This is a genomic window from Serratia sp. JSRIV002, assembly GCF_019968725.1.
In the GTDB taxonomy this organism is placed as follows: Bacteria; Pseudomonadota; Gammaproteobacteria; order Enterobacterales; family Enterobacteriaceae; genus Chania; species Chania fonticola_B.
In genome coordinates this window covers 230,687-288,357 of sequence record NZ_CP074143.1, presented here as the reverse complement: position 1 = coordinate 288,357, position 57,671 = coordinate 230,687, and the positions used below count along the sequence as shown (strand labels likewise).

The window sequence follows — 57,671 nt, the reverse complement described above, 5'->3', positions numbered from 1 at the left end:
GGATCGGAGCAATCATCTTGCACGGACCACACCATTCAGCCCAGAAATCGACCAGGATTGGCCCTTCGGCTTTCAGCACATCGGAATCGAAGCTGTCGTCAGTCAGGTGAATAATTTTATCGCTCATGTTCTACTCCACAGGATTAGGTCTACCTTGTTGGTGTAGCATCAAACCAACTCAGGTGATTTTATTTCACCGCTTTTATTTCAACGGATATGCTTTCGTAAAGCAATAGTTAGCTGATATTCTACCACACTATGAGCAAAACACACTTGACCGAACAGAAGTTTTCCGACTTCGCCCTGCACCCGTTAGTCCTTGAAGCCCTTGAGAAAAAAGGGTTTCACAACTGCACGCCCATCCAGGCGTTGGCATTGCCGCTCACTCTCAGTGGGCGCGACGTTGCAGGTCAGGCGCAAACCGGTACCGGAAAGACGCTGGCATTTTTAGCGTCTACTTTTCACTATTTGCTGTCCCACCCGGCGAAAGAAGGTCGCCAGACCAACCAGCCGCGCGCCTTGATCATGGCGCCTACGCGTGAACTGGCGGTGCAGATCCATTCCGATGCAGAAGCGCTGTCGCAGTCTACCGGGTTGAAGCTTGGCCTGGCCTACGGCGGTGATGGCTATGACAAACAGCTGAAAGTGCTGGAAAGCGGCGTAGATATTCTGGTGGGGACCACCGGCCGTTTAATCGACTACGCCAAACAAAATTATATCGATCTGGGTGCTATCCAGGTTGTGGTGCTCGATGAAGCCGACCGCATGTACGATCTGGGCTTTATCAAAGATATCCGCTGGCTGTTCCGCCGTATGCCTGCGGTCGATCAACGCCTGAACATGTTGTTCTCTGCCACCCTGTCCTATCGCGTACGCGAGCTGGCCTTTGAGCAGATGAACAATGCCGAATATGTGGAAGTTGAACCGGAACAGAAAACCGGCCACCGCATTCAGGAAGAGCTGTTCTACCCTTCCAACGAAGAAAAAATGCGCCTGCTGCAGACGCTGATCGAGGAAGAGTGGCCGGACCGCTGCATCATCTTCGCCAACACCAAGCACCGCTGTGAAGACATCTGGGGCCATCTGGCTGCCGATGGTCACCGCGTAGGCCTGCTGACCGGCGACGTGGCGCAGAAAAAACGCCTGCGTATTCTGGACGACTTCACCAAAGGTAACCTGGATATCCTGGTCGCCACCGATGTCGCCGCACGCGGCCTGCATATTCCGTTGGTGACTCACGTCTTCAACTACGATCTGCCGGATGACTGCGAAGACTACGTGCACCGCATTGGCCGTACAGGCCGCGCGGGCGAAAGCGGTCACTCCATCAGCCTGGCCTGTGAAGAGTACGCGCTGAATCTGCCAGCCATCGAGACTTATACCGGCCACAGCATTCCGGTGAGCAAGTACAACAGCGATGCGCTGCTGAGCGATCTGCCAGCACCGAAGCGCCTGGTGCGCCCTCGTGGCAACAACGGCCCACGCCGTAACTCTTCCGCGCCACGTCGTGGTGGTGCGCCGCGTAACAACCGTAAACGTTCGGGCTAATAGACGACTATGCCAGGTTCCAGCACCCTCTATGCCGCCATCGATCTGGGTTCCAACAGTTTCCATATGTTGGTGGTACGTGAGGTGGCTGGCAGTATCCAGACGCTGGCTCGCATCAAGCGCAAAGTGCGCCTGGCGGCCGGGCTGGATCAGCACAATCACCTGTCACAGGAAGCCATGCAGCGCGGTTGGCAATGTCTGCGGCTGTTCTCGGAACGCCTGCAGGATATCCCGCGCGATCAAATTCGGGTCGTCGCCACCGCAACGCTGCGCCTGGCCAACAACGCGGCCGAATTCCTGCAAACCGCCGAAACTATCCTTGGCTGCCCCGTTCAGGTCATCAGCGGCGAAGAAGAAGCCCGCCTGATCTACCACGGCGTTGCCCATACCACCGGCGGCCCGGATCGGCGTCTGGTGGTCGATATCGGGGGTGGCAGCACGGAGTTGGTCGTAGGGACAGGTGCGCAGGCCGCACAGCTGTATAGCCTTTCCATGGGCTGTGTCACCTGGCTCGAGCGCTTCTTCAGCGATCGCAACCTGGAGCGGGATAACTTCGAAGCCGCCGAACAGGCCGCGCGTGAAAAGGTGCGGCCGATAGCCGCACAACTTCGCCAACATGGCTGGCAGATTTGCGTCGGTGCCTCCGGAACCGTGCAAGCGCTACAGGAAATCATGGTGGCGCAGGGGATGGACGAACGTATTACCCTGCCCAAACTGCGGCAGTTGAAACAACGAGCCATTCAGTGTGGCAAGCTGGAAGAGCTGGAAATCGAAGGCCTGACGCTGGAACGTGCCTTGGTGTTCCCAAGCGGCCTGTCGATACTGCTGGCCATTTTCCAAGAGTTAGGCATTGAAAGCATGACGCTGGCCGGTGGTGCTCTGCGCGAAGGGCTGGTGTATGGCATGTTGCATCTGCCGGTCGAGCAGGATATCCGCAGCCGCACGTTACGTAATCTGCAACGCCGTTACCTGCTGGATATCGAGCAGGCCGAACGCGTCAGCCAGTTGGCAGCGAACTTCTGTTTGCAGACCACCAACGAATGGCAATTGGATACGCGATGTCGTGAACTACTGCATGCGGCGTGCCTGATCCACGAAATCGGCCTGAGCGTCGATTTCAAACAGGCTCCTCAACACGCCGCCTATCTGGTCAGCCATCTTGATTTACCTGGCTTTACCCCGGCGCAGAAAAAACTGTTAGCTACCCTGTTGCAAAACCAGAGCAATGCCCTCGATCTGCCGCTGCTGAGCCAACAGAACGCCGTGCCACCCCGCGTGGCACAGCGCATGTGTCGTCTGTTACGTCTGGCCATCATCTTTGCCAGCCGCCGCCGTGACGATACCCTGCCCGCGGTACGCCTGCGTGCCAACGATGAAGAGTTGCATGTGATTTTGCCGCGCGGCTGGTTGGAACGACATCCGCTGCGCGCAGAGGCGCTGGATCAGGAAAGCCACTGGCAGAGCTATGCCCACTGGCCTCTGTTTTTGGAAGAGCAGTCTTAAAAACGCCCCTCAGCTACCGCCCTTAGCCTTGGCCAGCATCGCCTTCACGCTGGCCAAATGGCTCTGGCCCTTCTCCATCCGCTCCTGCGGGCTAACGACTTTGCGTTCCGACTCCCAGGCCAGATCGTCCTGCGGCAGTTCCAACAGGAAACGGCTGGGTTCCGGCCGCACCAACTCACCGTATTGGCGACGTTCGCGACACAGGGTAAAAATCAGCTCTTTCTGGGCGCGGGTGATCCCCACATAGGCCAAACGCCGCTCTTCATCGACATTATCCTCGTCAATGCTGCTCTGATGCGGCAATAACCCCTCTTCCATCCCCACCAGGAACACATAGGGGAATTCCAATCCCTTGGAAGCATGCAGGGTCATCAGCTGTACCTGATCCAGCTCTTCATCGCTTTCGCCACGCTCCATCATGTCACGCAACGTAAAGCGCGTGACCACCTGGGTCAGCGTCATCGGTTCATCCAGATCGTTGCCTTCCAGCATCTCGGTCATCCAGCCAAACAGCGTGTTGACGTTTTTCATGCGCATTTCGGCCGCTTTCGGGCTGGGCGAGGTTTCAAACAACCAGCTTTCATAGTCGATGCCGCGGATCAGATCGCGCACCGCTGCCACCGGCTCACGCTCTACCATTTGGATGATCCCTTCCATCCAGTGGGTGAAACGCTGTAAAGACTCCAACCCCCGCCCGGTCAGATACTGACCAAGGCCAAGATCGAAGCTGGCGCGGAACAGGCTCTTGTTACGCTGATTGGCCCACTCCCCCAACTTTTGCAGCGTCGCCGGGCCAATTTCCCGCTTCGGCGTGTTGACGATACGCAGGAAGGCGCTGTCGTCATCCTGGTTGGTCAAAACCCGCAGATAGGCCAGCAAATCCTTGATTTCCGGGCGCGAGAAGAACGAGGTGCCGCCAGAAATCTTGTACGGAATGCGGTTCTGCATCAGCATTTTTTCAAACAGCCGCGACTGGTGGTTTCCGCGATAGAGGATCGCATAGTCGCCGTAGTTGGTTTTCTTCACAAAGTGATGAGCGATCAGTTCCCCCACCACCCGCTCGGCCTCGTGATCTTCATTGTTGGCCGTGACCACCTTCAACTCTTCGCCGTAGCCCAGCTCAGAGAACAGGCGTTTTTCAAAGACGTGCGGGTTGTTGGCAATCAGGATATTGGCAGCTTTCAGAATACGTTCGCTGGAACGGTAGTTCTGCTCCAGCTTGATCACCTGCAACGCCGGGAAATCTTCCTTTAGCAGTACCAGGTTCTGCGGACGCGCACCGCGCCATGAGTAGATCGACTGATCGTCATCCCCCACCACGGTAAAGCGTGCGCGGTGACCCACCAGCAGTTTCACCAGTTCGTACTGACTGGTGTTGGTGTCCTGATATTCATCCACCAGCAGGTAGCGGATACGGTTCTGCCAGCGCTCACGCACCTCCTCATTACGCTGTAGCAACAAGGTAGGCAGCAGGATCAGATCGTCAAAATCCAGGACGTTACAGGCCCTCATGTGATCGTGATACAGCCCGTAGCAGTGGGCGAACAGTTTGTCCCGCTCGGAGCGCGCCAGCCCCATTGCCCGCTGCGGATCCACCAGATCGTTCTTCCAGTTGGAAATGGTCGAGATCAGCTGTGCCACCAGAGTCTTGTCGTTTTCCAGCCACTTCTCGGTCAGTTCCTTCAACAACGCGAGCTGGTCTTGATCGTCAAACAGCGAGAAGTTGGACTTCATCCCCAACGCGGCATATTCGCGTTTGATCACTTCCAGCCCCAGCGTATGAAACGTGGAGATCATCAAGCCACGCGACTCTTTGCGCCCCATGGTTTGCGCCACACGCTCTTTCATCTCACGCGCCGCCTTGTTGGTAAAGGTTACGGCGGCAATATGCCGCGCCTGATAGCCACATTGGTGGATCAGGTGGGCGATTTTATTGGTGATCACACGCGTTTTGCCGGAACCGGCACCGGCCAGCACCAGGCAAGGCCCGGTAACGAATTCGACGGCTTGTTGTTGGCTGGGGTTTAATCGCATGGCGCTTTGTTGCTCAATATTGGAGTGCTGGGGAGAGGGATTGTAGCAGAAAGCGCCAAACAGATTTAACAGGTATAATGGCGGCAAATTCTACACGACTGATTGGATTATTAAGATGGCAAAGACCGCTAGCGCGCTGCACATCCTGGTGGATAACGAAACACTGGCCAACGAACTGTTGGCCAAACTCAAGCGCGGTGTCAGCTTCGATACGCTGGCGCGCAAATACTCGAGCTGCCCGTCCAAGCGCAACGGCGGCTCCCTGGGTGAGTTCAACAAGGGGACTATGGTCGCAGCCTTCGATAAGGCGGTGTTCAGCATCCCGTTGCTCAAGCCCTATGGCCCGGTGAAAACCCAGTTCGGCTATCACATCATCAAGGTACTTTATCGCAACTAGGCCCCTCACCCTAACCCTCTCCCACAGGGAGAGGGGACCGATCGAGTTAGGCTGATAATGTCGTGTTCCTTCTGAGCACCGGCTGACTCACCTTGGTTTCGTTGATTTCTCTGCGTAATACCTGCCTTTCTTTTTACTCCCAACTCTCCGAAGCTGCACGGCCTAACCAGGCTCTCCGGGCAGCTCCCTCTCCCTGTGGGAGAGGGTTGGGGTGAGGGGTCAATGATTACTGTGCACTGGCTTCCGGTGCTGCGGTAGCCGCTTCCGCCGGTTTTGGCTCTTCGCTCACTACGGCCGGTGCTGGCGCCATGATGCCGTTATAGGTTTCCTGTAGCTGCTTCATATTCATCTCCGGCTCCCCCTTAGGCTGTAATAGCACCAAGGTGGCATCCTGCGACAGTTGCAGCTTCAGTTCCTGATTCAGCGATTCCAGCGTCAGCGACGACAAGAAGGCCTGACGCAGCTTCTGGTATTGCTCCGGAGCGATATCCACTACGCCACTTTGCTGTGAACGCAGACGCTGGCTCATCAGCACGTCGGTATCAGTGCGGGCATAGGTGGCAAACAGTTTGCTCAACTGATCGGTTTTCTGTGCCAGCAAGGCATTGAACTCATCCTGAGACAGGCCGTTGTTACGCACATTAGCCAATTCGCGGGCAATAAAGGCCAGTCCGCTGTTCAGATTATCATTCGGTGAATTCAGATGGATCGCACACTGGGCGCGTTGGTACTGCACCCGGCAGTCAAAGCCCAGCTTGATGTTTTTCTGCTCGCTCTTTTGCAGCACCTGCTGAATGTGCCAGAACAGGGCTTCACGGGCCATATCACTGCGCCAGTAACGGCTCAGGCTTTGCGAATCGCGAATCGGATGCCATGGCGTATCCCACATGATCGACAGCGTATCCTGCTTCACCTGATCGCTGATCAGACTGACTGGCTGCGGCGGCAGAGGAGTCAGGGTTGGCATAGTTGCCGGCACTTCGCGCTTGCCTTGGAGAGGCGAGAACGCCTTGTTGATCTGTTCGGTCAGGCTACGGCTATCAACTTTACCCACCACGTATAACGTCATGGCATCTGGGGTATACCACTGCTGATAAAATTTCTGTAGTTGCTCGATATTGACAGGCCGCTTGACCGATTGGCCCGGATCGTGTGCCAGTAACGTTGAGCCTTTCAGGCGATAACGCCACCAGCTGTCTTTGGGATCCGGCGGGAAGATACCGATAGGATCCATATTGGCATTCATCACCGCCTCTACCGTTGGCTCATCGATAGCCAGCTTACCCGTGGTATCCGCCAGCCAGGCCAGCGCCTCTTTCAACAGATCGGGGCGGTTATTGGGCAGGCTAAGGTTGTAGATGGTGAAATCATAAGAGCTAATGGCTGGCGGCAATGGCCGTTCACTGTCCACGCTCTGTTGCCACAGCGACTGTAGCTGCGGCTGGGTAAAACTCTCGCTGCGCGTAATCGCAATACGCGGCAGCAAATGGGCAAAACCGATCTGCTGGGCCGACTCCACCAGCGATCCGGTATTGACCATCAACCTTAACTCAACGCGATCGCTCGGGCGCTGTGGTGTATCAAGGATCTGCCAAGAAAAACCGTTATTCAGCTGCCCCTGCTGCCAGGCAGGATCAGGTTGTAGCGCTTCAGCGTGCACGCTGCCGTTGGCCGCAACCAACAGCAGCCCACCCACTAAAAGACGAATTCTGGTGCCCTGCATGTGAACCCCTACTTAATGACTAGCCAATTTTTATGCAAATACGGATATTCCGTTCATTGGAATATAAGGCATCGTCTCGCCGCGATGTTGACGAGTACGGCCTGAACTGTGCGTGGCACAGCAACGATCACACCCTGAGTTTCACCGTAGGGCGGAAAGCGCAAAGTGTACCATTCTGTTAGACCGCGCGCCTTGGCGGATGTCACTCATCACAGTGAAAAATAATAGCTGTAGGGTGTTATGGAGAAAAAATGAACAAGAAGCAAGGGGGAATGACATCGGCTGCCATGGCAGCCGATATTGAAGATAGGAAAAAACTTAGGCAGAAGGCAGCTTTTTGTCAGTAGCAACCTTATCTGTTCTGTTATTCAGCACGTCTTGCAGCTGCTTCTCATCCAGTTGGTTACACCATTTGGCCACCACTACCGTTGCCACACCGTTTCCGACCAGGTTGGTCAAGGCGCGGGCTTCGGACATAAAGCGGTCGATACCGAGGATCAGCGCCAGACCGGCCAGCGGTAAATGTCCTACTGCCGAAATGGTCGCCGCAAGTACGATAAAGCCACTGCCTGTCACCCCTGCAGCCCCTTTCGAGGAGAGCAGCAGCACCACCAACAAGGTCACCTGATGCATGATGTCCATATGGGTGTTGGTTGCCTGGGCAATAAACACCGCCGCCATCGTCAGATAGATCGAGGTGCCGTCAAGGTTGAACGAGTAACCCGTCGGGATCACCAGACCTACCACCGATTTCTTGCACCCCAGATTTTCCATTTTATCGAGCATGCGTGGCAGCACCGATTCGGAAGACGAAGTACCCAGTACGATCAGCAGTTCTTCTTTGATATAGCGAATAAATTTGAAGATATTGAAGCCGTTGTAACGGGCAATCGAGCCCAGCACCACCACCACAAACAGCACACAGGTGACATAGAAGCAGACAATCAGCTGGCCCAGTTGCAACAGGGTGCCCACACCGTATTTACCGATAGTGAACGCCATGGCACCAAAGGCCCCCAGCGGCGCCAGGCGCATAATCATATTGATGATGCCGAAAATAACGCGGGAGAAGCTGTCGATGACGTTAAAGATCACCTGGCCCTTCTCACCCAGGCGATGCAGAGCAAAACCGAACAGCACCGCAAACAGCAGCACCTGCAAGATGTTGCCGCTGGCAAAGGCACCGACCACGCTACCCGGGATAATATCCAGCAGGAAAGGCACGATGCCCTGCTGCGAAGCCTGCTCGGCATAGACTGCCACCGCTTTGGCATCCAGCGTTCCCGCATCAACGTTCATCCCGGCACCGGGTTGCACCACGTTAACGATCACCAAGCCGATCAGCAATGCAATGGTACTGACGATTTCAAAGTACAGCAGGGCAATCGCCCCGGTACGGCCCACGGCCTTCATGCTTTCCATGCCCGCGATGCCGGTCACCACGGTGCAGAAGATCACCGGAGCGATAATCATTTTGATTAATTTAACAAATCCATCGCCCAGGGGTTTCATCTGGGCACCGAGTTCAGGGTAGAAATGGCCAAGCAGGATCCCCAGCGTAATCGCTGTTAACACCTGAAAATAGAGGCTCTTAAATATAGTTGTTTTCATTAGCACATCCTTTGGGGGGGGACAACGCGGCAGGCGGGCAATCACTCGTCCGTCCTGTTTATCGCTTGCGCGGAAAATAACACCCCCATAACAACATGGAAATAACTTGATGGAAAAATCCAGGCCTAATGGTGTGAATTTAAGAGCTGAAACGCGTCAGTCAGTGTACAAGTTCCGGCGTTACGTCAACTTTCCTTTGCATTAACTCAGATTGGGTAGCAGTAGAAACTAGTTTTTGACTGGGGAAATAAAGCGGCCTCTCCCGCCTGAAAAGTACCAGAGGGAGGATAAAAATTCAGCATCAGGTCAACCAGGTCACGCTTTGGCAATCGAGGTAAACTGCGCTTCAAACTCATGACGGGGCAAGGGTTTGGCAAACAGGAAACCCTGGCCAGTACGAATACCGTGCTGTAATAGCCAGTCTCGCTGCGCCGCGGTTTCCACCCCTTCCGCCATTACCGGCAGGTTAAGCACCTCGGAAATCGAGCTGACGATCCGCACCATCGCATCGTCCTCTGGCAGGCCATCGATAAAGCTTTTGTCGATTTTAATCAGATCGATCGGCAAGGATTTCAGACGATTGAGGTAATTCAGGCTGGCATAGCCCATGCCAAAATCATCCAAGGCGATCAACACGCCTAAATCATGCAACTGACGTAGTAATTCCAACGCCTCATCAAGGTCGTGGATACGCACCGTCTCGGTGATTTCCAGCAGCAGCTTATGCGGGTCGATCTGGTGCTCGGCCAGCAGCCGTTTCAACTGGGGCACAAAGTCTTTATGCTGCAGCTGGATCGGCGAAATATTTACCGCCAACGGCAACGTGATGCCCTGGGATTGCCACGCGGCCAGAATACGGCATGACTCTTCCAGCACCCAGTTACCCAGTGGCACGATCACGTCCAACTCCTCCGCCAGCGGGATCACATCCGCCGGGAGAATAATCTGCCCGTCTGGCAGTTGCCAACGCAGCAGGGCTTCCGCGCCGGTCACCTGATTGGTTTGCATATCCCACTGCGGTTGCAGGAATAGCGCAAACTGACCTTGCTCCAAGGCCTGCAAGATCTCGCTTTCCTGCGTCAGACGTTTTTGGGTTTTTTCGGTCAGGCAAGGTTCGAAGAACAGGATCTGATTTTTACCCTCACGATGCGCCGACATCATGGCCGAGGTGGCACTACGCAGCAGTTGCTCCGCGCTTTCCCCCGAATTGGGATAATGGGCAATGCCGATACTGGCGCTTGGCCGCAGCGGCATCTTCTGTTGCAGGTTCAGTGGCGCGTTGATGGCCGCCATCACTCTTCTGGCCAACTGCATGGCGTGAATGGGTTGCTCAATATTTTTCGCCAGGATGGCAAACTCGGCATTGCTCAGCTGTGCCAGCACGCAGTCCACGCCGATAACCTGACGCAGCTTTTTCGCCAGCGTCAGCAACAGCGCTTCACGCATGGATGGGTTCAGCGCGCCGGAGGCTTCATGCAGGGTTTCGATCCCCACGACCAACAGATTAAAGCGCGGTGGCCGCATACTGGCAGCAATATGCTCTTCAAGCAGCGCAGCAAACAGCACCGGATTGGGTAATTCGGTCATCGAGTTATGGGTGCTCAGGCGGCTCATGGCGGTATGCGCCTTGGCCAGCGTTTGCTGGTTGCGGTTGTAATTGCGCACCAGCAAGCCCAATTCATCGTCCTGATGTTGGGCTGGCAACATCAGTTGATGGTAAGGGAGATCTTCCTGAGGGACATTTTCCAGTTCGCGCGCCATGGCTCGCAATGGATAAACCAACAGCCGGTTCATGCACCAGCTAACGGCAATCGACAGGATCAGCGCCAACAGCAGATAGGTCGACAGCATGGTCGATAACGTGCTGAGGATAAACTGATACATGCGGTACGAATCGGCCTGCAACACCAGATAGGCCAGCGGCTGAGGGTTGGCAGGCACCCGCTCAAGCGAATAGAGCGGCACAGAAATCTGTACCGGCAGCTCAAAGATACGCGCCACTAGCGCAGGGACCGGGCGTTCCGGCGGGAAATTGGCATGCAGCGCCTGAAACTCGTTCGGCAGGACGATATCCGCTCGGGTGAGGATCCCCACTGGCTGCAGAGAGTTGAGCACGCGTTTGGTTTCCGGCACATCCATCCGCAGCACGGCTTCTGCCAGAGGCTGACGCACGGCCTGGGCTACATTCTCCAGTTGCTGAGCGTAGTCATCCCTGCGCTGATGCACAAAGTGGAATAACTGGATCACGATGAAGATACAGATCGTCACCAGTGCCACACCAGACACCGCCGCCATCTGCTTAATCGTTAATGAACGCCTGACCCGCAAAAACCTGCACTCCTAGATTGATAAGGACGGATAGAGAGTTATGCCCCCCTCACCCTAACCCACTCCCACAGGGAGAAGGGATTGAATGCTCTAAAACCTGACTCTTGTGCCTGACCGCAGCTCCATATCAGTTCCTGCAAGGAGGGACTGGGGTAAGGGGAAAAATTGCTTGCTGGATAAGCGGCTTGAGTATACTCGATTGCCCCGCGTGTTTTCCTTACCAACCGCCTGGTGGCAGCAGGAAAAGCGCGGGTTTCGGTATTATCCTAGCCGGAATAGCCACAGGGTAGCAAAACTACCCTGTGGGCGACACCACGAATCGACCAATTTCACGTTACTTGAAGTCGGCGTAAGGCGTCAGCGGCTGCGGTGGCAGATCGAGATCGCCCTGCCAACCGGCGAGCGAGTAACGCAGATAAATCAACGCATGGCTCGGGGTATAGTCTTTAGCCTGTTGAATATCGATGCCGGCCCCCAGCGTCCAATGGGAACTGAGGCGGCGTTCGATCAGAGCTCGCAGCGTGTAGCCCACGCCAGAGGAGGAGCCACCACTTTCCACTGCGTCCCTGTCTGGCAGGGAGCTTGGGATCAGTCCTTGCAGGGGATAGCGTTTTTCATCGTTGGTTTTCGAGTGCGAGATCGACACCGATCCCCCCACTTCCCACGACCAGTTTTCCGTGCGCTGGCGATAGTTCACCGGCACCGCCAGCGAAACATATTGCTGCGGGCTGTAATAGCCCCCCTGCCCAAGAGAGTAACCGCTCAAGTCCTTCTGATAGTGCCAGAGCATGGTGCTCAGCCCAACGGTGGCACGGCGGTTATCTTCGTTTATCACCTTATAGTAATAACCGGCCATCAAGCGCTGGCGCTGGTTATCCTCGACATTCTGGCCGGTAAGCTGATGAGCACTGAGATCGGCCCACACGCCGTTGGCTTCACCGCGATCGTAGCTGGCGCTCAGGTTGATACCGGTAGCACGTACGCCGCCCCAGGTAGTGCCGGTGTTCGGATCGCGCGTCCCGCCGAAGGCCAACAGCGAGCTGGTAATCGGCCGCCGTGAGGCGCCCAGCGTCCAACCGATATGATTCCAGTCACCGCTATAGGCCACGCCGCCGACCCAATCCACCACCTCAAATCCCATCGGGGTAGTGCCGATATCGGTTTGCCAATGGTCGTTGGCCCAACCGGCCGCCACGCTAGTGCCGGTGGTTTTTTGCCGTTCGTTACCGCTGCAACCCTGCGTGTTACAGGTGCCAAAGGTTTCGAAGTACTTGCCGTTATTATCGGTCGAGAAGCTGCCCGCGTTCAGTTGGACGGTGTCGGTACGCAGAAACGCCCGGCCGTCATACAGCGGCATATCCAACTGCAACATGGTGTCATGTGCCTGATAATCCGAGATGCCACCGGTGCCGCTCGAACGCCAGTAGTCGTGATCGAGCGTGACCCTGACGTCCTGTTGGCGATAAAGATCGGCGGCATCGGAGCGAATGCCGCGTTTTAGCCAGTCATCCGTCGCGTTATTGCGGGTCAGACGGGTATAACCGTCATTATCCTCAGGAACCGTTGGTGCAATGCCACTGGCCACCATCGCCTGGCGATAATCCTGCTGCGCCGGTTGCGGTTGCAACTGCTTTTGTTCCAGCCTGGCAGCATCACGATACACCAAGGCTTTGGCCTGTCCCGGCGGCTCTTGCTGGGCAGCCACTTTTAACCGTGTGAAGATATCGGTCGCTTTCTGCGGCTCACCCACCGCCGTCCAGGCATTGGCAACACGGCGCTGGCCATTGATCGACTCGTCCGGTTGCACCGGTACCGTTTGCAGCCGTTGGCGGGCCTCGCTCAGCTGACCTTGAGCCACATAGGCTTCAATCTCCCCCAAACGCGCATCCGGATTATTCGGCTCACGAGCACGCACCCGCTGATAATCCGCCAGCGCCTCGTCATACTCTCCCCGCTCCAGCGCCCAGTCAGCCAAGGTCAGGTCGATGCGCGTTGCCGGGGGCTGCTGGCGCAAATAGACGATGGCTGCGGGTTCATCACCGGCAGTTCGGAGCCGTTCGGCATGATCGAGCGTGGCCTGCATCTGCAAACGCTGGGCCATCTCACGCATCCCGTCGTTCCACTGCGCTTTGGGCAAGGTATTCAACTGGGCCAACGCCTGGTTATCACGATCGCTGCCAGCCAGGTACAGCGCATAAGCGTAAACCTGCTGCGGATCGCCGGACTTCTTCGCGGCCAGTTGACGCATCAGTATGTCGGCCTGCTGCGGTTGCCCGGCCTGACGCAGCGTCTGCGCATAGTGGTAGGTCAGCCAGACGTCATCAGGATCCTTCTGGTGCGCCTGCCGGTACTTTTCCGCCGCCTCTGGCCACTGCTGTCGCTGGGCCAGTTCGTCGGCCTGCTGTTTGAGCATATCCAATTGCAGCCCGTCGAGGGTGCTGCGCAGCTTGTTCTGCTGCACGCGGGGCAGACCATTAAGGTAGGCCAGCGCTTTTTGTGGCGACTGCCGCTGGTAGATATTCACCAAACCCCGCACCGCGCTACCGCTGCCCGGATCCAGGCGCAGAGCCTGCTGATAATAGCGCTCGGCGGCAGCATCATCCTTACGGGCGACGGCAACGTCGCCCAGGCCGATCAACGCATCGCTGTCACTGTTATCAATCTGCCGTGCCTGCTGGTATTGTTGCTGTGCCAACGGCAGGTTATTGGCCTTTAACGCCTTGTCACCCGCATCGATCGCCAGCCAGTAACGGGTGGTTTTGATCAGGCTCTGCCATTTGCTGCTGTCGTAGTTATCCTTGTCTGCCTTCTGCGCCTGTTGGAACAGGCTCAACGCCTGCTGCCGGTTGCCGGCGCGGGAATAGGCCAAGCCAAGTGCGCCAAGCACTTCGGCATCATTAGGCGCACTCGATAGCGCTTTTTTCAGTTCCGGGATTGCCGCACGACCGCCGCCTTTATTCACCTGCGCCAGCCCGGTCATGCGCGCGCGATAGGCCGGATCGGCCAACAGCGTCCGCTGGCGCGCCAGTTCCTGTTGCGCGCCAAGCGCCTGCTCACCGCTTTCAAACACACCGAGGAAGCGGTTCAACGCCGCCACGCTCTGCGGGCTGACGGGCAACGCTTTGACCTGTTCCAACCACAAGTCCGCCGCAGAACTGCGGCCTGCGGGATCGGCCGCCACTTGCTGTAACAGTTCATAGGCCTGAGCGTCGCGATCCTGGCTGAACAGCATCCGCGCCAGCGCCATGCGCAGCGTGATGTTGCCGGGATATTGCCGATCCAGCGCCTGTAGTTGCTTTGTCGCTGCTAATTCCTGGCCGGGTAGCCTGGCCACCAGACGCCAATACTCCACCGCCAGATCGAGCGTTGGCAGATTGCCGTGAAACAGCTCGTCGTACTGGGTTTTAGCCTCCGGCAAGCGCCCTGCGGCCGCCATCAGGCGTGCCTGTTGCAGCTTCTGGCGGGTTTCCGGCTGGGTCAGCAGCATGTTCATTTCTGCCTGGCGGAACACCGGCGATTGTGGTGCCACCCCCTTCAGCTTATCCAACTGTTGCTGCGCCAAGACCTGATTCCCCTGCCGCAACGCCAGGCGCATACGCGCCGCTATCACATCAGGATTATTCGGATCCATCAGCTCAAGACGATACAGCGATTGACGTACCAGTTCATCTTTGTTGCTGGCTTCGCCGATGCGTACCTGCTCAAGCAGCCATTGCTCCGGGGCAACGCTCTCGGCACTCTGCGCCTGCGGCAGCAAAGCCAGACTTAAAGGAAACAGGCTTAGCCAGCCTAGTGTGAAGTTGCGCATTGGCTACTCCAGGCGGGTTGAAGTTCACCCTGACGATTGAAACGATAGCGTTGCTGATCCCATCCCTGGCCGAACAACAGCAAAGAGGCGCTGAAATAGGCATCATTACCCAGAGGGTTATCCTGAATACGTTGGCGTTGCACCGCCAGGGCATCAGGCTGTGCGGCCAATAACGGCAACATCGCGGCGGAGAAGCCTACCGGGCCAGTACCGTTGGCTTTTCCGCTAGCTGTATCGACCGTCTCCGGCACTGCACCAAGCTGGGCGGTAAGGCGTACCATCGGTTGGAACTGCTTCATCAGCGCCGCTTTATGGGGATCGTCGTCCGCCAACATCCCGGCCCAGAGATAAACGCGGATGGCGTCATAGCTGCCGACATCAGGTTTGACGGGATCGGGCTGCCAGCCTTTGCCCGCTTGCCACTCGGCCCAGTCTGGTGAAAATCCTTGCGGAGCCGTTTCCAACAGCAACCGCTGGCTGGTTTTCTGCATCGCTCGCCACGGCCCGTTCAATTGGGCAAAGCGGGCCAGCAACTGCGGCGGTAAATAGCTGGGGTTCAAGCGCCAGCGATCCTCAGCCACAAAACCCATCTTCCCCGGCAGCAGCATCAGCCCCAAACCGGGGATATTCGCCACCTCTTCACGGCCAATCCGTTGCAACAACAGCGTGCCCAATGTTTGATAGCGGCGGCTTTGCCACAGCCGCCCCGCCTCCAGCAGGTTATACGCAATCCACAGATCCGCATCGGCAGCCGAGTTGCTGTCCAGCACCTTCCAGGCCTTGTTATCATCCTGCCCCCACAACCAAGCCGGCAGATGTGCGCTCAGGTCACCAGAGGCGAGATTGCTCTCCGTCCACGCCAACAGCTTATCGAAGGCAGGCCGATCGTTGGCCACCAGCGCGAAGAACATGCCATAGCTCTGCCCTTCGGACGTGGTAATGCGCTTCGGGCTGCTGGGATCGATTACCCGCCCTTCCTCGCTAAGATAAAACTGTTGGTACTGCTGCCAGGCAGGCCAATCACAGCTTGCCGCCGTGCTGAACGCACAAAGCAACATCAGACCAGGTAGCAGGCGGCGCAGGCAAATCCCCATCATGGCAATTAATCCCGATCTTCCGGTGACAGACGACGACGGCTAAAGGCCTTCAGACCACGCCGCAGCAACAGAGCCATCATTACCACTACCAGCGCGGCTATCGCGCCCAGCAACAGTGGATGCGTCGACAACGCGAACCATATACGTTCCCACCACGGCAGATGGCCAACGTAGTAAACATCCCCCACACGCAAACTATCGACGCCGGACTCACGGATCACCGCCACGGAACCAAACATCGCCGCACGCTTACCGCTGTCTAACTGCGCATTGTTCAGTAACTCATAACCCCGTGGGCTGTCTGCCAGCAGGGCCACAATACTGCGCTGATCGTGGAACGGGGACTGCACGCCGATCACGGCCGCCATCGCCCCTTCCGAGCTGATGGTGGTTTTACTGCCCGGTGTGGCGTCGTCCTGCTGCACATCCATACTCGGCAGCGGCAGTTGGCGCATCGGCATTTTCACCCAGCTCAGCGTCGCCTCTACCAGCAGATTGATTTTCTTGTCATCACGCAGTTCCGGTGGAATGGTGCCGATCAGCAGGATATCGGCGTCCTTATCCTTGGCCTGCGACCAGTCATCGGACAGCGAGAAAGCCAGCGCCGGATAACCGGTTTGCGCCCCCATGTTACCCATGGCGTTGAGCAAGGCGCTCACTTGAGCGGGTTGTGGCTGTTTGTTCACCAGCACCAACGTTTGCGACAGATCTGCCAGGCGGCTGAAAGGGAAACCGGCGTTGGCAAAGGAGCGTAGATCGGGCATGGTAATAAAGTGACGATAGCCGGAGAAATCGATGGTGGAATTGCCGTCGATCACCGCATGGTTCGGCGCCAAGGAATAGGTTTCGCAACGCCCTTCGGCACCGCTGGCCAGCAGCGTGGTGTAATCGAAGTCAAAGCGCAACTGGTTGGTCGCCCCCAACTTCAGTACCGGAATATTGACCACCTTGTCAGAATCTAGCAATCCCTGGGCCAGCGGCAGGCGCAACAGCTGTGCGCCCTTCTCATGCTCCGGCACCAGGGCATAGGACTGCACAAACTGATTGTTCAGGCTGATGCTCAGGCGGGAACCATCTTCAATACGCGGCGAGGTATAGCGGTATTTCAGCTGCATATCGATGCCGTTGCTGTGGATCAGGAACAGATCCGGCGGCAGGTTCATCGACAGTGAGATCGGCCCAGGTTCGACGCCGTTAGTCTGCAACTGCTCGGCATATTGCTGCAGTTCGCTGAACTTCATCGCACGATCGGTACGCACCCAGTTTGGCGCATCGTACGGCTGGCGAACGGCCAACTGTTCAACCTTATCCACGCTCAGATTCTGGCCACGGAACAGAATATTGCCCTGGGCGATGCCCTTCACCGCCGTGATCAGGTCGTTATCATCACGGCCCTGCACCAACAGCAGCTTCACATAGGGGTTATCCGGGTGGCTGATCATCTCCACCGTCGGCCCGTTGACCGCCGGATAATCTTTCAAGAAGTCCGGGCGCTGTTTATTGGTGGCAAACACGATGGTGTGCTGGCTTGGCAAGCGGTTAAACAGCGTCGGGAAGGACTGGCCGCGCCATTGCGCCTGAGTGCCGAACCAGGAGGCCAGGATCCCCGCCGCCCGCTGTTGTTCCAAATCCGGCTGCCCGGCAAACACCATCGGCAGCGTTAATGGCCGATCGTCGCGGTTGTCAAAGAAGGGTTCCGGGAAGTGGGAAAGCTCATTTTTCACCGGCAGCGTCTGGTAACGCAGGCTCAGCGAACTGGATTTGCTGACGTCCAGCCACAGCGTGCTGTTGGCCGGGTTCTCACAGATGTTCTGGTAATGGCCGACAAACACCAGGCGAATGCGGTTAAAATCGGTGATATAGCGCGGATCGATCGGCAACTGGACACGATTCGGCTTACCCAACTGCTCCTTGGCGATGGTGATGACCCCCATCAACTCATCGTTGAGGTAGATCTTGACGTGCGACTCCACCGGGATCAGCGACGGTGAAGGGGTAAACTCCAGGTCCAGCAGCGCCTGCGAAACTACTTCGTCACTGCGCACGCTAAACTCAATCTGGCCTTCAGGGCGGGTGCCACGCAGGATAAAGGTGCCAGGCGGTGGTGCTACCTCGGTAAACGGCAGTTTTACATCGCGCACCGGCGCATCGGGTGCTTGCGGCACCACCACTCCCATAGGTTCAGTGAGCGAAACTTCGGCCACGGTACTCGGGGGCGAAGTCACGCCAGCCGCTGGTGTGGGGGCCGTTTCCGCCTGAGATAAGCTACTGATGCCTAAGGCCAGCGCGGTAAACCAGTTTATTTTTCTCGTCATCGTATCATCATCAATGTTGGGGCCGGTTCGCCGGGCTTGCGAACGGGCAGTTACGATACACAGCCTATGCCACAGCCTCTGGGGCCGTAGGAGCGCGGTCTCTTCCTACGCCATGCGGAATAAATGACAGGATCCAGGTGGCCAGCGAGGTCAGGCCAAGCAGGATCTTGCGCAACGTTGGCGGCGCATAGTCCGCCATGCGCCGGTAGCCGTGAAAACCTAGCATCAGTACGTCCCGCAGGCTGTCCACTGGCCGGTCTTCCGGGAATGCGTCTTGCCACAGTGCCCAGGTATCCGCCCGGGCAAAGGTGCATTGAATAAATTCGATATGTTGGCGGGTCGAGAGTTCGACCAAGCGGACCCCCACCGAGCGGCCATGAGATCGCGTCACCACGCAAGGGAAGCTGAACTCCTGCTGGCCACGTTTAAGCAGCAGCGCAATCTGGTCATGCTCTTGCAACCGATCCGCTACACGCATTTCGATACCCACGCCACCATCGGAGTAATCACGCAACGTACAGGGGAACAGATGTCCGTCAGCCCGGGCTATCGCGGCAGGCATGGCGATCTCTACGCGATGCGATTGCCGTACCTGCCTGGCCTCCACCGCCACGGCCACCGCTCCACCGAGGATGGTCATGTTGTAGATCACCCAAATCAGGCTGATCACCACCGTCATCATCTCGTCCGTCGGGCCGTAGAAAAAGCGCCACACGCCAAAACCCAGACCTGCCAGATTGAGTGTCACCAACAGCAGGTAAGGCCGGGTGATCACCCAATCAACGTGCTCTTGCGTAACCAGCCCGCCTTTGGCGGTGACGTTGAACTTGCCTTTATGCGGGTTGAACAAGGCCACGGTGGTCGGTCGAGCGATATACCAGGCCAGCACGGTTTCGTAGATTTCACTCCAGAAGGAGTGGCGGTATTTACCCTGAATACGTGAGTTGGTCAGGCTGGCGTGGATCATGTGGGGCAGCACATACAACGCAATCGCCAAGGCTGGCGCGAAGATGATGTAAGCATGCATCAACAAAAACGCCAGCGGCGCGGTCAGGAAGATCAGGCGCGGAATACCGGACAGGAAATGCAGCATCGCGTTGGCATAGCACAGGCGCTGGGCAAACTTCAGCCCTTTGCCCAGCAGGGGGTTATCCAAACGGAAGATCTGCACCATGCCGCGCGCCCAACGAATACGTTGGCCGATATGGGCAGACAGGCTTTCCGTTGCCAGCCCGGCGGCCTGCGGAATACGGATATAGGCAGAGGTGTGGCCAAGACGGTGCAGACGCAGCGAGGTATGGGCATCTTCGGTCACCGTTTCCACCGCGATACCGCCGATCTCATCTAATGCCGTCCGGCGCAAGATGGCGCAGGAGCCACAGAAGAAAGTGGCATCCCACATATCATTGCCGTCCTGCACAAGCCCATAAAACAAAGTACCTTCATTCGGCGTCTGGCGAAAACGCCCCAGGTTGCGCTCAAACGGGTCGGGCGAAAAGAAGTGGTGCGGCGTTTGCAGCATCGCCAGCTTCTTGTCTTTAAAGAACCAACCCATGGTCAGTTGCAGGAAAGAACGCGTGGGAACGTGATCGCAGTCGAAGATGGCAACAAAATCACCGCTAGCGTGCTTGAGCGCATTGTTGATATTGCCCGCTTTGGCGTGTTCATGAGTCGGCCGGGCGATGTATTTCACCCCGACCTCGGCGGCAAAGGCTTTAAACTCTGGCCGGTTACCGTCGTCGAGGATATAGATGTTGATTTTGTCTTTCGGCCAATCGATACCAAGCGCCGCATACACGGTGGGTTTCACCACGCCCAGATCTTCGTTGTAGGTCGGCACCAGCAGATCGACGGTCGGCCAGGTGTTACTGTCGGCAGGCATCGGCACCGGCTGGCGATTCAACGGCCACACGGTCTGGAAGTAGCCCAGCACCAACACGACCCAGGCATAGGTTTCCGCCGCCAGCAATAGCAGGCCGCAGGTCAGGCTGAGCGGATCGTCCCAGTTCAGCGTTGAGGTATAGCGCCACCATAAATAACGGCAGGAAACGGTCAGCGACAGCACAATCAGCATCAGGCTGGGTAACCGGCCCGGGATACGCCGCACCACCATGGCAATACACCACAACAGCAGCACAAAAATAAACTGGGCGGGCAGTTCAAAGGGCTGGGAAATGCACAGCAGAGCCAGCAGCCCGGCCAATAGGCCAGCAAAGATAAACAACACCCGACGCACCCGGTGATTCATCCGATTAAGGCGTTGCACCGTACGCTCCTCCATTCCGGCACCCTGCAGGCGTTGCGGCAAGCTTTGCAACCAGTTGGCATAACGCAGTTGCAAACGGTGCCAACCGGCAAAGTAGGATCGTCCCATCGGTGCCGGACCGCTGTGGGTCACTAGCAGCCAAAACCCCTGTAACAAATAACGCAGTGCATCTGCCGGGCGTGGACGATGAGGAGAAATATGGGGGAACCAATAGCTTTGGCCTGCCTGCACCTTTTGCCAACTAGGGGACTCAAACCGCAGCAACAGCCAGCCGATGGCCACCATCAGGGTCGTGAGGCCAGCGGTAAATGCCGGAGCCCCCGCATGGCGATAAGCGCGGTAGCGTTGTTGCACCGCCCGGTGAACGGGAGGCACCAGCAGCAGGCTCAATACCCTGCTCATACCTCGGCGTCCTGCAGGTTGAGCAGACACCAGTTGGCCAGCGTCAGCACTTCGTCGGCCGCCAGACTTTCCGGTCGATACTCTCCCAGCGGCTGCTTGACCGCCATCGCTTCCGCCAGCGCTTCATCACGATGGATCACCAGCGGTAACAGACCTGCCAGCGTTTGCAGCCACAGCTGGTGCAGATCTTGTTGCAACGGACTGGTCGAGGAGTAGTGATTAATCAGCAGGTGGCACCCCGTAGGCAACGGTTGCTGATGTAGGCGCGCATGGCAATTCGCATCGGGGTTAAGCAACAGGAAAACCTGGTCGGCCAACGCCAACTGCTGCTCAATCTGGGGACCGTCACCCGCCGGAATATCCAGCAAGATCCAGCGATACTGCCCAGAAGCACGCAGCTGAGCCAGAAAATCATGCCAACGTTGTGGAGTATCACTCTGTTGCTGCCGGGCTTTGACCCGTTCGGCTACGCTTAACTGGCCAAACGGCAGAAAATCGAGTTTTTTACCGTAACGCATTGCCCCTTGCTGCCAACCGATGCCATCCAGCTCTGCACGAGCCCAGCCCCGGTTCAGTTCGAAGGGCATATTAAAGTGTAATCGCAGCAGGTTGTCCGGTGACAGGTCAATCGCCAGTACCGACTCGCCCAACTGCTGTAGCGCCCAGGCTAACGCCGCAGTGATTGACGTGGTGCCAATACCGCCTCGAACCCCTTGCAGTGCAATGACCGGCATGACTCAAGCACTCCCCGTCTTGTTGGCCAGCTCCGCCAACAGCGGCCAGCGGACCATCATTTGTGCTAGCCGTTCCTGGCGTGCAATATCGATGTAGTTTAACTTGGGCAACGAAAAAGCGCGGCTCAAAGCCTGCAGATCGTCCTGAAGTTCTACCGAAGCTTTCTCCCGAAGCCCTCTTAACGCATCATTATTCATCTTGCCGCCTCATAAAATAGGCTAATGTTAAATGACTATAGCAACGTTCGGAAAAAATTGGGCCAATAAGATGAATCTTAACGGGTATTATCCCTCTAATGGCTAGATTTGCTATGCTAACTGTGACATTACGCTTTTAAAGTGACCCGATCGGGTTTGGTCTACGCCACTTTCAACAAAAGTAGAATAAATCTATGGCGCACTCTTTTTCATTAGGCATCCGACGGATTTGGCAAGAATTGTCGGCTATGCAAACCCCAGGCTTTTACTGGGTGAATATCGATCGCCAGAACGATGCCAATCTGTTTTGCCGGCAGATCATCGCCGCCCAGGAAGAAAATGCCCAGTTGGCACTGATTTGTAGCGGCAATCAGGCAGACATCTTATTGGCCACGCCTCTTTCCCCTGCGATTACAAAATTCCCTTTATATAGCCTGCCAGAAAAAAAGGCGGCGCTACTGCATTTGGCTGACGATCTGATGCGTGAGCTAAAACCCAGCAACCGCTTACTGATCCTGTTGGCCCACGCTAGCCTGTGGCAAACTTTTACCAGCGATGAAATGCGCAACTGGGCCGCTCAACTCGGCCAATGGTTACACCAGCGGCAGTGTACGCTGGTGATACTCAGCCACGGCAGCGGCGTGAGTAAACTCAAAGGCCAGCTAGCCGCCGAGCACCGCATTCTCAACGGCCTGGCCAGCCTGCAGGGGCTGCAAGGCAGTGCCCAGTATCTGGTGCACTGGTGGAGCACGGCAAACGGCATCAATGCCAATCAGTTGTTCACCCTGACCGAAGGCCCGGAAGGCTGGCAAGGGGCAGACGACAGTAACCAACCCTCCCCTACCCCGGAACGCAACGACGAGGGCCTGTGCCTGGCGGAACAACGCATTCTCGAGGGCGCCCCGCCGCTATCGGCCAGTTGGCAACTGTTTGAGGACAATACCAAGTTGATGCAGCGTGGCATGCTGACCATCGCCGCCACGCTGATCTTCGCCCTGTATCAAAGTGACGAAATTGACGAGTTGGCCCATCAGATCCATAGCCTGCGCCGCAGCAGGGGCGACGGACTGAAGATTGTGGTGCGCGAGATGAGCGCCAGCCTGCGCTACAGCGACGAACGCCTGCTGCTGGCCTGCGGTGCCAATCTGATCGTGCCCCACGTGGCACCGCTTTCCAATTTTTTGACCATGCTGGAAGGTATCCAGGGCCAGCGACTATCGCGCCATATTCCGGCGGATATCGATAACCTGCTCGCCGGTTTGCGGCCAATGCAACTGAAAGGCTACCTGCCGCTGGAGGAATTCAGCCGGGCGGTGACTTCCCTTATGGAAAATACCCTGTTGCCGGAAGATGGCAAAGGGGTGATGGTCGCCCTGCGCCCAGCACCGGGGTTGAGCGCCCGCCAGTCGATGACGCTGTGCCATTTGCGGCGTTTTGGCGACATCATGACCGTGGCGCAGAATCGACTGTTCCTGTTCCTTTCCACCTGCCGGATTAACGATCTGGATACCGCACTGAAATTCGTCTTCCGCCTGCCAGTGAGTGAGGCGTTCAGTAACCGAGTAGTGTGGCATCTGGATGTAGATATTATCGATAAAATCAGGCTGATGCGGCAGCATATCGAGTTTTCGCTCCCCGCCAGCAAGCTGCAATCGGCCGCTGTCACCACCCACGCCGTAGAAACGGAACACCAGACCGAACGCCGGGAACCCATTCCCTTCACCCTGATGAGCCTCGGGCAGGAGGAACAGCCATGAACGCACTTGACGATATCGTGCAACTGGTGATCCTGTGCGCCATAGTGTTTATCCCTACGGGATACCTGCTGCATCGCCGTTTCCCTAACTGGCACCGATCTTGGCAGAATTTGTTGTTATCACCGCGCTATTTAAAGTCGGCAGGGCTATGGGTGCGCGCAGGTTCCACCTCTCAAATCAAGCGTAAAAAATAACCATGAGTGACAATAAAATAACGCAACCTAACAATACCTTATGGCGATACTGGCGCGGTCTTGGCGGCTGGAACTTCTATTTCCTGGCCAAGTTCGGCCTGCTGTGGTTCGGCTATCTGAACTTCCATGCGCTGCCCAACCTGGTGTTTATGGCCTTTTTACTGATGCCGATCCCGTCGCCGCGCTGGCACCGCTGGCGTCACCTGATCGCCATTCCTATCGGTATCGGTTTGTTTTACCACGATACCTGGCTACCGGGGATTAACAGCATCCTTAGCCAGGGCTCGCAGCTCACCGGTTTCAGCGCGGATTATCTACTGGAGCTGACCAACCGCTTTATCAACTGGCAGATGATTGGCGCCGCCTTCGTGCTGCTGATTGCCTACCTGTTCCTGGCCCAATGGATACGCATCACGGTATTTACCGTGGCGGCATTGGTGTGGTTGAACGTGGTCAATATTGCTGGCCCGGCGGTCTCCTTGCTGCCTGCCACCCATACCGCTACGGTGACGGATACCCCGTCTACACCGGCCACGGCGAGCACGCCAGGCGGCAATCTGCCTGCGGCCAATGGCCCACCGACCAATGCCAACCTCACGGCCTACCTGGAGCAGTTCTACCAGCAGGAAAAAGCCCGAGCGACCACCTTCCCGGCCACCTTACCCGCCGATGCCCAGCCGTTTGACGTGCTGATCATCAACATCTGTTCGCTGGCCTGGGCCGATCTGGACGCCGTCAATCTGCGCAACCATCCGCTGTGGGCCAAGATGGACATTATGTTCACCAACTTTAACTCAGCCACCGCGTACAGCGGCCCGGCGGCCATCCGCCTGCTACGCGCCAGCTGCGGCCAGCCTTCGCATCACGATCTGTATCAACCCGCCAATCAGCAGTGTTATCTGTTTGACAACCTGGCCAGGCTGGGCTTTAAACAACAGTTGATGCTGGATCACTCTGGCGTGTTCGGTAATTTCCTGAAAGAGCTGCGTGAGCAAGGTGATATGCAGGCTCCGCTGATGTCCCAGGCAGGGATCGGCAATGAGCTGGCCTCATTCGACGGTGAACCAATCTATAACGACCTACAACTGCTCAACCGCTGGCTCGATCAGCAGAAACAGGGCGGCGATGCCCGCACCGCCACCTTCTTCAACCTGATCCCGCTGCATGACGGCAACCGCTTTGTCGGGGGTAAACAGACCGCCGATTATCAGCCTCGAGCGCAAAAGCTGTTTGATCAGTTGAACACCTTCCTTGATGAGCTTCAGAAATCCGGACGCAAGGTGATGGTGGTGATCGTGCCGGAGCACGGTGCGGCGCTGGCGGGCGACAAAATGCAGATGTCTGGCCTGCGGGATATCCCAAGCCTGAACATTACCCATACGCCGGTTGGTATCAAACTGGTAGGGATGCAGGCCCCGCACCAGGGCAGCCCGGTGGAGATTAAAACGCCGAGCAGCTATCTGGCGCTGTCTGAGCTGATTTCCCGTCTGGTGGATGGCAAGGTATTCAGCGCGCCAAGCGTCGACTGGCAAGTGCTGACGCAGAACCTGCCGCAGACTGCGGTGATCTCGGAGAATGACAATGCCATCGTGATGCAGTATCAGGGCAAGGCGTATATTCGCCTTAATGGCGGGGATTGGGTGCCTTATCCCCAGTAACTGGTGAAGGGAGTTTTGCGGTTATAGACTGAAACTGCAGACATTCCCTCACCGGGCTCAAAATATAGGGGCGCGGCATGCTGCTCCCCGTTTTGAGTTGATTGGGGAATTTTTGCAATCTTCGGTTAATTAGACCTGGCTCGAGACCAAAGCACCTTCGATCAGATATGGAAGACTCGCCCACCGCCTTCCGGCATCTCTACAGTCAGACTCAACTTCCCACCCATAGCTTCAATATAGCGTTTTAGCGTCGCTAACTTTACGTCATTACCACGCTGCTCTATTTGTGCAACCGCGGATTGGCTTACGCCCATAGCTTCGGCCAGGCTTTTCTGTGACAGTTGCAGCTCATCACGCATCAGTTGCAAACCTGTTTCTAGCATCATTTCGTCGGCCATTTCCTTGATACGGGCTTGGCTCTCAAGAGAACGGGCAGCGACTGCATCACGTAACGTTTTCATTTGGATACCTCTTGTGTGGCTAAATACGCCGTAAATTCATCATCCGCTATTCGGATCATTGTCTCGTAAAAACGCTTATCATTACTTTTATCACCAGCGCACAACACAATGGCTTGGCGTTTGGGGTCGAAAACAAAAAAGGCACGGATTGGGCGGCCCGAATACTGAACACGCAGCTCTTTCATATTCTTGTATCTTGAACCTTTTACCGTGTCAGCGTAAGGACGTGGCAGTTGAGGCCCATACGTCTCCAGGTTCATCAGGTCAGCCAGTACCTTCTCCTGCATCCCTTCTTCCTGCTCTTGCAACCAAGAATCAAATGTCGAGGTAAAAATAACAGTCCACAAAGCCCTCTCCTTTATAAGCTACAACTTATAATTAATTCTATAAGTCATAACTTATAGCGTCAACAATATCGACTAAAAAGTAATCACCATGGGATTTGCTTCGCATCTATAAGTAAAAAAACGCCGGTATCGCTACCGGCGTCAGATTGAAGATCGAGTGTTAATGTCGCTGAGGTAACCGGGCGCAGCACGCAGAGTATCTAGGTTGCGAGCCCGGTTAGTAGCCTCAAGACCCAGCAGCTTCGTCCTGGTCGACGGCAAAGCAGGCCACCATCTGATCGCCATACTGCTTGAGCTGCGGTTGCAGCTGGGTGCAGGTGCCAAAGGCACGGCGGCAGCGGGCGTTAAACGCACAACCCGGCGGTGGGTTCATCGGGCTTGGTAGCTCGCCGGTCAGCTTGATACGCTCCCGGCGCATGTCCGGGTTCAGGCGCGGTGTAGCGGAAAGCAGTGCCTGAGTGTACGGATGGCGCGGATTGTTGAAGATGGCGTCTTTACTGCCCTTCTCCACGCAGCGGCCAAGGTACATCACCATCACTTCATCAGCAATGTGCTCCACCACCGACAGATCGTGGGAGATGAACACGTAAGACAACCCCAGATCCTGTTGCAGATCCATCATCAGGTTCAATACCTGCGCACGCACGGACACGTCCAGCGCAGAGACCGGCTCATCGGCAATCACCACGTCCGGGTTGAGCATCAGCCCACGCGCAATGGCAATACGCTGACGTTGGCCGCCGGAGAACATATGCGGGTAACGGTCGTAATGCTCGGTTTTCAGGCCGACCTTCGCCATCATCTCCAGCGCTTTCTCACGCCGTTCGGCGCTGCTCAACGAGGTGTTGATCAACAGCGGCTCCTCGAGGATCTGCCCCACCTTCTTACGAGGGTTAAGCGATCCGTAAGGATTCTGGAACACGATCTGGATCTTCTGGCGGCGCAGCTTCTCTGCCGTCACGTCCGGCTTAAGCAGATCTTGCCCCTGATAGTACAGCTCACCACCGGTAGGGATTTCGATCATGGTCAGCAGGCGGCCCAGCGTGGACTTGCCACAGCCAGACTCCCCAACCACCGCCAGGGTTTTACCACGCTCAAGGGTAAAGGAAACCCCGTCCAGCGCCTTCACCAGTCGTTCCGGGGCAAACAGCCCCTTCTTGACCGGGTAGTGTTTTTTCAGGTCAATGGCCTGCAATAAAGGGTGGTTCTGGCTCATACGGTCGGCCTCCCCGCATCATCCAGCGGTGTGTGACATTTAACCTGACGGCCGGGAATGCTGCGCAATTCCGGCTCTTCTTCGCGACAGTGTTGGGTAGCATACGGGCAACGCGGGTTCAGCAAGCAGCCTTCCGGCCGATCGTACTTGCCCGGCACCACACCAGGCAGCGAGGCCAAACGAGCCTTGTCGGTAGCAAACTCCGGCAACGCACGCAGCAGCGCCTGGGTGTACGGGTGGCGCGGCGAACGGAAAATTTCTACCGCCTTGCCAGATTCCACCACTTGCCCGGCGTACATCACGATGATGTGGTGCGCCGCTTCCGCCACCAGCGCCAGATCGTGGGTGATCAGCAGCAACGCCATGTTTTCACGCTGTTGCAGCTCGAGCAGCAGCTCAATGATCTGGGCCTGAATGGTCACGTCGAGCGCGGTCGTCGGTTCATCCGCAATCAGCAACTTGGGCCGGCAGGCGATCGCCATGGCGATCATCACACGCTGGCTCATCCCGCCAGAAAGCTGATGAGGGTAAACGTCCAGCCGCGAGGCCGGATCGGGAATGCCTACCTGATTGAGCAGGTCGATAGCACGTTGGCGACGAGTGCGGCGATTACCGCCCTGATGCACCTTCAGCGCTTCCATAATCTGGAAACCGACGGTATAGCACGGATTCAGGCTGGTCATCGGGTCCTGGAAGATCATCGCGACTTCAGAGCCCACCAGCTGGCGGCGCTCTTTTTCCGAGATTTTCCGCAGATCCTGGCCGTTGAACTCCAGCTTATCGGCCATCACCTTGCCGGGGAAATCGATCAACCCCATGATTGCCAGCGAACTGACGGACTTACCGGAGCCGGATTCGCCGACGATGCCAACCACCTGCCCCTGTTCTACGCTGTAGCTGATTCGGTCTACCGCGCGGAACGGCGCACCTTCGTCACCGAAGTGCACCGAAAGCTTGTCTACATTTAATAACGCCATTCTCTCTTCCTCTGTTACTGCTTGAGTTTGGGGTCGAGAGCATCACGCAAGCCGTCCCCCATCAGGTTAAAGGCCAAAACCGTCAGCAGAATGGCCACCCCTGGGAAGGTCACAACCCACCAGGCACTTTGCGCGAACTGCAACACGTCGGAGAGCATAGTGCCCCACTCCGGCGTTGGCGGTTGCGCACCCATACCCAGGAAGCCGAGAGCGGCCATATCCAGAATGGCGTTCGAGAAACCGAGAGAAGCCTGCACGATCAGCGGTGCCAGGCAGTTTGGCAGGATATTGACGAACATCTGACGCGCCGCCCCAGCCCCCGCCACGCGGGAAGCCGTCACGTAATCGCGGTTCACTTCCACCAGCACCGCAGCGCGAGTCAAGCGGACATAGTGCGGCAAAGCAACGAAGGTCAGCGCCAGCGAGGCGTTAACGATCGAGGGCCCAAACACCGCCACCAGCACCAACGCCAACAGCAGGCTTGGCAGTGCCAGCATGATATCGACCACGCGCATGATGATGGCATCGACTACGCCGCCGAAATAACCGGCCAACAGGCCGAATACCACGCCCATCACCAGCGAAAGCACCACCACCAGGCAGCCGACCAGCAACGAGAGCCTGGCACCGTACATCAGCCGCGACAGCACATCACGGCCGACATCGTCGGTACCCAGAATAAACTTCCAGCTGCCGCCATCCTCCCAGACCGGCGGTCTAAGCAGGGCATCACGGAACTGTTCGGCAGGCGCATGTGGAGCCAGGAACCCGGCCCCCACGGCAACCACCAGCATGACCACGATATAAACCAGGCCAACGACGGCCCCTTTGTTGCGCTTGAAATAGTGCCAAAACTCCTGGAACGGGGTCATTGGCTTCGGCGCACCTTTCACTACAGACTCGGTCATTTGAGACATCAGAGCGCCCCTTATTTCTTGTGGCGAATACGCGGGTTGACCACGCCGTAGAGCACGTCTACCAGCAGGTTAACCAGAATAATCATACAGGCGACCAACAATACGCCGCCCTGAACAACCGGATAATCACGGCGTTGCAACGCATCCATCAGCCAGCGGCCAAGCCCCGGCCAGGAGAAGATGGTTTCGGTCAGGATCGCCCCGGCCAGCAGGGTACCAACCTGTAGGCCGATCACCGTCACCACCGGCAGCAAGGCGTTACGCAACGCATGCACCACGATCACCCGCATACGGCTCACACCCTTGGCGCGCGCAGTACGGATATAGTCTTCACCCAGCACTTCCAGCATGGAGGAACGGGTCATACGCACGATAACCGCCAGCGGGATGGTGCCCAACACGATGGCAGGCAGGATCATATGCATCACGGCGTCGATGAAATCACCCGGCTCACCCCAGAACAGGGTGTCGATCAGCATAAAGCCGGTCAGCGGCAGGCTGTCATCGAGGAAGACCGTATCGCTTATTCGCCCCGATACGGGCGTGAGGTTGAGCTGTACCGAGACCAGCATGATCAGCATCATGCCCCACCAGAAGATCGGCATTGAATAGCCGGTCAGGGAGAGACCCACGGCGGTATGGTCAAACACCGAACCTCGCTTGACGGCCGCCAGCACCCCCACCGGGATACCGACAATCACCGCGAAGAGCATCGCGCACAGGCCCAGTTCCAGGGTGGCCTTAAAGCGCGGCACAAACTCTTCCCACACGGAGATACGGCTTTTGAGGGACGTCCCCAAATCGCCATGCAGCACGTTGGTGACGTAATTGAAGTATTGGTGATAGAGCGGTTTATCCAGCCCCATCTCTGCCATGAGTTGTGCATGGCGCTCTGCGGAGATCCCGCGTTCCCCGGCCATAATGGTCACCGGATCGCCGGGGATCATATGGACGAATGCAAAAGTCAGCAACGTTATGCCGATAAACGTTGGGATAACTAACCCCAAACGTCGGAGTATGAACTGCAACATATCCCGAACTCTCTGTATAAAGTGCCTGGCAGCTCATCGTCCGCCAGGCTTATTAAAACTCACACGCTTCACGACATTCTTCTGGGGACGGGAATGCAGGGGCGCAACGTATTGCGCCCCTGCAGATTAACTATCCCAGTCCTTCAACCCGCCTTGGTAGGCTTAGTCCAGAGAAACGTTCTCAAAGTGATGTTTACCAAGCGGATCGACCACATAGCCCTTCACTTCTTTACGCACTGGCTCGTAAACGGTGGAGTGGGCAACAATCAGCGCCGGGGCCTGATCGTGCATGACTACCTGAGCCTGTTTGTAAAGTGCGACGCGTTTGTCGTGGTCTGCTTCGGCACGGGCCGGTTGGATCAGATCCTCAAACGGCTTGTAGCACCAACGGGAATAGTTGGAACCATCTTTAGCGGCCGCACAGCTGAACAGCGTGGCGAAGAAGTTGTCTGGATCCCCATTGTCACCGGTCCAGCCCATCATGACCGTCTGGTGCTCACCGTCTTTGGCACGCTTGAGGTACTCGCCCCACTCGTAGGTGACGATCTTGGCATTGACGCCAATCTTCGCCCAGTCGGACTGGATCATCTCAGCCATACGACGTGCGTTCGGGTTATACGGACGCTGTACCGGCATCGCCCACAGATCGATGGAGAAGCCATCTGGCATGCCTGCTTCTTTCAGCAGCTCTTTGGCCTTGACCGGATCGTAAGTGTAGTCTTTGATCTCGTCGTTATAGCCCCACATGGTTGGTGGGATCAGGTTCTTGGCAGGTTGACCCGCCCCCTGATACACCGCATCCACGATGGCCTGCTTGTTCACCGCCATGGTCAGTGCCTGACGCACCTTCACGTTATCCAGCGGCTTCTTCTCGGTGTTGAACGACAGGTAGCCGACGTTCAGGCCAGGCTGTTCCATCAGGTTGATGGTTTTGTCCTGCTTCATGCGAGCGATGTCTGCCGGGTTCGGGTACGGCATGACCTGGCACTCGTTTTTCTGCAGTTTGGCGTAACGCACAGAGGCATCTGGCGTGATGGAGAACACCAGGCGATCGATCTTCGGTTTGGTGCCCCAGAAACCGTCAAAGGCCTTGTAGAGGATTTTGGAGTCTTTCTGGTACTGCAACAGTTGGAACGGCCCGGTACCCACAGGGTTCAGGTCCACTTTCTCTGGCGTACCGGCTTTCATCATCTTGTCGGCATATTCTGCAGACAGAATAGAAGCGAAGTCCATGCCCAGGTCAGCCAGGAATGGCGCTTCTGGACGGGTCAGCGTGAAGCGAACGGTGTTGTCGTCCACTTTCTCGACTTTGCTGATCAGATCCTGCATGCCCATACCCTGGAAGTATTCATAGCTGCCGCCAGAAACCTTGTGGTAAGGGTGGTTTGGATCGAGCTGACGCATGAAGGAGAACACCACGTCGTCGGCATTCAGTTCACGGCTAGGTTTGAAATCTTTGCTGTCCTGCCACTTCACGCCTTTGCGCAGGTGGAAGGTATAGGTTTTGCCGTCCTCGCTGACGTCCCACTTCTCTGCCAGGCCGGGTTCCAGTTCGGTGGTGCCCAGTTTGAACTCAACCAGACGGTTATAGATTGGCACTGAGCTGGCATCATAGGTGGTACCGGAGGTGAACAACTGCGGGTTGAACCCTTCAGGAGAGCCTTCAGAACAGTAAACCAGCGTCTTTGCCTGCACGCTGGCCGCAACGGTCAGCGCAATCAGGCCGATACCGAATTTCAGAATCCCTGATTTACCCAAGGAACTTGTCATCGCTAGTGCTCCGTATGTGATGTGGTGTGTGTATTACCGCCAGAGCCTAATATTTTTTGTTACGCGGCCTGTGCGGTCAGTGCCCGAAGGCAGGAGGAATAAAAAGCGCGAGAATGCCGGATGGAACGCATCACGGCGGGGCGTTTGAGCGAGTGAATTCCACTCATACACCTCTCACTCTTATCCCTGAGGGTACCAAATTGCCAACTGTTTGGGGTGCCGTCAATATAACCAGTAGGGATTTACCTAGACTGTGAGAAACAGCAAGCAAACATAAAAAAAACCTTTCAGCAACATTTACAGCATTAAAACTTGTGCTACCGGTTAAATCTTGGCGTCATGAACCAGCGTTAAGGACCTATCCAGCATTAACCTCCAATAAAAAACCAAAAAAGATTATTGCTGAATGATGAATATCTGAGCGGTTATTTTTGTGATCCTGGTAAAAGACAGGAGGAAATGCTGGGGCACTACCCGAAAGAGGGAGCTGGGTGGAGGGGTTGTGCGTGAGGGATTTCTTACCATTCCGCTGGCTACTGACCCCACGTTGCGAGTGGACTCGCAACCATTAAAAGAGCCCTCTTGCCAGCCTCTACTTCCCCTCACACTATTGATGCCTAGCTAGAGGTAGACATTTTTTGCCATACGGGCAGGAGTTGCTCGTCGCGTTGAGCGGGATGTCAAAGCTGTGCATACGGATCTTCAGGCGTTGTTGGCTTGCGGCATCGTTGATAAGGGTACAGCCGGGGTGATTTTCCCCTACGACCAAATCCATTTCGATTTTGTCATTGGTAAGGCAGCCTGAGCAATAAACTCCAGACGTAAAAAAGCCCGCTTAAAAAAGCGGGCTTTCTTGAATGTACTCAGCGAGAGAGGATTCACTCGTATCGTCCATGATACTCGCCACTTCGGGGTATCGCTGACGCGATATGCAAATCTGTTCCCGACAGATTTGTCGACCTCCGCGGAGGTTCTCATCCTCATAAACTCCAGACGTAAAAAAGCCCGCTTAAAAAAGCGGGCTTTCTTGAATGTGGTCGGCGAGAGAGGATTCGAACCTCCGACCCACTGGTCCCAAACCAGTTGCGCTACCAAGCTGCGCTACTCGCCGATGCGGGGCGCATCTTACTGCCGGGCCGTATACGCGTCAATCTCTTTTTCACCCCCGCACACCAAGTGGCGCTAAAAGCGCCAAACAGGCCAGTATCTGAGCGGATACGGCCTTTCAGGTTCGGTTTACAGCACTTTGGCGTCCGCTTTACTCTGCGGCAGACGACACCAGTTATTGCTCTCAACAATACCACCGTCTGGCGAGGTGTAACCCAGGCAGCCGAGGATAGAGTCAAACAGTTCTACGTGACGGTGCGGCTGGCCCACACGCTGTTGGGTCTGCAACTGCTCAAACGCACTCTTGTGCTGTGGGTCTTCGAGGTATTTATCGGAAGCCCAGACGATCATCGGCACACGGAACTGCTCCGGCGGGGCCATTTCACGCGGCGTACCATGCAGGTGCGAGTTTTCACCAATGGATTCGCCATGGTCGGCCGCGTAGAACACGATAGCCTTCTTATCGCGCACCTGGTCAATCACACTGTCGATAAAGGTATCGGTGTACAGCACCGAATTGTCATAGGCGTTAATCAAGCGCTCTTTGGAGCAGAACTCATCCACGCCCATGCATTCCGGCTGATAACGAGCAAAACTACGCGGATAGCGCTGTGAATAGAGGTAATGCGACCCTTTAGTATGCAGGATCACCAGATGCTTACCGTTGGGATGGCGGGCCAGCGACTCTTTCATCTCATCCACCAACAGCATATCGTCCACCGATTTACCGTCGTTACGCTTCTCTGAGGCGATCATTTCACGGAATGAATAATTATCTACATCAGTATTGTTGTAGAACCATACCTCGCTCTGCATCGCGAACAGTTCGGAACTGAAGCCCAGCTCTTTCAGTACGGCAAAGATATTCTGCTCTTTCAGGGTTCGCTGCGGGTTATCCGAGGTACCATGCTCGCGCACGAACATACAGCGCAACGAAAGCTTGGTAGAGGTATCACAAGATTCCCCACGAAATGCCACCAGGTTTTTCTCCTGCGACAGCTTTGGCGTGGTATCACGCTCATAGCCCAGGATGCCCATATGATCCCAGCGGGTGGTTTCACCGATGATAAACACCACGTAGGTGTCATCAATGCCCTCTGGCGCAACATAGGTAAAGTTCTTGCTGGGATCGAACATGTTGGCTGCATCCGAGCTTTCATCATAACGGGTATAGGCAAACAGCCCCAGCGCCGAAAGCCAGTTGGAAGGCAGATAAGAGTGCGCAACCACCCCCCCATAGCTCGGCAGATCGATATTGGTGATCTTTTCCTGTGCGCTTTGCTCTTTATCCAAGGTACGCAACGGCAGCCACACCAGCGCGACCACCGCCAACATGATCAACAGTGGCTTAAGCCGCTGCCCTGGCGTTTTCATTTGTTCGATCAGGGTATCGCGAAGGTTATTGCTCCAGATGCACAGCAGCGGCAAAGCGCTGACCACGATCATCCACAGCACAAAATTCAGCCCGACCACCTCTTTGGAGAGATCGATATCGGTGGTCATCACCGAAACGATAATCCCATAGCCAATCACCACGTTGAAGAACGTCATGTAGTAACTGGCAGCGACGGAGATCAATACCAGCAAAGAGGCGACGATGCGGTAAAACAGCCGGCCCCCGAGGGATACCAGCCGCATGATAAAGAAGGTGAACAGGACAATGGCAATGACTTCTGTCACCGCAGAAACCACCTTGATCCCCTGAATGCCGTGCGCAAAAGAATCAAAACGACGATAGAAAACGGAAAGGTTTAAAAAGATGCCGATATAGATCGCTAACAATAACGATAAATTCTGCTGTGATAGCGATTTAACTTTGTTCATGTAACGCAGTGGCTCCGGGCTTCAAGTTCTGAAACCATCAGACAGTCGATATGCCCTCAGGTTCAGCCGATGGGCAATAAGCATCATTCTGCAGAACAGAATCAAGAAAAATCTCACTAAACGAGCATTTTTTGCCAATTTTGTGAGAAAAATAGCGGGGAGACAGGACTTGTGAATGGGGGAGCACTGTCCCCCTCTTTCACCGGTTATTGGCAGAGAACATTATTTAATGTTAAGGGTTACATCGATATTGCCGCGCGTGGCGTTGGAGTAGGGGCAGACCACATGGGCTTTCTTCACCAAGTCTTCCGCGACGCTACGCTCAACGCCCGGCAAGCTGATATCCAGTTGAACCTCAATGCCAAAACCGTTGGGGATCTCACCGATACCGACGGTGCCCTCGATGGAGGCTTCAGCAGGAATTTTCACTTTTTCCTTCGAGGCGACAAACTTCAGTGCCCCCAGGAAACAGGCCGAATAGCCCGCGGCAAACAGTTGCTCAGGGTTGGTAACCTCCCCACCGGCGCCGCCCATCTCTTTCGGCACGCCTAATTTCACGTCCAACACGCCGTCGGATGAAGTTGCACGGCCGTCTCGGCCACCGGTTGCCTTGGCATGGGCGCGATAAACCACTTTCTCAATAGACATAGATCGTTCCTTTTCGGGTTGGTGACCCGATCCAGTGTAGACCATTCTGCGCGTAGCCCAGGCTCGCACAACCGACGTTAAGCACGGTATGCTAAGTTCTATCTATCGGATGCCACAGGGAAATCAAAGCATGACTGACACCTTGGCCGAACGCGCCCGCCGCTATGCCACCAAAGCGCATGGAGCGATCGATCAGCGCCGCAAATACACGAACGACCCGTATATTGTGCATCCACAGGCAGTGATGGAGATTGTCAGCAGCGTGCCGCACAGCGAAGAGATGCTGGCTGCGGCCTGGTTGCATGACACCGTGGAAGATACTCCCTCTACGCTGGCCGATATCGAAAGCCATTTTGGCCTGCAGGTTGCCAGCCTGGTCGCTATGCTGACCAACGTCAGCGTCGGCAGCGCGGAAAATCGCTATCAACGCAAGAACCGCGATCGTCGCCACAGCGCCAATGCCTCCCCACAGGCCAAAACTATCAAGCTGGCCGATTTGATCGACAACACCCGTTCCCTGCTGCAATACGATAGCCACTTCGCCAAAACCTACCTGGTGGAAAAACAGCGCCTGCTGGAAGTGCTGACCGAAGGCGATCCACAGCTGTGGCGGCAGGCTAGCTATATCATCGAACAGGGCTTGCAGGCGCTGCAGCTGCCTCCGCATAACGTCCCGGCCCGTTGGTTTGACCATGCCCGGCAGCGATATCAGGCAAACGAGGTGACGTAAGCTTGAGATAGGTGGGAGACATAAGCACTGCTATGGCCCCTCACCCTAGCCCTCTCCCACAGGGAGAGGGGACCGATCGAGTTGACTATCATTTGCAGAAATTACCTGGCCATTGCCCCCAATCAGATCCCTTTTAGGCAGGACAAAGCGATCGCAGCACCCGACCGCAACACCGGGGCAGCTCCCTCTCCCTGTGGGAGAGGGTTGGGGTGAGGGGCCTGTTTTCCTGAGTAATTACTTGATCTTCAAGCTGCTGCCGTTGCTGTGGATCACATCACGATACCAGTAGAAACTCTTCTTGCGGCGGCGCTCCAGGCTGCCCTTACCTGCATCATCGCGATCGACATAAATAAAGCCGTAGCGCTTCGCCATCTCCGCTTTGGAAGCACTGACAAGATCGATCGGCCCCCAACTGGTATAACCCATCACCTCAACTCCATCGTCGATCGCTTCCGCAACCTGCACCAGATGATCGTTGATATAGTCAATGCGGTAATCGTCGTTGATGCTGCCGTCGGCCTCGATGCGGTCTTTCGCCCCCAGGCCGTTCTCGACGATAAACAGCGGTTTCTGATAGCGGTCATACAGCACGTTGAGCAGATAGCGCAGCCCCACCGGGTCAATCTGCCAGCCCCATTCCGAGCTTGCCAGATGCGGGTTAGGCACCATGTTGAGGATATTGGCCCGGGCTGTCTGGTTCTTTTCTTCGTCGGTGGTGACACAGCCACTCATATAGTAACTGAACGAGATAAAATCGACGGTTTCGCGCAGCGCCTGCTTATCTTCCTCGGTGATCGTCACCTGAATGTCGTTCTCACGGAAGAAGCGCTTCATATAGGCCGGGTACGCACCGCGTACCTGTACATCACCGAAGAACATCCAGTCGCGGTTCTGGCGCTGGGTTTCCAACAGGTCTTCCGGCTTGCAGCTCAGCGGATAAAGAATACCGCCCAGCAACATATTGCCGATCTTACCGTCCGGCACGATCTCATGGCAGGCTTTTACCGCCTTGGCGCTGGCTACCAACTGATGGTGGATCGCCTGGTAAATCTCGCTTTTGCTGCTGTCTTCCGGCAGACCCACGCCGGTGAACGGCGCATGCAGCGACATGTTGATCTCATTGAAGGTCAGCCAGTGTTTGACCTTGTGCTTGTAACGCTCGAACACCGTGCGGGCGTAACGCTCGAAGAACTCAATAAGTTGGCGATTGCCCCAACCGCCATACTTTTGCGTCAATGCATAGGGCATTTCGTAATGCGACAGGGTGATCAACGGCTGAATGCCGTATTTTGCCATCTCGTCGAGCAGTCGATCATAAAATGCCAGCCCGGCTTCATTCGGTACTTCTTCGTCCCCTTGCGGGAAGATACGCGTCCAGGCGATCGAGGTACGCAGGCACTTGAAGCCCATCTCGGCAAACAACGCGATATCTTCAGGGTAACGGTGGTAGAAATCGATCGCCACATCCTTGATACCGCTGTCTCCGGCAACGCGCGGCGTCAGCCCGCCAAAGATCCCTTGGGGTTGCAGATCTGACGTCGAAAGGCCTTTGCCATCCTCCAGATACGCGCCTTCTACCTGATTTGCCGCGACCGCGCCGCCCCATAGAAAATGCTGTGGAAATTTGCAACTCATCGCTTTCTCCTCAATAAACCTGATTAACGTAATAGTGTCAGCAGCGGTGCCTGTTCCTGCACCGGGCTTTGGCCGCTGGTGAGCACATCGACATAGTCGTCACTGTTGCTGATGATGATCGGCGTGGTGGTATCGAAACCTGCGGCACGGATCGCCTCTTGGTCAAACTCGATCAGCAGATCGCCCTGTTTAACGCGATCGCCCTCTTTGATGTGGGCGGTAAAATGCAGGCCGTTAAGCTTGACGGTATCGATACCCACGTGGATGAGCACCTCAGCCCCCTCATCCGATTCAATGCCGATGGCGTGCTTGGTTTTGAACAGCGATGCCACATAGCCATTGACTGGGGCCACCACACGGCCCTGGTGCGGCATAATGGCCACGCCTTTACCCAGCAGGCCGCTGGCAAAGGTGGCATCCTGAACCTGTTCCAACGGGATGATGTCGCCAGCAATCGGGCTGGTGACCTGCTGCTTGCGGTTGAGAGATGCCTGTGGAGCTGGGGCCGGGGCCGCTTCAGCCGGTTGTTCCGCTGGCGGTACGAGGCCGAACAGATAGCTGGCAATGGTCGCAAACACAAACGATACCAAGGTACCGGCAATCGCCCCCAGGACCGTCGCATCAAAGCCGCCCGCCGGAATGATCTGGGCAAAGGTGAAAATACTGACCAAACCAAACGAGTAGGTTGCCGTGTGGAAGTAACCGATCACCGCACCACCCAGCGCCCCGCCAATACAGCCGAAAATAAATGGCCGTTTGTTTGGCAGCGTGACCCCGTATACAGCAGGCTCAGTAATACCGAAGATACCGGCGGTAACGGCAGAGCCCGCCATCACCCGCAGCTTGGCATCGCGGGTACGCAGCATTACGCCCAACGTAGCCCCCACTTGCCCCATCACCGCAGGCAGCAGCAGTGGAGACAGAGTGTCACGGCCAAACACGCTCATATTGTTGAGCATCAGCGGTATCAGCCCCCAATGCAGGCCGAAGATCACACAGACCTGCCAGGCCGCGCCCATAAAGGCACCGGCCACGATCGGGTTGAAGGCATAGATAGCCTGATAGCCATTGGCCAACATCAGGCTCAGCCAGGTAGCCGCCGGGCCAATCAGCAGGAAGGTGAGCGGCACGGTGATCACCAGGCACATCAACGGCGTCACGAAATTACGCAGTGCGCTGTGCAACACGCGGTTAAATAGCGGCTCCAGGCGGCAGGATACCCAGGCGGCAAAAATGATCGGAATGACCGACGAGCTGTAGTTGATAAAGGTAATAGGGATGCCGAGGAAATACTCCGGCTGGGCACCCGGAAGCTGAGCCGCCTCAAAAGCCCCCATCATCAGCGGATGCGTCAACGCTCCACCAATAGCCATGGTGACAAAAACGTTACCGCCAAATTTCTTACCTGCGGTGTAACCCAGCATGATCGGTAAGAAATAGAACAGCGCGTCACTCGACGCAAACAACAGCTTGTAGGTGCCGCTACTCTCCAACAGCCAACCACAGGCCAGGCTCAACGCCAGGAAGCCCTTCAGGATCCCCGAAGCCGCCATCACACCAAGCAACGGGGTAAAAATGCCGGAAACCACGTCGATAAAGCGGCTGAGCAGGTTTTCCTGTTTATCTTCTTGTGCATTGGCGGGCGTTTCCTCACCCGCACCAAGCTGCGCATTCAAGGCGTTATAAACCTCCCCGACGTGGTTACCTACCACCACCTGGAACTGGCCACCGCTTTCCACGACCATGATGACGCCCGGATTTTTCTTCAGCGCCTCCGCATCCGCCTTACCGTGTTCTTGCAGTTTAAAACGCAGGCGGGTGGCGCAATGCACCAGGCTTTTCACATTGTCGCGGCCACCGACGCCGGCCAAGATCTCACTGGCTAATTCCTGATATTTCATGGTTGCATCCTTAACGCTTAACCTTGCTGCTCCCCAGACACGGTGATGGCCAATCGTCGTGGAGGAATTCAGCGCAAAAAAAAACCTAAACCTCGCGGCCTCTGATCCCAACATGGGGAAACAGAAACTCGAGGTTTAGGTTTTGCCTGCCAAAGCAGTGACAACCCTAAATCGGTTGAGCTATGACGGTAACATTCTGTTTTTCAGTGCGGCAAGGCTTTCCGCCACAAAGTTGCCGAAGTGTGATCCGGTAGACAAAATCCCCTGTCATCCCTTCAGCACTTTTGTAGCGCTACCCAGCCACAAAAAACATTACATAATTTAACCTATTTCCGGAGTGTAATTTACAGTAAAGACATGTCTTAACACGCAACAAAACATAATCAATAAAGACTAAAACCATTAAATAACATCGAATTACGATTTATTTTCGACCTGTTTGTTTCATCGACCTTATCATTATACTCATTTTTGAGTAGCCTAAAAACCCTCTTAAAACCCGTATAAATACTAAGTAAAATCTTAATTGGCCTAGAAAACACATCAGAAGCACTAACTAAAGATGGACAAATATAGTTCGGAGTATTATTACTAGACTCCAGAAAATTTGTTTTAGGGAACGTAGTCGCCATGGCATTACGTACAGAGCTTGGGCGGGTGTTGATTACCGGTGCCGGTGGCCGAGTGGCTACCGTGTTCAGGCAGTTCGCTGGCCATCGTTACGATTTTCGCCTGGCGGAAAAAAAAGCTGGCCTGATCTCTCATTTGCGGCCCAATGACGAGGTACTGACGTTCGATATCACCGATATCGAGGCTTGCCGGGCAGCCTGCGCCAACATCGATACCGTGCTGCATTTGGCTGCCGATCCTTCGGCGGATGCCGATTTCTGTTCTTCACTGATGAACAACAACATCCTTGGTACATTCAACATCTTCCGGGCAGCGAAAGACGCAGGCTGCCAACGCGTGGTGTTTGCCAGCAGTGCACAAGCGGTGGAAGGCTATCCATTGGATTACCAGGTGCGCCCGGACGATGCGCCGAAGCCGAAGAATATGTACGGGGCCAGCAAGGCGTTTGGCGAAGGGATCGCCGCCTATTTTGCCCATCAGGAGGGGCTTTCTGCACTGTCGGTGCGGATTGCCAACTTCACGACGTTGGAAGCGGGGCAACAGATCAGCGCGCGGGATATGAGCGCCTTCCTGAGCCACCGGGATGCCGCCGATCTGCTCGATCGCTGCATCCGCGTTACCAACGTGCAGCATGCGGTGGTGCATGGCATCTCTAACAATCGCTATAAGCGACTGTCGTTAGAGGAGACCACGCGACTGCTGGATTACTACCCCGAGGACGATGCGTTTACCCTGCTCGGGTTTAGCTGAGTGGGCGCAGTACATACGCTGCGCCTCTGCGTTGTGAGCCCGGTGAGGGAATGTCTGCCGTTCACCACATTACGGCTTTTCAGCAATCTTGCGTAGGTACTCATTATTTTTGAAGGCGATGATCACCATTTCAAAACAGACACGGGTAAAGACACCGCCAATGATCATGGCCAGTAGCCCACGGAAAAACTCACCATAGAACATCGACCCGATGCCACCGACCAGGATGCCCAGCAGGCAAAGCCAATAAACGCCGGTAATGATTTTCGGCGTCAGCATCGCATCAAAAAAGAAAATATTTTTCATTGTGTATCCCTTCATTCGTTAAGGTTGACCATTCCTGAGCGGCAAAGTGCCCTCAAGCTGGAATTAAGTATACTGGCCAAAGATGACAAAAGGTAAGAAGATGTGATGGATTGTTATCCCTACGTTTAAGGACGTAACGATGCTCAAGTCTGCTCTACTCGGAAATAACTCCCAAGTGAGAGCAGATAGCCTAACCTACCCCTTCTGAATACTAATCTGCCAGCGGGCATCACCGGTCTGCTGGAAATCCGTCACGCTGTGCCCTGCTTCAACAGCCCAGCGCGGCAGGTTTTCCGTGGCCTGGGCGCAGTCATATTCAATCACCAGCAGGTCACCAGAACCCAATTGCTCAATGTGCTTTTTGGCTTCAATCAGCGGGAATGGGCAAAGTTTACCGGTGGTATCCAGAGTGATCGTTTTCATAGTCCTCAGGCCTCTTTTGTTTTAATCGATTGGTGCGGAAGAATAATGGTGAAATAGCTGACCAGCCAGCTTCCCAACAGGATGCAGGGGATAAACAGCCAGCCCTGCCAGGAGAACCAGGCGGTGTTGACGATGGTATTACCCAGCATACAGCCGCCAGCCAACCCGCTGCCGATCCCCATCAGCCCTCCCCCAAACAGACTTTTGACCATGGTCGAGAGGCCGGGCGAACGCAGCCGCAACTCCTGGCTACCCCAGGCAGCCACCAGCGCACCGGCAAAAATCCCGATCAGCAAGTAGCCCGCCCAGCCAAAGAAGCCGGTTTTACCCTCGGTAATTAACGAGAACAGCTGTGCGCTGGGGCCACTGATGCCCAAACCGCCGACCCTGCCCGTCTCCAGGCTGGAAGGCCATGCCAGCAGAGCAATCACGCCGATCAGTACGGCACTGACGAAGGGATGCCAGCGTGCTTCGAACAGCCAGTGGGCAATGCCCTGCTTGCGCGGTTTGGGTTGCGGAACGGGGAAGGATTTACGTTGCAGATGGCGCCAGACCAGCACGCCCGTCAGCACGGTTAACACCACCACCGCAGGCCAGGGAGACATGCCGAACGTCTGCATCAGCGAAGCGTCCGGCAAGGCCGGGGCGTTGATGGGGGCGAACAGTTGTTTGCCATCCGGCTGGCGGATATACCAGCTAGCGACCACAAAACCGACCACGGCAATCATGCTGCCGGCCAGCCCCTCAGCAGCTCGGTAGTAAGCGCCGGTGGAGCAGGAACCCGCCAGCCCCATGCCGATACCGAAGGTGACACCGCCGACCAGCGTCGCCAACCAGCGGAAATCCCCACCGGGGAGTTTGGCCCAACCGAGGGCAACGAAGGCGAACAGACCGATGCTTTGCAGGGTGATGATAATGAGGATAGCGAGGGTCATGCGCCCGTCGCGAAACAGATAGAGGTCTCTCAGACCGCCAGCCATACAAAAGCGCCCGCGTTGCATGATAAATCCAAGAAGGAACCCCAGAAACAGACCTGTCATAAGGGAAAAACTCCTTTTTATGGCTTTGTAAACAGCGTGCCCTGGGTAGGGCGCAGGCATTTTACGCGCTAGAAATCGAGAAGTCATACAAATAGAAGGGATATTGAGGGCGCGATCGAATTATTGGATTTTAGATCCCAATGCTCTACCACTGCGTGTGTAGCGTTTTTGCATACACAGTGTATAATTGTATATCACTTTACTACACGGATACGACGATGAAACCTGAAACTAGAGAAGCCCCGATCAATATTCGGGCAAAAGCCTCTCAACGCGACCTGATCGACATGGCTGCAAGTCTCTTGTCGAAGTCGCGTACCGATTTCATGCTTGAAGTGGCTTGCCGCGAGGCGCAGGACATCCTACTGGACCAGCGTTTGTTTATCTTAGACGACGAACAATATGATGCGTTTCTGACCGAACTGGATGCGCCTATCACCGCTGAACGCCAGGCCCGTATTAACGACCTGATGAGCCGCAAATCGCCATGGGAATGAAAGCTCCCGAGCCCTTGTCATCCGGGCATAACCTCGCTGACTTTTGCAGTTCAGAGCCGATGCTTAATGAGTGGCTGAGAAAGAAAGCGCTTAAAAATCATAGCGCAGGAATTTCCCGCGTTTATGTTATTTGCACAGAGGAAACCCATCGGGTTATTGGATACTATTGCCTAGCAACGGGTAGCGTTCAGAGGAATACCGCCCCCGGAGCTTACAGACGCAATGCGCCAGAGTCACTTCCGGTTATCGTTCTTGGCAGACTTGCTATCGATCAGGCGTACTCAGGCAAGGGCCTAGGGGTCGCATTGTTAAAAGACGCGATATTTCGGACAAAGAATATTGCTCAACAAGTTGGCGTGAGAGCGTTAATCGTTCATGCATTGAATGAAGGGGTGCGAAACTTCTACATCAAGTTCGCCTTCTCCCCCTCCCCTGAACACCCACTGATGCTGTTTTACCCAATAAAGCTTTAGTACCAAAAATACCTTTATCGGCATCATTCGTATAGCTTTTGGGTTCTATAGTCTAGCGTTGGCAAAAATTCAACCTGTGGGGGAGTTCTGCTATCATCCACAGGATTGGGGGGAATGCCCTGTGTTGCACAGTAGAGGTATGATTTAAAAATGGATACAGAGGCAAGTCGGACAACGCAAGTTTTGTCGGTTTTTGATTTTGACGGAACGCTGACTCACCACGACAGTTTTATCCCATTCCTGCGTTTCGCTTTTGGCCGGCGCGTATTTGCCCGTCGCTTATTGCGGCTGGCGCAGCCTGCATTTAAGCATATGCGCAAAAAACTCACCCGCGACGAGCTAAAAGAAACCCTGATTAAGGTTTTCCTGACCGGGGTTGATGAGCACTGGTTCCGCCAGCAGGCGGAAGCCTTTTGTTCGGCCTATTGGACCAAGCTGATGCGCCCTTCCGGGCTGATTGCGGTTGCCATGGAGGTCAGCTCCGGCGCTGAAGTCACGATTTGTTCTGCTTCACCAGCCCTGGTGCTACAGCCGTTTGCCGATCGTTTGGGCATCAAGCTGATTGGTACTCAGTTGGAAGTGGTCGACGGTAAACTCACCGGGCGCATCACCGGCCATAACTGCCGCTGTGGGCAGAAGGTTGAACGCCTGGAAAGTATCTACGGCCCATTGGGGAACTATCATCTCAGAGCCTGGGGCGATACCCGTGGGGACTACGAACTGTTGGCGGCTGCCCAGGATGCGCACTGGCGGCATTTCCATCCGGCCTGGTCAAAGCGCCGCTCTGCGATCAAAAGGTTGCGCGTGGCGGAGCCTAATGTCATCGGCAAGACGAACCAACAACGGTAACCATTACCAGCCCCAGCAACACTATTTCCCCCTAGCCCTTCCCTTGTGGGAGAAGGGCCAGGGCTCATGGCTACACAATAATCCGGTCCGCCTTGGCCGCGTCATACCACTCTTTAAACTCTTCCAGCAGCAGATCGTACAAACGGTCTTCCCTCATCGTGGCAAAGTCGTCAATCGCGAAGAAGTTGGTGTTATCCACCCGGCGATCGGTGAAGGTATCCAGCTTTTCCAGCACGCCGTAATTCGAGCCACCCAGGCCGACAAACTTCCAGAAAATCGGATAGTTGGCCGAACGCTTGATCGCCTCTTTGATCTGGCGCGTTTTGCTGATGCCACCGTCGGTAATAAACACCACGTATACCGGCATATCGCTGTGTTTAAACGTATCGATCAGCTCCTCCATCACCGGCGGCTCATTATTGGTGCCGCCCAGTTTTGGCAGGATCTCCCACATTGAGCGCTTGCCGTTGCCCTGGATCGCCTTGATATAGCCATCAAGATTATCCAGCGTCACATCGGGATATTTGGCATGTTTTTCGGCAAAGCCCCAGACGTCCATCGAGCCGTCATCATCAAACTGCACGGCCAGCACGGCGATGCGATCCAGTACCGCCTGCACATTGCCCTTTTTGAACTGCCCGGTCATCGATCCTGAAGCATCCAGCACGAACGCAACCTTGGCTTTTAGCGACTGCAGATTGAATTTAGCCAGGCTGACGGTGACGTTCTTCGCCAGGCTCACCAAATGCGGGGCTTTATCCTGCAGTTTTTTCTCCAGGCTGACGGTCGGCGGCGGAGTAGCAGGTGCAGCAGGCTGAGCCACATCAACGCCATAGTTTAACGCCAGCGGCTCCAGGCCACCGTTAAACCCCTGCCCCAGCGCGCGCAGCTTCCAGTTACCGGCATGGCGATAAATTTCGGCGACAATCAGCGCCTTCTCCTGACGACCCGGGGTTTCTACGCTGTATTGGGCAACGTTCTGCGCATCCATTTTCAGGTGTTGCAGCCCAGAGATCGCGTCCAAGCCATCAATCACCAAAGTGATGGCAATCTTGCTGACATCGGCGTCAATTTTGCTTAGATCTAACGAGAGGGTGCTGCTTTGGTGGGTGGTTTGTAAAACGACGCTGCGGTTGGGAGTAGCGGTTTGATTGAAGAAGATAAAATCGGCATCGCCACGGACTTTGCCCTCGGCATTCAGCAGGAATACTGCGGTATCAGGCTCACTCTTAAAACCAGGGCTGGCGGGGTACTGCAGGGTCAGGTTGAGCTGGGTGCCATTGACCACCAGATTCTGGCCGGACTGTAAAATCATCAGGATAACCTCCTGTTAAAATAGCTTTTCCATAACGGGGATATTGATGGTGGGACTGGGCAAGGGGAGCGTGTAATCCCCCTCACCCCAACCCTCTCCCACAGGGAGAGGGAGCTGATGCGGAGCCATAATCAGATGCAGGGGTTAATCTGTAGCCCCTGACCTCGGTTCTCACACTGGCAACGAGCCTATCTTAGATATTCACGCCATGCTGTGAAGCCAGAGCGGACAGGCCACCGGCAAAACCTTGGCCTACTGCCTTGAATTTCCACTCGGCACCGTTGCGATACAGCTCGCCGAACACCATCGCGGTTTCGGTAGAGGCATCTTCAGACAGGTCGAAGCGGGCGATTTCGGTGCCGTTATCGTTGTTGAAGATACGCATGTAGCTGTTGCTGACCATGCCAAAGTTCTGTTTACGCGCTTCGGCATCATAGATGGTCACGGCGAAAACCAGTTTCTTGACTTCAGCAGGCACTTTGCTCAGCTCAATTTTGACCTGCTCATCGTCGCCATCGCCTTCACCGGTGCGGTTGTCGCCCTGGTGCTCAACGGAACCACAGGCACTCTTCTTGTTGTTGAAGAAGATAAAACTGCTGTCGCCCAGCACCTTACCGTCATCACCAACCATAAATACGGAGGCGTCCAGGTCAAACCCTTGGCCATCGGTGACACGCGCATCCCAACCTAAGCCAGCCATGGCAATGTTCATGGTGGGTGCTTCTTTGGTCAGGGATACGTTACCGCCTTTTACGAGAGAAACTGCCATTTTAAAGCTCCTGCTTTGTAGGGGATGATACGGGCAGTAGTGTACTGCCCGTCATATTAACTAGCTTATCGATCAGGACGCGTTGATGCCGTACTGAGCACACACGGAAGCCAAGCCACCGGCATAACCCTGACCTACCGCGCGGAATTTCCACTCGGCGTTGTTGCGATACAGCTCACCAAACAGCATGGCGGTTTCGGTGGACGCATCTTCTGTCAGGTCGTAACGGGCCACTTCGGTCTGGTTGTCATCGTTCACCAAACGGATAAAGGCACCGGATACCTGGCCGAAGCTCTGACGACGAGCCTGCGCATCGTGGATAGTGACCACAAACACGATTTTGTCGACATCCGCTGGGATCATATCCAGTTTGATTTTCAGAGATTCGTCATCACCGTCGCCTTCACCCGTACGGTTGTCACCGGTATGGGTAACGGAACCGTCAGAAGAAGTCAGGTTGTTATAAAAAATGAAGTCAGCATCACCGCGCACTTTCCCGTTTGCGGCCAGCAGGAATGCAGAGGCATCCAGGTCAAAGTCTTGACCATCGGTGGAGCGTGCGTCCCAACCCAGACCAATCAACACATTCTTCATGGTTGGGGCTGCTTTACTCAGGGAAACATTACCGCCTTTAGATAAAGAAACACTCATTGTTCTAACCTCTCAAAAAAGTAAACTCATGCGAATTGATTTCAGCTGGATAGGAGATCAGCTCTCCTTTTTCTCCTCGGCGTCGGGTTTGCCTGGGAACATGACGCTCGCGATAATACCCACCGCAAGAACGCCCAGCACGACAAACAGGCTCGCCGTTGCTGAAATGCTGTACCCATGATGCCAGATGTGGTCGGTGGCATTAAGACCCAGTTTCACCGCAATGAAGAACAGCAACACAATAACGGCTTTTTCCAGATGCGTCAGGTACTGCTTCAGGGCTTCCAGCACAAAATACAACGTACGCAGGCCGAGGATGGCGAACATCATGGCGCTGTAGACAATCAGCGGCTCACGGCTCACGGCGATGATGGCCGGTACCGAGTCAAACGCAAACATCACGTCGGAAAGCTCAACCACAGCCACACACAGCATCAGCGGTGTAGCGTACCGCCAGGCTTTGGCACCACGGCCAATCGTCACATCTTTGTTTTCCGGTTTAGCCAACTCTTCATCAACTTCTTTCTGGCTTAACAGGAAAGCGTGGCCTCTGAGCTTCGGCCAAATCGGGAAGAACCGTTTCACCATGCGGTACGCCAAGTGCTGCGAGTAGTCTTCGATCTCATCACCGTCATCGCCGCTGCGCAACATCATCACCGCCGTCCAGGCCACGATCAGCGCAAAGACAATTTCAACGTATGGCCCGAGGCTGAGCAAACCGGTACCGATGGCAACGAAGATACCGCGGAACACGATAGCCCCGATAATGCCCCAGTAGAGCACGCGGTGACGGAAACGATCCGGCACGGCAAACCAGGAGAAGATCGCCATCATGACAAACAGGTTATCAACCGACAGCACTTTCTCTAAGGCATAACCGGTGACAAACAGGCTGGCCACTTCGGCGCCGTGGTGGATATACAGGAAACCGGCAAAGGCCATCGCTATGGCAACCCAGAACACAGACCATAGGGCTGCGCTCTTCAGCGAAATAGGCTTGTCATCGCGGTGCATAAACAAGTCGATAAAAATGGCCCCGACAGCCAATACAATGAAAACAATGACGGTTTCGGTCGGGAAGCCGATGTGCGTGGATACCATATTAACCTTCTGAAGATATTACATTAAAGACCGAATTCGGCCGCATCAAAGCCCAGAGCAGCCACGATTTCGCGTACCGCTTTTTGCTCATCCTGGTCGAAGTCACCGTCGCTTTTGGCTACGGCAATACCCACACGGATGGCCAGTTGGGCCGCTTCCGGCTGATCTTTCAGCGCCAGGATGTACTTCATGGTTTCGCCTTTGCCGATTTCGACATCGAACTCGAAGCTGGCGATCAGTTTGTTAAAGAATTCGATGACTTCAGTGGTCTCGAATACTTTCAGCTCATCAGATGCCTGGAGGAACCCAATCATCTTCTGTTTTTCTTCAGTGCTGACACCGCCGCTGGCCACGGAGATACGGGCGCACACGGCCACGGTACCCTGCATGAACTTTTTATTCTTGAAACGGCTGACCTGCTTGGTCAGTTCGTCGCGGCTGGCATTGAATGCCCCTTTAACCTTGTTGAAAAAACTCATGGTGAAATCCTCTGTGAAATTGATTACTTTGACCCTGCTCTCCAGCTGAAACCCCAGCCGAAAGCCTGATCCATGTCACTGTGACCGTTAAAGAAGCGGTTAACACGCTCAACTTTGATGCTACCGTTCTCGTTAACCAGGCGCGCAATGGCGCACATGTTGCGGTTGTTCTGGCCTTCCGACATGCGGGTTTCAATCGGTGGCTGATCTGGCACATGCAATGTCACCACGCCGTCCGTTTTATCCCAGCTCGCGACCCCTTCGTAGATGAAGGCATAAACCAGCACTTCGCGGATATGTTTCCATTCGCGCCCGTTGATATGCAGCCATTCGCCATCCGAGATATCACCGGTGCGGTCATCGCCTTGCAGTTGGACAAACGGCTCGCGGTTGTAGTCACCAAAACGCTTACCGAGCGCCTGGATCACCGTTTTTTCCCCGTTGGCCATTTCAACAAACGCCCCGAGATCGAGATCGACGCCTTTGTTCGAACTGAACATCGCCCGTAAACCCGTCGGGCCGCTGCCGCGATGCCAGTTCAGGTTGATACGGATTTCCCCAAAGTTATCCCGCTTGGTCAGGCTGATAGCCGGTTTTTCTTTGGTTAACGATACTTTGCTCAGGCTGATTTTGGCTGGCTCCGGCGTTGGGGCCGGTGCAGGCGTTGGCGCAGGAGCCGCTGCCGGGGCAGGAGAATCCGCCACATCCACACCAAAATGCTCAGCCAGCGGTTTCAGCCCGCCGTTGAAGCCCTGAGCGATAAAGCGGAACTTCCATTCGCTGTTGCGACGGTAAAGCTCACCCAGGATCAATGCGGCTTCCTGGCGGCCATTCAGCTCAACGGTGCCCACCAGCAGTACTTCGTTATCCGCTTCAATCTGGATCAGCAAACGTTGCAGGCCCGCGACGGTCTGAGCCCCTTCACAGGTCACCGTAAAGGCGACTTTCTGCACGTCTGGGTGCAAGCGGCTGACGTCTACCGCGAAGTTGGCGTTATGACCTTCATTGGTCAAAGACACCGTGGCGTCATCGCTCTTGGGCTGACCATAAAAGATCATGTCCGCGTCGCCTTTCACTTTGCCATCGGCATACAGGCGGAAAGCGGAGGCATCAACCGGTGCGCCGGACAGCACGCGAACCTTCAGTAATTTAGATGGAACTGGGGCATTGGCCCCCGGAGTCATATTCATTAGCGCACCACGGTAGCTTTGATGTCTGCATGCATGTCATCAATGGTTCTGCCACTGCAGGCTTTGCCATGCGCGGTAAAATCCCACTGGCCATTGTTACGACGAAGTGAAGCAATCACGATACCGGTATGAGCGCCCTGCTCTTTCAGCTCATAACGTGCCAGCTCCTTTTTGGCCTGATCGACCACGCGGCAAAACGCGTTTTCCACATCGTTGAACGACTGCCCACGGAAGCTGTTGACGGTAAAGGCCAGGTATTCCACCTGAGCAGGCAGCTTTGCCAGCTCGACCAGGATGACTTCGTCATCGCCATCACCTTCACCGGTCAGGTTGTCGCCGCTGTGCACCACAGCGCCGCAGCGAGACTTAAGCTGGCGGAACCAGATGGTGTCGAGGGTATTGCCATCTTTATCCAGCAAAACGCAGCCAGCATCGAGATCGATGGCATCACTGCCGCCGCCGAACATCTTGCTCAACAGGCCGCCTTTCTTCTTGATCGGATCCCACCCCAGGCCAAAGTGCAGCTGGTTGATGGCAGATGACTGCTTGCTGAGCGAAACGGTCTGGTTCTTGGTTAATGACACCATGGTTTAAGTTCCTTCAAGTTGGTATTGAAAACAGTGATTTTTTTACACCAAATTCCATGAGTAAAAAATCATATCATGATGTTGTTCTTGCACAACCCATTTTTGATGCCCAACGGCTTTATTTTAGTTAATTCGATGTTTTAAATGTATTTATTTTTTTCACGCTTGGTAAAAACTTGGCTGTCACATTCATTTTATGTGACTTTTTAACGTATATTTTCACTTCCAGACTGACATCATGTTATGATTGACATCGCCATTGGGTGGCCTCACCCCACAGCGATCCTTTTAACCATCAAGCCTTGAACGGTAAAATCAAAAAATGACACTCAAAATGTGGCTTATGGAAGGTTTATCTTCCCAGCGGGATATTATTCAGGGCATCGTTTCATTGGTGAAAGCCAAGCAAACTGCCGTGACGGTGGTTGCCTCACACCGTAATGAACGTAACGAGATCCTCTCCCAGGCAGACGTCGCCTTGTTCGAACCGAAAGAAGACGAACAGCGGCTACCCTTCATTCTGTCTACGGTGGAACAGTGCGGCATCAATGCCATCCACACGGGCCGTAACACGCAGTGGTTCGAAGCTCATCGCCAACAGATCGAGGCTGCCGGTGTCACACTGACCACCGGTGCCACCAGCCAGGCGATGTTTGAGCTGGCCGATGACAAAGTGGCATTTGCCCAGGCCATGGAGCGACATGGCTTGCCGGTCGTCCCCTCTCTGCGCATTGAGTCGGTGGCCGAGCTGCGCGATCTGATTAGCCGTTCCCCTTTCTCTGGCGCGCAGCTGTGCGTCAAACCGGTGAAGGGTATTTATGGCATGGGATTTTGGCGTTTTGATGAAAGCGTAGGCCCGATGGCCGCCTTTACCCATCCGGAAAACCGCAAAGTGAACTCACAGCGCTACCTCAGCGCGCTGGCAGACGCTGGCGAGTTTGAGCCATTGGTGCTGATGCCTTACCTGCCTGGCCCTGAATACTCCGTCGACATGTTGGTTGATCGGGGCACCGTGCTGGCTGCCGTCGCACGTAGAAAAGAAGGGGCGCTGCAATATCTGGAAAACCACGGCGAGGCGTTTGAACTGGCTAAAGCCTGTGCCACCGCGATGCAGGCCGATGGCCTGGTCAACGTGCAAACCCGCAACGACACCAGCGGGCGCCCGGTACTGCTGGAAATCAACCTGCGCCCGTCTGGTGGTATCGGCTATACCCGTTTTAGCGGCGTCAATCTGCCGGGCCTGTTCGCCCTGTATAAGCTTGGCGTAATGAGCCAGCAGCAAGTGATTGATGAGGCTAAATCTGCATTCTCCCCAGCGATCGTCCGTTCTATTACCGATGTCGTCAGATATCACCCCGAGCTCGACAACCTGCTGGTGAAGGACTAACCCATGCTAAATACCTATTCCCGCACGCTGTCCTGCGGCACGCTGAAAGTAACCCCAACGGGCGGCACGATCGCGCTGGATGAGCTGTTTGACGTAGCCGAAAGGCGCAACCCGAAACGCGCGTTTCTGTTCGTCAGCAAAGTGTTGGGCCGCCATATTCCGGTGAAGCCGAGCGTCATGCGCGCCGTCTATCAGCAATTGGCCGCGTTGTTCCCAGCCTGCGATCAAGGCCCGGTGCTGTTTATCGGCATGGCGGAAACCGCCGTCGGATTCGGTGCAGGTGTGTTTGACGAAGTCCGGGGCAGCGTTAGCGATCCGGTATACCTCACCTCCACCCGCCATCCGGTAGAGGGGGGTGAGCTGCTGTGCGAATTCAAAGAAAATCACAGCCACGCCACGGACCACCTGCTTTATCTGCCACAGGATGCCGAACTGCGCCGCCGCGTGCTGGAAGCCAAAACCGTGGTGCTGATCGACGATGAAGCCACCACCGGCAACACCTTCATCAACCTGCTCCAGGCTTTACAGCAGGATGCCGGGTTACACAACATTGCCCGCGCCATCACCGTCACGCTGACCGACTGGAGCGGCGATGCGCTTGCCCAACGCAGCCCAATCCCGATCCAGTATGTGTCACTGGTTCAGGGTGACTGGCACTGGGAAAAAAATCCCGATGCTCCGGTGCCGGTGATGCCAGCAGTCAACGTTACCGCCACCGGCAGCGTGCCGATCACCGGTAAACAGAGCTGGGGCCGCTTGGGCATCTCATCGCCAAGTGCGGATCTGGGGCGCGATATTCAGACGCATCCAGGGGAAAAATTGCTGGTGCTGGGCAGCAGCGAGTTTGTCTGGGAGCCCTTCCTATTGGCTGAACGCCTGGAAAAACAGGGGGCCGAGGTTAAATTCAGCTCCACCACCCGTTCGCCGATTGCCACCGGGTTTGCCATCCAGTCCGCCATCGCCTTTGGCGATAACTATGGGCTCGGCATCCCCAACTTTGTCTACAACGTGGCCCACCAGCAGTTTGACCGGATCCTGTTGTGTATCGAAACCCCTGCGGCAAGCGTTGATCCCGCGTTAATTGAGGCGTTAAAACAGGTCGCCCCAACCGTTGAGGTCGTAAGCTATGAATAAGCCGGTCATTTTCTCCGATCTGGACGACACCCTGTTCCAGACGCGCCGCAAGATGGTCGATGAGCTCGACCTTGCCCCGTATCGCACCGGTGCCTTGGATCGCAGCCTGGAACCCCGCAGCTTTATGACCGAAGAACAGTCAATGCTGGTGGACTGGATGCTGGAACATGCGGAGCTGATCCCGGTCACCGCGCGTGGAACCGAAGAGATTGCCCGGGTGAGTATCCCGTTCAAGTCATGGGCGGTTACCACACACGGTGCAGTGATCCTCACCCCGCAGGGGCAGCCAGACCCGGCATGGCAGGCGCTGATGCTGGAAAAACTGCAACCTTATGCCGCTGACCTGCTGGCGATGCAGCGCAAGATCACCGAGCTGATGGCCGAACGCAACATCAATGGCTGGGCGCGTATCAACTATGAATACGGCGACACGCCGGTCTATCTGGTGATGAAGCACCGCGACAGCACCCGCCTGGACGAGCTTTACGCCATCGCCGATGAGATTGAGCAGCTATTCCCCACTGAAGGCTATTACGTCCACCGTAACAGCAACAACGTTGCCTGGTTGCCGACCGTGGTAGAGAAAGGGCTGGCCGTCACCTTCTTGCTGGAAAAACTGCGCCTTGAACGCGGCGTGTTCCCGGTTATCGGGTTGGGCGACAGCCTCAGCGATCATCGTTTTATGAAGCTTTGCACCTGGTTTGGCCTGCCGCGCCAGAGCCAGTTTGCCGAAGCGATCTCCCGCCATATTTTCGGAGAGCAGTAATATGTCTGATTTTGTGCCCTTTTCCGGCTCATACCTGCCCGAGGACGTTCACTTTCTGCTGCAACCGGTAGAAATGGAAATGACGCCGGTCGATCAGAAAGAACAGCTGATCCAGTCCGGTGCCCGTCACTACTCGGAGATGTTGAGCCAGGAACCGGAGCCGACCCCTTCACACCTCGACCTGTTTGCCCGCGCACTCGATCAGGGTGCAGGACGCCTGGCAAAAGAGGTCTCGATGCTGGCCCTTGCGCTGATTGAGCGGTTCGGCGATACGCCGATAGTTCTGGCCAGCCTGGTGCGTGCCGGGGTTCCTCTAGGGGTGATGCTCCAGCAAACGCTGCGGGCCATGGGTAAAGAGTCGTATCACTACGGCATCAGCATCATTCGTGACCGGGGCATTGACTCGGTCGCGCTCGACTGGATTGAAGCGCGTCACGGCACCGAAGGGATAGTCTTTGTCGATGGCTGGACGGGCAAAGGAGCCATTACCGGCGAACTGATCCGCTCCCTCAACAACCGGCCTGGCTATCCTGCCCAGCCCCGCCTGGTGGTGCTTGCCGACCCGTGTGGGTGTTCGTGGCTGGCCGCCAGCGACGACGACTGGCTGATCCCGTTTGGCATTATGGGTGCGCCGGTTTCCGGCATGATTTCACGCTCCATCTGGTCAAACGAAGGCCTGCACGGCTGCGTACAGTGCGATCATCTCGCCCAGTTTGAATGCAGCCGTCTGCTGGTAGATACCGTGGCGCAGTATCGCGCGACGCTAGACACAGCGGCGCTTGAGCCCTGCACACAGAATGCAGAGAGAAAGGCTTACCTGAAACAACAAAGTGAGAGGGTGGTTAACCACCTCGCCGAAAAATATCAGGTTGCCAGCATTAACCGAATTAAACCAGGGATCGCAGAGGCTACGCGCGCTGTGCTACGCAGAGTACCGGATCACGTCTTGGTCCGTGCGGTAGACGATCCCGACGTCGCGCTGCTGGTCTATCTGGCACGCGAAAAGGGGCTGACCATTACCGAAGTCGGTGATGAGATCGGGCAGTACCGTGCGGTGACCATTATCAAGAAGGTGCTCTAATGAACCAACGTCTTTCCCCTTGGCGGCTGGGTGCTTCACTCTATATGCCCGCCACCAGAACGGATATCGCCGAGACGATCCTCAATAACAAGATCGCCGGTTTACGCTCTCTGATCGTCTGCCTGGAAGACGCGGTCAGCGACGAAGATCTTCCCCAGGCGCTGGACAACCTGCGCGAACTCACCCAGACGTTGGCCCAAGCCAAGGCAGCGGAGGGCAATGACCACTGGCCACTGGTGTTCGTGCGGCCACGTCATAAAGAAATGGGTAAACAGCTGCTGGCGAGCATGGATTTCAGCGCGGTGGACGGCTTGGTACTGCCCAAATTCACGCTGGCTTCGCTGCCTTACTGGTGGAACATGATGCAGGACTCGCACCTGTGCATGATGCCCACGCTCGAGACAGAAGAAGTGTTTGATGTAGTGCAAATGCGTGAGTTAGCCAACACCCTGCATCACCACCCGTGCTATCGGCGCATCATCGCCCTGCGTATCGGTGGCAACGATCTGATGAACGTGGTGGCGCTCAGAAGGCCGCGGAACCTGACGCTGTACGACGGCCCGATGGGCTATGTGATAAAAATGCTGGTTGCCGTATTTTCCCCACGTGATTTCGCCCTGACGGCACCGGTTTGTGAGCATATTGACGATCATCAGATTATGGATCGAGAATTGGCGCTCGATATCGCCCATGGCCTGGTCGGCAAGACGGCGATCCACCCGAATCAGATCGGCAAGATCGAAAAGGCGTTGATGGTGCAGGCAAACGATCATACCGATGCGCTGCGGATCCTCAACTCCTCACAGGCGGTGTTTAAATCGCAGGGAACCATGTGCGAACCCGCAACCCATCGCCGCTGGGCGTCAGAGATCCTGGCGCGTGCTCAGGTATATGGAATTGCCAACGAGTCATCTCAGGAAAGCCACCGGTTTAGCATCAACGCAGGCAGTCATTAATCATGCAACTCAATACGCGACAGGCACGGATCTATAAGCTGGCCATTTTACTCAGTGCGGGTAAACCCGTATCCGCTGACAAGATCATCACCGAGTTAGACTGCTCGGGGCCAACCCTGACACGCGTGCTTAAGGAACTGAGAGAGTCCTACGAGGCGGAGATCAAATACCGCAAGGCCACCCATTCCTATCAGTTGACGCAACCTGGGCATCTGGACAAGAAGAACTTTCGCCGTATGCAGGATGCGTTAGCGGCCAATTCTGAGCTGAAAACCGGTGAAGTCGTCAGCCGTGTCTATCTGGATAAAGAGAAGAAGAAAGCCGTGTCGCTGTCATTAAAAATGTCGGTGCTACGCAAAATCGATCGCTTATCCAGAGTGACGGAAACGACCCGCAGCGAAGCGGTGGATATGATTGTTGAGCGCTGTATCGACGACCTGGTGCGCAGCATTCAGGCCAGCAAGCAAAAACCGTAATACCTTCCCCTCACCCTAACCCTCTCCCACAGGGAGAGGGGACCGACCGAGTAGATCTGAAAGCTCGGTAACGCACCTTGGGCAAGGGGACGATCGAGTTCACTGAGGCTCCCCACTTCCAGAAACAGCACAGACTAATCCACAACGCAGGACAGCTCCCTCTCCCTGTGGAAAAGTGCTACAACTCAACGGCATCCACTCTATCAGCCCTGTTACAGATCAACTCCCGCCCACGACCACGACTCCGCGCTGGCTCCCTCTCCCTGTGGGAGAGGGTCGGGGTGAGGGGATAAAGCGATCGCAAAATCAACAAATCTACTCCTGCAAACGTGGGTATTTCTGTTGAGATAACGACCAGAACACTTATTATGTAAACTCGGCACTCAATAAGGGAATACGATGAGAAGACTTCCGGTCTATCTGCTACTTGATACTTCGGGCTCCATGACAGGCGAACCCATTGAAGCGGTCAAAAATGGGGTGCAAACGCTGCTCTCCACCCTGCGACAAGATCCCTACGCCCTTGAAACCGCCTATGTTTCGGTGATCACCTTCGATTCTTCCGCACGCCAGGCTGTTCCCCTTACCGATCTGCTGAGCTTCAAGCTGCCAGAACTGGTGGCCAGCGGCACCACCGCGCTGGGTGAGGCTCTCTCACTGGTCGCCACCAGCAT

At 55.6% G+C, this 57,671-nt stretch carries 50 protein-coding genes and 1 tRNA gene (2 of these 51 running past the window's edge); 18 read left to right on the top strand and 33 right to left on the bottom strand.

Annotation, left to right across the window (positions count from 1 at the left end; genetic code table 11):
- A protein-coding gene (gene trxA / locus KGP26_RS01230; protein ID WP_021181559.1) for a thioredoxin TrxA crosses the window boundary here: on the bottom strand, positions 1-127 show its 5' end (the start). It extends 200 nt beyond the left edge of the window; only the first 127 of its 327 coding nucleotides appear in the window; it begins with the start codon at positions 125-127; its stop codon lies off the left edge, out of view.
- Between the two features lie 131 nt (positions 128-258).
- On the opposite strand from trxA, the gene rhlB reads away from it, so the two are divergent.
- Positions 259-1,548, top strand: a complete 1,290-nt coding sequence (gene rhlB, locus KGP26_RS01225; protein ID WP_024484189.1) for an ATP-dependent RNA helicase RhlB — start codon at positions 259-261, stop codon at positions 1,546-1,548.
- A gap of 9 nt (positions 1,549-1,557) precedes the next feature.
- Entirely contained in the window at positions 1,558-3,051 is a 1,494-nt protein-coding gene (ppx, locus tag KGP26_RS01220) for an exopolyphosphatase (RefSeq protein WP_021807744.1), read from the top strand.
- A 9-nt stretch (positions 3,052-3,060) separates the two neighbouring features.
- On the opposite strand, the gene rep is transcribed toward ppx, so the two are convergent.
- Entirely contained in the window at positions 3,061-5,085 is a 2,025-nt protein-coding gene (gene rep, locus KGP26_RS01215; protein WP_021181562.1) for a DNA helicase Rep, read from the bottom strand.
- 115 nt (positions 5,086-5,200) lie between these two features.
- On the opposite strand from rep, the gene ppiC reads away from it, so the two are divergent.
- Positions 5,201-5,482, top strand: a complete 282-nt coding sequence (gene ppiC / locus KGP26_RS01210; protein WP_021181563.1) for a peptidylprolyl isomerase PpiC — start codon at positions 5,201-5,203, stop codon at positions 5,480-5,482.
- Between the two features lie 226 nt (positions 5,483-5,708).
- Here ppiC and KGP26_RS01205 read toward each other — a convergent pair whose 3' ends face one another.
- The 9 genes from KGP26_RS01205 to bcsR form a co-directional block, all read right to left on the bottom strand.
- On the bottom strand, positions 5,709-7,205 hold the full coding sequence (locus tag KGP26_RS01205) for a pitrilysin family protein (RefSeq protein WP_223664921.1): 1,497 nt from the start codon (positions 7,203-7,205) through the stop codon (positions 5,709-5,711).
- Positions 7,206-7,523: 318 nt separating this feature from the next.
- A complete protein-coding gene (locus KGP26_RS01200) occupies positions 7,524-8,816 on the bottom strand; it encodes a dicarboxylate/amino acid:cation symporter (RefSeq protein ID WP_021807740.1) in 1,293 nt (430 codons plus the stop codon).
- Between the two features lie 315 nt (positions 8,817-9,131).
- A complete protein-coding gene (hmsP, locus tag KGP26_RS01195; protein WP_223664920.1) occupies positions 9,132-11,144 on the bottom strand; it encodes a biofilm formation regulator HmsP in 2,013 nt (670 codons plus the stop codon).
- Positions 11,145-11,478: 334 nt separating this feature from the next.
- The gene (bcsC, locus tag KGP26_RS01190) at positions 11,479-14,952 is read right to left on the bottom strand and encodes a cellulose synthase complex outer membrane protein BcsC (protein WP_223664919.1); all 3,474 of its coding nucleotides are present in this window, start codon (positions 14,950-14,952) and stop codon (positions 11,479-11,481) included.
- Positions 14,934-16,046, bottom strand: coding sequence for a cellulose synthase complex periplasmic endoglucanase BcsZ (bcsZ, locus tag KGP26_RS01185; RefSeq protein ID WP_223665702.1), 1,113 nt, complete (start codon positions 16,044-16,046; stop codon positions 14,934-14,936). Before bcsZ ends, bcsC begins: the two co-directional genes overlap by 19 nt.
- A gap of 8 nt (positions 16,047-16,054) precedes the next feature.
- On the bottom strand, positions 16,055-18,364 hold the full coding sequence (gene bcsB, locus KGP26_RS01180) for a cellulose biosynthesis cyclic di-GMP-binding regulatory protein BcsB (protein ID WP_223664918.1): 2,310 nt from the start codon (positions 18,362-18,364) through the stop codon (positions 16,055-16,057).
- A gap of 64 nt (positions 18,365-18,428) precedes the next feature.
- Entirely contained in the window at positions 18,429-21,032 is a 2,604-nt protein-coding gene (gene bcsA / locus KGP26_RS01175) for a UDP-forming cellulose synthase catalytic subunit (protein ID WP_059199121.1), read from the bottom strand.
- Positions 21,029-21,766 (bottom strand): cellulose biosynthesis protein BcsQ, encoded by a 738-nt coding sequence (gene bcsQ, locus KGP26_RS01170; protein WP_059199122.1) that lies wholly within the window; start codon positions 21,764-21,766, stop codon positions 21,029-21,031. Before bcsQ ends, bcsA begins: the two co-directional genes overlap by 4 nt.
- Positions 21,767-21,769: 3 nt before the next feature.
- Entirely contained in the window at positions 21,770-21,964 is a 195-nt protein-coding gene (gene bcsR, locus KGP26_RS01165) for a cellulose biosynthesis protein BcsR (protein ID WP_021807733.1), read from the bottom strand.
- 194 nt (positions 21,965-22,158) lie between these two features.
- Here bcsR and bcsE point away from each other — a divergent pair, with 194 nt between their 5' ends.
- From bcsE to bcsG, 3 genes are read left to right on the top strand one after another with little or no spacing between them, the layout of a single operon-like run.
- The gene (bcsE, locus tag KGP26_RS01160; protein ID WP_223664917.1) at positions 22,159-23,721 is read left to right on the top strand and encodes a cellulose biosynthesis protein BcsE; all 1,563 of its coding nucleotides are present in this window, start codon (positions 22,159-22,161) and stop codon (positions 23,719-23,721) included.
- A complete protein-coding gene (gene bcsF / locus KGP26_RS01155) occupies positions 23,718-23,915 on the top strand; it encodes a cellulose biosynthesis protein BcsF (RefSeq protein ID WP_021807731.1) in 198 nt (65 codons plus the stop codon). The genes bcsE and bcsF overlap by 4 nt, the downstream gene beginning before the upstream one ends.
- A 2-nt stretch (positions 23,916-23,917) precedes the next feature.
- Positions 23,918-25,573: a cellulose biosynthesis protein BcsG gene (gene bcsG, locus KGP26_RS01150; RefSeq protein WP_094982245.1), complete on the top strand. Its 1,656-nt coding sequence runs from the start codon at positions 23,918-23,920 to the stop codon at positions 25,571-25,573.
- A gap of 161 nt (positions 25,574-25,734) precedes the next feature.
- Here the strand turns inward: bcsG and KGP26_RS01145 are convergent, their stop codons facing one another.
- From KGP26_RS01145 to KGP26_RS01095, 10 genes are all read right to left on the bottom strand, one after another.
- Complete coding sequence (locus KGP26_RS01145) at positions 25,735-26,034, bottom strand: helix-turn-helix domain-containing protein (RefSeq protein WP_021807729.1); 300 nt, start codon at positions 26,032-26,034, stop codon at positions 25,735-25,737.
- On the bottom strand, positions 26,031-26,321 hold the full coding sequence (locus KGP26_RS01140; protein ID WP_371822216.1) for a type II toxin-antitoxin system RelE/ParE family toxin: 291 nt from the start codon (positions 26,319-26,321) through the stop codon (positions 26,031-26,033). Before KGP26_RS01140 ends, KGP26_RS01145 begins: the two co-directional genes overlap by 4 nt.
- A 286-nt stretch (positions 26,322-26,607) precedes the next feature.
- Positions 26,608-27,597: a dipeptide ABC transporter ATP-binding subunit DppF gene (gene dppF / locus KGP26_RS01135; RefSeq protein ID WP_021181580.1), complete on the bottom strand. Its 990-nt coding sequence runs from the start codon at positions 27,595-27,597 to the stop codon at positions 26,608-26,610.
- Complete coding sequence (gene dppD / locus KGP26_RS01130) at positions 27,594-28,574, bottom strand: dipeptide ABC transporter ATP-binding protein (protein WP_021807726.1); 981 nt, start codon at positions 28,572-28,574, stop codon at positions 27,594-27,596. The genes dppF and dppD overlap by 4 nt, the downstream gene beginning before the upstream one ends.
- Before the next feature lie 14 nt (positions 28,575-28,588).
- Entirely contained in the window at positions 28,589-29,491 is a 903-nt protein-coding gene (gene dppC / locus KGP26_RS01125) for a dipeptide ABC transporter permease DppC (protein ID WP_037376575.1), read from the bottom strand.
- A gap of 11 nt (positions 29,492-29,502) precedes the next feature.
- Positions 29,503-30,522 carry a dipeptide ABC transporter permease DppB gene (gene dppB, locus KGP26_RS01120; protein WP_037376574.1) on the bottom strand — a complete coding sequence of 340 codons (1,020 nt, stop codon included), beginning with the start codon at positions 30,520-30,522 and terminating at the stop codon, positions 29,503-29,505.
- A gap of 162 nt (positions 30,523-30,684) precedes the next feature.
- Complete coding sequence (gene dppA / locus KGP26_RS01115; protein WP_223500644.1) at positions 30,685-32,292, bottom strand: dipeptide ABC transporter periplasmic-binding protein DppA; 1,608 nt, start codon at positions 32,290-32,292, stop codon at positions 30,685-30,687.
- Between the two features lie 1,034 nt (positions 32,293-33,326).
- Positions 33,327-33,403: transfer RNA gene (locus KGP26_RS01105), tRNA-Pro, on the bottom strand.
- Between the two features lie 125 nt (positions 33,404-33,528).
- Positions 33,529-35,223, bottom strand: coding sequence for a kdo(2)-lipid A phosphoethanolamine 7''-transferase (eptB, locus tag KGP26_RS01100; RefSeq protein ID WP_223664916.1), 1,695 nt, complete (start codon positions 35,221-35,223; stop codon positions 33,529-33,531).
- A 222-nt stretch (positions 35,224-35,445) separates the two neighbouring features.
- Positions 35,446-35,871 carry an organic hydroperoxide resistance protein gene (locus KGP26_RS01095; RefSeq protein WP_024486966.1) on the bottom strand — a complete coding sequence of 142 codons (426 nt, stop codon included), beginning with the start codon at positions 35,869-35,871 and terminating at the stop codon, positions 35,446-35,448.
- Between the two features lie 130 nt (positions 35,872-36,001).
- Here KGP26_RS01095 and KGP26_RS01090 point away from each other — a divergent pair, with 130 nt between their 5' ends.
- On the top strand, positions 36,002-36,601 hold the full coding sequence (locus tag KGP26_RS01090; RefSeq protein ID WP_021807723.1) for an HD domain-containing protein: 600 nt from the start codon (positions 36,002-36,004) through the stop codon (positions 36,599-36,601).
- Positions 36,602-36,835: 234 nt separating this feature from the next.
- On the opposite strand, the gene KGP26_RS01085 is transcribed toward KGP26_RS01090, so the two are convergent.
- Both KGP26_RS01085 and bglF read right to left on the bottom strand, forming a co-directional pair.
- Positions 36,836-38,236, bottom strand: a complete 1,401-nt coding sequence (locus KGP26_RS01085) for a glycoside hydrolase family 1 protein (RefSeq protein ID WP_223664915.1) — start codon at positions 38,234-38,236, stop codon at positions 36,836-36,838.
- A 23-nt stretch (positions 38,237-38,259) separates the two neighbouring features.
- Positions 38,260-40,137 (bottom strand): PTS beta-glucoside transporter subunit IIABC, encoded by a 1,878-nt coding sequence (bglF, locus tag KGP26_RS01080; protein ID WP_094983250.1) that lies wholly within the window; start codon positions 40,135-40,137, stop codon positions 38,260-38,262.
- 630 nt (positions 40,138-40,767) lie between these two features.
- On the opposite strand from bglF, the gene KGP26_RS01075 reads away from it, so the two are divergent.
- Positions 40,768-41,517, top strand: coding sequence for an NAD(P)-dependent oxidoreductase (locus KGP26_RS01075; RefSeq protein WP_223664914.1), 750 nt, complete (start codon positions 40,768-40,770; stop codon positions 41,515-41,517).
- 69 nt (positions 41,518-41,586) lie between these two features.
- Here the strand turns inward: KGP26_RS01075 and KGP26_RS01070 are convergent, their stop codons facing one another.
- The 3 genes from KGP26_RS01070 to KGP26_RS01060 all read right to left on the bottom strand — a co-directional run bounded on the left by KGP26_RS01070 (position 41,587) and on the right by KGP26_RS01060 (position 43,286).
- A complete protein-coding gene (locus KGP26_RS01070) occupies positions 41,587-41,823 on the bottom strand; it encodes a DUF4282 domain-containing protein (protein WP_021807719.1) in 237 nt (78 codons plus the stop codon).
- A 195-nt stretch (positions 41,824-42,018) separates the two neighbouring features.
- Positions 42,019-42,246, bottom strand: coding sequence for a sulfurtransferase TusA family protein (locus tag KGP26_RS01065; protein ID WP_059199143.1), 228 nt, complete (start codon positions 42,244-42,246; stop codon positions 42,019-42,021).
- A gap of 5 nt (positions 42,247-42,251) precedes the next feature.
- Positions 42,252-43,286, bottom strand: coding sequence for a YeeE/YedE family protein (locus tag KGP26_RS01060; RefSeq protein WP_223664913.1), 1,035 nt, complete (start codon positions 43,284-43,286; stop codon positions 42,252-42,254).
- Between the two features lie 218 nt (positions 43,287-43,504).
- Between KGP26_RS01060 and KGP26_RS01055 the strand changes: the two genes are divergently transcribed.
- The 3 genes from KGP26_RS01055 to KGP26_RS01045 all read left to right on the top strand — a co-directional run bounded on the left by KGP26_RS01055 (position 43,505) and on the right by KGP26_RS01045 (position 45,105).
- Positions 43,505-43,783 carry a DUF1778 domain-containing protein gene (locus KGP26_RS01055; RefSeq protein WP_059199145.1) on the top strand — a complete coding sequence of 93 codons (279 nt, stop codon included), beginning with the start codon at positions 43,505-43,507 and terminating at the stop codon, positions 43,781-43,783.
- The gene (locus KGP26_RS01050; protein ID WP_179249315.1) at positions 43,774-44,256 is read left to right on the top strand and encodes a GNAT family N-acetyltransferase; all 483 of its coding nucleotides are present in this window, start codon (positions 43,774-43,776) and stop codon (positions 44,254-44,256) included. Before KGP26_RS01055 ends, KGP26_RS01050 begins: the two co-directional genes overlap by 10 nt.
- Positions 44,257-44,406: 150 nt before the next feature.
- Complete coding sequence (locus KGP26_RS01045) at positions 44,407-45,105, top strand: HAD family hydrolase (RefSeq protein ID WP_037376573.1); 699 nt, start codon at positions 44,407-44,409, stop codon at positions 45,103-45,105.
- Positions 45,106-45,175: 70 nt separating this feature from the next.
- Here KGP26_RS01045 and KGP26_RS01040 read toward each other — a convergent pair whose 3' ends face one another.
- The 7 genes from KGP26_RS01040 to KGP26_RS01010 all read right to left on the bottom strand — a co-directional run bounded on the left by KGP26_RS01040 (position 45,176) and on the right by KGP26_RS01010 (position 51,197).
- Positions 45,176-46,420, bottom strand: coding sequence for a VWA domain-containing protein (locus KGP26_RS01040; RefSeq protein ID WP_223664912.1), 1,245 nt, complete (start codon positions 46,418-46,420; stop codon positions 45,176-45,178).
- A gap of 193 nt (positions 46,421-46,613) precedes the next feature.
- Positions 46,614-47,189, bottom strand: coding sequence for a TerD family protein (locus KGP26_RS01035; RefSeq protein WP_021807716.1), 576 nt, complete (start codon positions 47,187-47,189; stop codon positions 46,614-46,616).
- A gap of 72 nt (positions 47,190-47,261) precedes the next feature.
- A complete protein-coding gene (gene terD, locus KGP26_RS01030; RefSeq protein ID WP_021807715.1) occupies positions 47,262-47,840 on the bottom strand; it encodes a tellurium resistance membrane protein TerD in 579 nt (192 codons plus the stop codon).
- Positions 47,841-47,897: 57 nt separating this feature from the next.
- Positions 47,898-48,941, bottom strand: a complete 1,044-nt coding sequence (locus KGP26_RS01025; RefSeq protein WP_021807714.1) for a TerC/Alx family metal homeostasis membrane protein — start codon at positions 48,939-48,941, stop codon at positions 47,898-47,900.
- Between the two features lie 23 nt (positions 48,942-48,964).
- Positions 48,965-49,420: a tellurite resistance TerB family protein gene (locus KGP26_RS01020; protein WP_021807713.1), complete on the bottom strand. Its 456-nt coding sequence runs from the start codon at positions 49,418-49,420 to the stop codon at positions 48,965-48,967.
- Between the two features lie 23 nt (positions 49,421-49,443).
- The gene (locus KGP26_RS01015) at positions 49,444-50,610 is read right to left on the bottom strand and encodes a TerD family protein (protein ID WP_166733817.1); all 1,167 of its coding nucleotides are present in this window, start codon (positions 50,608-50,610) and stop codon (positions 49,444-49,446) included.
- Complete coding sequence (locus KGP26_RS01010) at positions 50,610-51,197, bottom strand: TerD family protein (RefSeq protein ID WP_021181601.1); 588 nt, start codon at positions 51,195-51,197, stop codon at positions 50,610-50,612. The genes KGP26_RS01015 and KGP26_RS01010 overlap by 1 nt, the downstream gene beginning before the upstream one ends.
- 322 nt (positions 51,198-51,519) lie before the next feature.
- Here KGP26_RS01010 and KGP26_RS01005 point away from each other — a divergent pair, with 322 nt between their 5' ends.
- The 7 genes from KGP26_RS01005 to KGP26_RS00975 form a co-directional block, all read left to right on the top strand.
- Positions 51,520-52,584 carry an ATP-grasp domain-containing protein gene (locus KGP26_RS01005; protein ID WP_223664911.1) on the top strand — a complete coding sequence of 355 codons (1,065 nt, stop codon included), beginning with the start codon at positions 51,520-51,522 and terminating at the stop codon, positions 52,582-52,584.
- Positions 52,585-52,587: 3 nt separating this feature from the next.
- Positions 52,588-53,718, top strand: a complete 1,131-nt coding sequence (locus KGP26_RS01000; RefSeq protein ID WP_179249318.1) for a phosphoribosyltransferase domain-containing protein — start codon at positions 52,588-52,590, stop codon at positions 53,716-53,718.
- Entirely contained in the window at positions 53,711-54,484 is a 774-nt protein-coding gene (locus KGP26_RS00995; RefSeq protein WP_059199160.1) for a hypothetical protein, read from the top strand. Before KGP26_RS01000 ends, KGP26_RS00995 begins: the two co-directional genes overlap by 8 nt.
- Position 54,485: 1 nt before the next feature.
- Positions 54,486-55,565: a cysteine protease StiP family protein gene (locus KGP26_RS00990; RefSeq protein WP_094983304.1), complete on the top strand. Its 1,080-nt coding sequence runs from the start codon at positions 54,486-54,488 to the stop codon at positions 55,563-55,565.
- A complete protein-coding gene (locus KGP26_RS00985) occupies positions 55,565-56,521 on the top strand; it encodes an HpcH/HpaI aldolase/citrate lyase family protein (protein WP_021807707.1) in 957 nt (318 codons plus the stop codon). Before KGP26_RS00990 ends, KGP26_RS00985 begins: the two co-directional genes overlap by 1 nt.
- 2 nt (positions 56,522-56,523) lie before the next feature.
- Positions 56,524-56,997: an HTH domain-containing protein gene (locus KGP26_RS00980; RefSeq protein WP_021181607.1), complete on the top strand. Its 474-nt coding sequence runs from the start codon at positions 56,524-56,526 to the stop codon at positions 56,995-56,997.
- 399 nt (positions 56,998-57,396) lie between these two features.
- A protein-coding gene (locus tag KGP26_RS00975; protein WP_021807361.1) for a VWA domain-containing protein crosses the window boundary here: on the top strand, positions 57,397-57,671 show its 5' end (the start). It continues 364 nt past the right edge of the window; the window shows 275 of its 639 coding nt (coding positions 1-275); its start codon is at positions 57,397-57,399; its stop codon lies off the right edge, out of view.

What these genes read in the sequence shown, in the direction of transcription:
- bcsG (WP_094982245.1), top strand. Translation starts at nt 23,918, where the DNA reads ATGAGTGACAATAAAATAACGCAACCTAACAATACCTTATGGCGATAC.
- KGP26_RS01050 (WP_179249315.1), top strand. Translation starts at nt 43,774, where the DNA reads ATGGGAATGAAAGCTCCCGAGCCCTTGTCATCCGGGCATAACCTCGCT.
- dppC (WP_037376575.1), bottom strand. Translation starts at nt 29,491, where the DNA reads ATGTCTCAAATGACCGAGTCTGTAGTGAAAGGTGCGCCGAAGCCAATG.
- ppiC (WP_021181563.1), top strand. Translation starts at nt 5,201, where the DNA reads ATGGCAAAGACCGCTAGCGCGCTGCACATCCTGGTGGATAACGAAACA.
- bcsC (WP_223664919.1), bottom strand. Translation starts at nt 14,952, where the DNA reads ATGCGCAACTTCACACTAGGCTGGCTAAGCCTGTTTCCTTTAAGTCTG.
- KGP26_RS01095 (WP_024486966.1), bottom strand. Translation starts at nt 35,871, where the DNA reads ATGTCTATTGAGAAAGTGGTTTATCGCGCCCATGCCAAGGCAACCGGT.
- KGP26_RS01205 (WP_223664921.1), bottom strand. Translation starts at nt 7,205, where the DNA reads ATGCAGGGCACCAGAATTCGTCTTTTAGTGGGTGGGCTGCTGTTGGTT.
- KGP26_RS00980 (WP_021181607.1), top strand. Translation starts at nt 56,524, where the DNA reads ATGCAACTCAATACGCGACAGGCACGGATCTATAAGCTGGCCATTTTA.
- bcsQ (WP_059199122.1), bottom strand. Translation starts at nt 21,766, where the DNA reads ATGCCGGTCATTGCACTGCAAGGGGTTCGAGGCGGTATTGGCACCACG.
- KGP26_RS01200 (WP_021807740.1), bottom strand. Translation starts at nt 8,816, where the DNA reads ATGAAAACAACTATATTTAAGAGCCTCTATTTTCAGGTGTTAACAGCG.
- bcsR (WP_021807733.1), bottom strand. Translation starts at nt 21,964, where the DNA reads ATGAATAATGATGCGTTAAGAGGGCTTCGGGAGAAAGCTTCGGTAGAA.
- KGP26_RS01085 (WP_223664915.1), bottom strand. Translation starts at nt 38,236, where the DNA reads ATGAGTTGCAAATTTCCACAGCATTTTCTATGGGGCGGCGCGGTCGCG.
- KGP26_RS00995 (WP_059199160.1), top strand. Translation starts at nt 53,711, where the DNA reads ATGAATAAGCCGGTCATTTTCTCCGATCTGGACGACACCCTGTTCCAG.
- dppF (WP_021181580.1), bottom strand. Translation starts at nt 27,597, where the DNA reads ATGAGCCAGAACCACCCTTTATTGCAGGCCATTGACCTGAAAAAACAC.
- dppD (WP_021807726.1), bottom strand. Translation starts at nt 28,574, where the DNA reads ATGGCGTTATTAAATGTAGACAAGCTTTCGGTGCACTTCGGTGACGAA.
- KGP26_RS01145 (WP_021807729.1), bottom strand. Translation starts at nt 26,034, where the DNA reads ATGAAAACGTTACGTGATGCAGTCGCTGCCCGTTCTCTTGAGAGCCAA.
- rep (WP_021181562.1), bottom strand. Translation starts at nt 5,085, where the DNA reads ATGCGATTAAACCCCAGCCAACAACAAGCCGTCGAATTCGTTACCGGG.
- KGP26_RS01035 (WP_021807716.1), bottom strand. Translation starts at nt 47,189, where the DNA reads ATGGCAGTTTCTCTCGTAAAAGGCGGTAACGTATCCCTGACCAAAGAA.
- KGP26_RS00990 (WP_094983304.1), top strand. Translation starts at nt 54,486, where the DNA reads ATGTCTGATTTTGTGCCCTTTTCCGGCTCATACCTGCCCGAGGACGTT.
- bglF (WP_094983250.1), bottom strand. Translation starts at nt 40,137, where the DNA reads ATGAAATATCAGGAATTAGCCAGTGAGATCTTGGCCGGCGTCGGTGGC.
- KGP26_RS01020 (WP_021807713.1), bottom strand. Translation starts at nt 49,420, where the DNA reads ATGAGTTTTTTCAACAAGGTTAAAGGGGCATTCAATGCCAGCCGCGAC.
- KGP26_RS00985 (WP_021807707.1), top strand. Translation starts at nt 55,565, where the DNA reads ATGAACCAACGTCTTTCCCCTTGGCGGCTGGGTGCTTCACTCTATATG.
- KGP26_RS01065 (WP_059199143.1), bottom strand. Translation starts at nt 42,246, where the DNA reads ATGAAAACGATCACTCTGGATACCACCGGTAAACTTTGCCCATTCCCG.
- KGP26_RS01140 (WP_371822216.1), bottom strand. Translation starts at nt 26,321, where the DNA reads ATGCAGGAGAAGGTACTGGCTGACCTGATGAACCTGGAGACGTATGGG.
- KGP26_RS01045 (WP_037376573.1), top strand. Translation starts at nt 44,407, where the DNA reads ATGGATACAGAGGCAAGTCGGACAACGCAAGTTTTGTCGGTTTTTGAT.
- bcsA (WP_059199121.1), bottom strand. Translation starts at nt 21,032, where the DNA reads ATGAGCAGGGTATTGAGCCTGCTGCTGGTGCCTCCCGTTCACCGGGCG.
- bcsB (WP_223664918.1), bottom strand. Translation starts at nt 18,364, where the DNA reads ATGACGAGAAAAATAAACTGGTTTACCGCGCTGGCCTTAGGCATCAGT.
- KGP26_RS01055 (WP_059199145.1), top strand. Translation starts at nt 43,505, where the DNA reads ATGAAACCTGAAACTAGAGAAGCCCCGATCAATATTCGGGCAAAAGCC.
- dppA (WP_223500644.1), bottom strand. Translation starts at nt 32,292, where the DNA reads ATGACAAGTTCCTTGGGTAAATCAGGGATTCTGAAATTCGGTATCGGC.
- bcsZ (WP_223665702.1), bottom strand. Translation starts at nt 16,046, where the DNA reads ATGGGGATTTGCCTGCGCCGCCTGCTACCTGGTCTGATGTTGCTTTGT.
- KGP26_RS01040 (WP_223664912.1), bottom strand. Translation starts at nt 46,420, where the DNA reads ATGATTTTACAGTCCGGCCAGAATCTGGTGGTCAATGGCACCCAGCTC.
- KGP26_RS01060 (WP_223664913.1), bottom strand. Translation starts at nt 43,286, where the DNA reads ATGACAGGTCTGTTTCTGGGGTTCCTTCTTGGATTTATCATGCAACGC.
- ppx (WP_021807744.1), top strand. Translation starts at nt 1,558, where the DNA reads ATGCCAGGTTCCAGCACCCTCTATGCCGCCATCGATCTGGGTTCCAAC.
- KGP26_RS01015 (WP_166733817.1), bottom strand. Translation starts at nt 50,610, where the DNA reads ATGAATATGACTCCGGGGGCCAATGCCCCAGTTCCATCTAAATTACTG.
- rhlB (WP_024484189.1), top strand. Translation starts at nt 259, where the DNA reads ATGAGCAAAACACACTTGACCGAACAGAAGTTTTCCGACTTCGCCCTG.
- dppB (WP_037376574.1), bottom strand. Translation starts at nt 30,522, where the DNA reads ATGTTGCAGTTCATACTCCGACGTTTGGGGTTAGTTATCCCAACGTTT.
- KGP26_RS01075 (WP_223664914.1), top strand. Translation starts at nt 40,768, where the DNA reads ATGGCATTACGTACAGAGCTTGGGCGGGTGTTGATTACCGGTGCCGGT.
- bcsE (WP_223664917.1), top strand. Translation starts at nt 22,159, where the DNA reads ATGGCGCACTCTTTTTCATTAGGCATCCGACGGATTTGGCAAGAATTG.
- eptB (WP_223664916.1), bottom strand. Translation starts at nt 35,223, where the DNA reads ATGAACAAAGTTAAATCGCTATCACAGCAGAATTTATCGTTATTGTTA.
- terD (WP_021807715.1), bottom strand. Translation starts at nt 47,840, where the DNA reads ATGAGTGTTTCTTTATCTAAAGGCGGTAATGTTTCCCTGAGTAAAGCA.
- KGP26_RS01005 (WP_223664911.1), top strand. Translation starts at nt 51,520, where the DNA reads ATGACACTCAAAATGTGGCTTATGGAAGGTTTATCTTCCCAGCGGGAT.
- KGP26_RS01090 (WP_021807723.1), top strand. Translation starts at nt 36,002, where the DNA reads ATGACTGACACCTTGGCCGAACGCGCCCGCCGCTATGCCACCAAAGCG.
- KGP26_RS01010 (WP_021181601.1), bottom strand. Translation starts at nt 51,197, where the DNA reads ATGGTGTCATTAACCAAGAACCAGACCGTTTCGCTCAGCAAGCAGTCA.
- KGP26_RS01025 (WP_021807714.1), bottom strand. Translation starts at nt 48,941, where the DNA reads ATGGTATCCACGCACATCGGCTTCCCGACCGAAACCGTCATTGTTTTC.
- KGP26_RS01070 (WP_021807719.1), bottom strand. Translation starts at nt 41,823, where the DNA reads ATGAAAAATATTTTCTTTTTTGATGCGATGCTGACGCCGAAAATCATT.
- bcsF (WP_021807731.1), top strand. Translation starts at nt 23,718, where the DNA reads ATGAACGCACTTGACGATATCGTGCAACTGGTGATCCTGTGCGCCATA.
- KGP26_RS01000 (WP_179249318.1), top strand. Translation starts at nt 52,588, where the DNA reads ATGCTAAATACCTATTCCCGCACGCTGTCCTGCGGCACGCTGAAAGTA.